The organism is Diaphorobacter sp. B2A2W2, assembly GCF_056730635.1.
In genome coordinates this window covers 52,641-97,558 of sequence record NZ_JBWZOR010000013.1, presented here as the reverse complement: position 1 = coordinate 97,558, position 44,918 = coordinate 52,641, and the positions used below count along the sequence as shown (strand labels likewise).

The 44,918-nt window shown below is 67.3% G+C and carries 50 protein-coding genes (1 of these 50 only partly in view); 32 read left to right on the top strand and 18 right to left on the bottom strand.

Annotated features, from left to right (window positions below):
• Positions 1-108: 108 nt before the first annotated feature.
• The 6 genes from AC1PPL_RS17855 to AC1PPL_RS17830 are packed head-to-tail and all read right to left on the bottom strand — an operon-like array spanning position 109 to position 3,824.
• Positions 109-492, bottom strand: coding sequence for a hypothetical protein (locus tag AC1PPL_RS17855; RefSeq protein WP_479973825.1), 384 nt, complete (start codon positions 490-492; stop codon positions 109-111).
• The gene (locus tag AC1PPL_RS17850; protein WP_479973824.1) at positions 489-2,648 is read right to left on the bottom strand and encodes a hypothetical protein; all 2,160 of its coding nucleotides are present in this window, start codon (positions 2,646-2,648) and stop codon (positions 489-491) included. Before AC1PPL_RS17850 ends, AC1PPL_RS17855 begins: the two co-directional genes overlap by 4 nt.
• Before the next feature lie 51 nt (positions 2,649-2,699).
• Positions 2,700-2,867, bottom strand: coding sequence for a hypothetical protein (locus tag AC1PPL_RS17845; RefSeq protein WP_479973823.1), 168 nt, complete (start codon positions 2,865-2,867; stop codon positions 2,700-2,702).
• A 20-nt stretch (positions 2,868-2,887) separates the two neighbouring features.
• On the bottom strand, positions 2,888-3,088 hold the full coding sequence (locus AC1PPL_RS17840; protein WP_479973822.1) for a hypothetical protein: 201 nt from the start codon (positions 3,086-3,088) through the stop codon (positions 2,888-2,890).
• Positions 3,085-3,696, bottom strand: coding sequence for a hypothetical protein (locus AC1PPL_RS17835; protein WP_479973821.1), 612 nt, complete (start codon positions 3,694-3,696; stop codon positions 3,085-3,087). The genes AC1PPL_RS17840 and AC1PPL_RS17835 overlap by 4 nt, the downstream gene beginning before the upstream one ends.
• Complete coding sequence (locus AC1PPL_RS17830) at positions 3,693-3,824, bottom strand: hypothetical protein (RefSeq protein WP_479973820.1); 132 nt, start codon at positions 3,822-3,824, stop codon at positions 3,693-3,695. Before AC1PPL_RS17830 ends, AC1PPL_RS17835 begins: the two co-directional genes overlap by 4 nt.
• Positions 3,825-4,104: 280 nt before the next feature.
• On the opposite strand from AC1PPL_RS17830, the gene AC1PPL_RS17825 reads away from it, so the two are divergent.
• From AC1PPL_RS17825 to AC1PPL_RS17770, 12 genes are all read left to right on the top strand, one after another.
• Positions 4,105-5,034, top strand: a complete 930-nt coding sequence (locus AC1PPL_RS17825; RefSeq protein ID WP_479973819.1) for a hypothetical protein — start codon at positions 4,105-4,107, stop codon at positions 5,032-5,034.
• A gap of 112 nt (positions 5,035-5,146) precedes the next feature.
• Positions 5,147-5,689: a lysozyme gene (locus tag AC1PPL_RS17820; RefSeq protein ID WP_479973818.1), complete on the top strand. Its 543-nt coding sequence runs from the start codon at positions 5,147-5,149 to the stop codon at positions 5,687-5,689.
• Positions 5,686-6,270, top strand: a complete 585-nt coding sequence (locus tag AC1PPL_RS17815) for a DUF2514 domain-containing protein (protein WP_479973817.1) — start codon at positions 5,686-5,688, stop codon at positions 6,268-6,270. Before AC1PPL_RS17820 ends, AC1PPL_RS17815 begins: the two co-directional genes overlap by 4 nt.
• 75 nt (positions 6,271-6,345) lie before the next feature.
• Positions 6,346-7,659, top strand: a complete 1,314-nt coding sequence (locus AC1PPL_RS17810) for a DUF935 domain-containing protein (RefSeq protein WP_479973816.1) — start codon at positions 6,346-6,348, stop codon at positions 7,657-7,659.
• The gene (locus tag AC1PPL_RS17805; RefSeq protein WP_479973815.1) at positions 7,652-8,845 is read left to right on the top strand and encodes a phage minor head protein; all 1,194 of its coding nucleotides are present in this window, start codon (positions 7,652-7,654) and stop codon (positions 8,843-8,845) included. Before AC1PPL_RS17810 ends, AC1PPL_RS17805 begins: the two co-directional genes overlap by 8 nt.
• A 103-nt stretch (positions 8,846-8,948) precedes the next feature.
• Complete coding sequence (locus AC1PPL_RS17800) at positions 8,949-9,494, top strand: phage virion morphogenesis protein (RefSeq protein WP_479973814.1); 546 nt, start codon at positions 8,949-8,951, stop codon at positions 9,492-9,494.
• A gap of 47 nt (positions 9,495-9,541) precedes the next feature.
• Positions 9,542-10,402: a Gp49 family protein gene (locus AC1PPL_RS17795; RefSeq protein ID WP_479973813.1), complete on the top strand. Its 861-nt coding sequence runs from the start codon at positions 9,542-9,544 to the stop codon at positions 10,400-10,402.
• A gap of 308 nt (positions 10,403-10,710) precedes the next feature.
• The gene (gene mnmH, locus AC1PPL_RS17790; protein WP_015914119.1) at positions 10,711-11,760 is read left to right on the top strand and encodes a tRNA 2-selenouridine(34) synthase MnmH; all 1,050 of its coding nucleotides are present in this window, start codon (positions 10,711-10,713) and stop codon (positions 11,758-11,760) included.
• Between the two features lie 166 nt (positions 11,761-11,926).
• Positions 11,927-12,496 carry a restriction endonuclease gene (locus AC1PPL_RS17785; protein WP_479973826.1) on the top strand — a complete coding sequence of 190 codons (570 nt, stop codon included), beginning with the start codon at positions 11,927-11,929 and terminating at the stop codon, positions 12,494-12,496.
• Between the two features lie 28 nt (positions 12,497-12,524).
• Complete coding sequence (locus tag AC1PPL_RS17780; RefSeq protein ID WP_287806000.1) at positions 12,525-13,757, top strand: patatin-like phospholipase family protein; 1,233 nt, start codon at positions 12,525-12,527, stop codon at positions 13,755-13,757.
• Between the two features lie 59 nt (positions 13,758-13,816).
• Complete coding sequence (metG, locus tag AC1PPL_RS17775; protein WP_172208278.1) at positions 13,817-15,883, top strand: methionine--tRNA ligase; 2,067 nt, start codon at positions 13,817-13,819, stop codon at positions 15,881-15,883.
• A gap of 86 nt (positions 15,884-15,969) precedes the next feature.
• Positions 15,970-16,212: a hypothetical protein gene (locus tag AC1PPL_RS17770; RefSeq protein WP_479973812.1), complete on the top strand. Its 243-nt coding sequence runs from the start codon at positions 15,970-15,972 to the stop codon at positions 16,210-16,212.
• Between the two features lie 48 nt (positions 16,213-16,260).
• On the opposite strand, the gene AC1PPL_RS17765 is transcribed toward AC1PPL_RS17770, so the two are convergent.
• Positions 16,261-17,274, bottom strand: a complete 1,014-nt coding sequence (locus AC1PPL_RS17765) for an AraC family transcriptional regulator (protein WP_479973811.1) — start codon at positions 17,272-17,274, stop codon at positions 16,261-16,263.
• A gap of 115 nt (positions 17,275-17,389) precedes the next feature.
• On the opposite strand from AC1PPL_RS17765, the gene AC1PPL_RS17760 reads away from it, so the two are divergent.
• The 3 genes from AC1PPL_RS17760 to AC1PPL_RS17750 all read left to right on the top strand — a co-directional run bounded on the left by AC1PPL_RS17760 (position 17,390) and on the right by AC1PPL_RS17750 (position 21,888).
• A complete protein-coding gene (locus tag AC1PPL_RS17760; protein WP_479973810.1) occupies positions 17,390-19,003 on the top strand; it encodes an FAD-dependent oxidoreductase in 1,614 nt (537 codons plus the stop codon).
• Complete coding sequence (locus AC1PPL_RS17755; RefSeq protein ID WP_479973809.1) at positions 19,000-20,148, top strand: L-lactate dehydrogenase; 1,149 nt, start codon at positions 19,000-19,002, stop codon at positions 20,146-20,148. Before AC1PPL_RS17760 ends, AC1PPL_RS17755 begins: the two co-directional genes overlap by 4 nt.
• A 72-nt stretch (positions 20,149-20,220) precedes the next feature.
• Positions 20,221-21,888, top strand: coding sequence for an acetolactate synthase large subunit (locus tag AC1PPL_RS17750; RefSeq protein WP_479973808.1), 1,668 nt, complete (start codon positions 20,221-20,223; stop codon positions 21,886-21,888).
• 120 nt (positions 21,889-22,008) lie between these two features.
• Here AC1PPL_RS17750 and AC1PPL_RS17745 read toward each other — a convergent pair whose 3' ends face one another.
• Together AC1PPL_RS17745 and bamE are read right to left on the bottom strand one after the other, a co-directional pair.
• Positions 22,009-22,695: a YitT family protein gene (locus AC1PPL_RS17745; protein WP_123676274.1), complete on the bottom strand. Its 687-nt coding sequence runs from the start codon at positions 22,693-22,695 to the stop codon at positions 22,009-22,011.
• 149 nt (positions 22,696-22,844) lie between these two features.
• Positions 22,845-23,345: an outer membrane protein assembly factor BamE domain-containing protein gene (gene bamE / locus AC1PPL_RS17740; protein WP_088888432.1), complete on the bottom strand. Its 501-nt coding sequence runs from the start codon at positions 23,343-23,345 to the stop codon at positions 22,845-22,847.
• Positions 23,346-23,489: 144 nt separating this feature from the next.
• Here bamE and AC1PPL_RS17735 point away from each other — a divergent pair, with 144 nt between their 5' ends.
• From AC1PPL_RS17735 to AC1PPL_RS17715, 5 genes are all read left to right on the top strand, one after another.
• Positions 23,490-23,693, top strand: coding sequence for a DUF3460 family protein (locus AC1PPL_RS17735; protein WP_015914130.1), 204 nt, complete (start codon positions 23,490-23,492; stop codon positions 23,691-23,693).
• Positions 23,694-23,768: 75 nt separating this feature from the next.
• A complete protein-coding gene (locus AC1PPL_RS17730; RefSeq protein ID WP_011806590.1) occupies positions 23,769-24,629 on the top strand; it encodes a segregation and condensation protein A in 861 nt (286 codons plus the stop codon).
• A gap of 49 nt (positions 24,630-24,678) precedes the next feature.
• Entirely contained in the window at positions 24,679-26,268 is a 1,590-nt protein-coding gene (nadB, locus tag AC1PPL_RS17725) for an L-aspartate oxidase (RefSeq protein ID WP_015914132.1), read from the top strand.
• Positions 26,269-26,295: 27 nt separating this feature from the next.
• The gene (panD, locus tag AC1PPL_RS17720) at positions 26,296-26,676 is read left to right on the top strand and encodes an aspartate 1-decarboxylase (protein ID WP_011806592.1); all 381 of its coding nucleotides are present in this window, start codon (positions 26,296-26,298) and stop codon (positions 26,674-26,676) included.
• A 31-nt stretch (positions 26,677-26,707) separates the two neighbouring features.
• Positions 26,708-27,070 (top strand): 5-carboxymethyl-2-hydroxymuconate Delta-isomerase, encoded by a 363-nt coding sequence (locus AC1PPL_RS17715; RefSeq protein WP_011806593.1) that lies wholly within the window; start codon positions 26,708-26,710, stop codon positions 27,068-27,070.
• A gap of 348 nt (positions 27,071-27,418) precedes the next feature.
• Here AC1PPL_RS17715 and AC1PPL_RS17710 read toward each other — a convergent pair whose 3' ends face one another.
• From AC1PPL_RS17710 to nadC, 3 genes are all read right to left on the bottom strand, one after another.
• Entirely contained in the window at positions 27,419-29,218 is a 1,800-nt protein-coding gene (locus AC1PPL_RS17710) for a chorismate-binding protein (protein ID WP_479973807.1), read from the bottom strand.
• Between the two features lie 69 nt (positions 29,219-29,287).
• The gene (gene nadA / locus AC1PPL_RS17705; RefSeq protein WP_479973806.1) at positions 29,288-30,412 is read right to left on the bottom strand and encodes a quinolinate synthase NadA; all 1,125 of its coding nucleotides are present in this window, start codon (positions 30,410-30,412) and stop codon (positions 29,288-29,290) included.
• Positions 30,413-30,491: 79 nt separating this feature from the next.
• A complete protein-coding gene (nadC, locus tag AC1PPL_RS17700; protein ID WP_479973805.1) occupies positions 30,492-31,370 on the bottom strand; it encodes a carboxylating nicotinate-nucleotide diphosphorylase in 879 nt (292 codons plus the stop codon).
• A gap of 65 nt (positions 31,371-31,435) precedes the next feature.
• Between nadC and panB the strand changes: the two genes are divergently transcribed.
• Together panB and panC are read left to right on the top strand one after the other, a co-directional pair.
• Positions 31,436-32,317, top strand: a complete 882-nt coding sequence (panB, locus tag AC1PPL_RS17695; protein ID WP_011806597.1) for a 3-methyl-2-oxobutanoate hydroxymethyltransferase — start codon at positions 31,436-31,438, stop codon at positions 32,315-32,317.
• 16 nt (positions 32,318-32,333) lie between these two features.
• Positions 32,334-33,206 carry a pantoate--beta-alanine ligase gene (gene panC, locus AC1PPL_RS17690; RefSeq protein ID WP_479973804.1) on the top strand — a complete coding sequence of 291 codons (873 nt, stop codon included), beginning with the start codon at positions 32,334-32,336 and terminating at the stop codon, positions 33,204-33,206.
• Between the two features lie 304 nt (positions 33,207-33,510).
• Here the strand turns inward: panC and AC1PPL_RS17685 are convergent, their stop codons facing one another.
• The 4 genes from AC1PPL_RS17685 to AC1PPL_RS17670 form a co-directional block, all read right to left on the bottom strand.
• Complete coding sequence (locus tag AC1PPL_RS17685; RefSeq protein ID WP_479973803.1) at positions 33,511-34,503, bottom strand: NAD(P)H-dependent glycerol-3-phosphate dehydrogenase; 993 nt, start codon at positions 34,501-34,503, stop codon at positions 33,511-33,513.
• Between the two features lie 72 nt (positions 34,504-34,575).
• Complete coding sequence (secB, locus tag AC1PPL_RS17680) at positions 34,576-35,028, bottom strand: protein-export chaperone SecB (RefSeq protein WP_011806600.1); 453 nt, start codon at positions 35,026-35,028, stop codon at positions 34,576-34,578.
• A gap of 101 nt (positions 35,029-35,129) precedes the next feature.
• Positions 35,130-35,387 carry a glutaredoxin 3 gene (grxC, locus tag AC1PPL_RS17675; protein ID WP_011806601.1) on the bottom strand — a complete coding sequence of 86 codons (258 nt, stop codon included), beginning with the start codon at positions 35,385-35,387 and terminating at the stop codon, positions 35,130-35,132.
• Positions 35,388-35,437: 50 nt separating this feature from the next.
• Positions 35,438-35,845, bottom strand: coding sequence for a rhodanese-like domain-containing protein (locus tag AC1PPL_RS17670; protein WP_047349768.1), 408 nt, complete (start codon positions 35,843-35,845; stop codon positions 35,438-35,440).
• Positions 35,846-35,918: 73 nt separating this feature from the next.
• On the opposite strand from AC1PPL_RS17670, the gene gpmA reads away from it, so the two are divergent.
• From gpmA to AC1PPL_RS17650, 4 genes are all read left to right on the top strand, one after another.
• On the top strand, positions 35,919-36,662 hold the full coding sequence (gene gpmA, locus AC1PPL_RS17665; protein ID WP_479973802.1) for a 2,3-diphosphoglycerate-dependent phosphoglycerate mutase: 744 nt from the start codon (positions 35,919-35,921) through the stop codon (positions 36,660-36,662).
• Positions 36,663-36,777: 115 nt separating this feature from the next.
• Entirely contained in the window at positions 36,778-38,214 is a 1,437-nt protein-coding gene (locus tag AC1PPL_RS17660) for a S41 family peptidase (RefSeq protein ID WP_015914140.1), read from the top strand.
• Between the two features lie 67 nt (positions 38,215-38,281).
• Positions 38,282-39,046 carry a HesA/MoeB/ThiF family protein gene (locus AC1PPL_RS17655; RefSeq protein ID WP_088888425.1) on the top strand — a complete coding sequence of 255 codons (765 nt, stop codon included), beginning with the start codon at positions 38,282-38,284 and terminating at the stop codon, positions 39,044-39,046.
• 108 nt (positions 39,047-39,154) lie between these two features.
• Positions 39,155-39,565: a response regulator gene (locus AC1PPL_RS17650; RefSeq protein WP_015914142.1), complete on the top strand. Its 411-nt coding sequence runs from the start codon at positions 39,155-39,157 to the stop codon at positions 39,563-39,565.
• 115 nt (positions 39,566-39,680) lie between these two features.
• Here the strand turns inward: AC1PPL_RS17650 and AC1PPL_RS17645 are convergent, their stop codons facing one another.
• Entirely contained in the window at positions 39,681-40,313 is a 633-nt protein-coding gene (locus AC1PPL_RS17645; protein WP_015914143.1) for a response regulator, read from the bottom strand.
• Between the two features lie 153 nt (positions 40,314-40,466).
• Here AC1PPL_RS17645 and AC1PPL_RS17640 point away from each other — a divergent pair, with 153 nt between their 5' ends.
• The 6 genes from AC1PPL_RS17640 (at position 40,467) to AC1PPL_RS17615 (ending at position 44,764) form a co-directional block, all read left to right on the top strand.
• Positions 40,467-41,810 (top strand): sensor histidine kinase, encoded by a 1,344-nt coding sequence (locus AC1PPL_RS17640; protein WP_015914144.1) that lies wholly within the window; start codon positions 40,467-40,469, stop codon positions 41,808-41,810.
• A gap of 167 nt (positions 41,811-41,977) precedes the next feature.
• Positions 41,978-42,142: a DUF1328 domain-containing protein gene (locus AC1PPL_RS17635; protein ID WP_011806609.1), complete on the top strand. Its 165-nt coding sequence runs from the start codon at positions 41,978-41,980 to the stop codon at positions 42,140-42,142.
• A 55-nt stretch (positions 42,143-42,197) separates the two neighbouring features.
• Positions 42,198-42,590, top strand: coding sequence for a CAP domain-containing protein (locus AC1PPL_RS17630; RefSeq protein WP_288012197.1), 393 nt, complete (start codon positions 42,198-42,200; stop codon positions 42,588-42,590).
• Between the two features lie 22 nt (positions 42,591-42,612).
• Positions 42,613-43,158, top strand: coding sequence for a ferritin-like domain-containing protein (locus AC1PPL_RS17625; protein ID WP_011806611.1), 546 nt, complete (start codon positions 42,613-42,615; stop codon positions 43,156-43,158).
• Between the two features lie 99 nt (positions 43,159-43,257).
• Positions 43,258-43,572 carry a BON domain-containing protein gene (locus tag AC1PPL_RS17620; RefSeq protein WP_015914146.1) on the top strand — a complete coding sequence of 105 codons (315 nt, stop codon included), beginning with the start codon at positions 43,258-43,260 and terminating at the stop codon, positions 43,570-43,572.
• A 91-nt stretch (positions 43,573-43,663) separates the two neighbouring features.
• Positions 43,664-44,764: a zinc-binding metallopeptidase family protein gene (locus tag AC1PPL_RS17615; RefSeq protein ID WP_287744375.1), complete on the top strand. Its 1,101-nt coding sequence runs from the start codon at positions 43,664-43,666 to the stop codon at positions 44,762-44,764.
• On the opposite strand, the gene coaD is transcribed toward AC1PPL_RS17615, so the two are convergent.
• Positions 44,765-44,918, bottom strand: partial view of a pantetheine-phosphate adenylyltransferase gene (coaD, locus tag AC1PPL_RS17610; protein ID WP_479973801.1) — the 3' portion only. It continues 344 nt past the right edge of the window; only the last 154 of its 498 coding nucleotides appear in the window; its start codon lies beyond the right edge, outside the window; its stop codon occupies positions 44,765-44,767. It abuts the gene before it with no gap.

Genomic DNA, 44,918 nt, shown 5'->3' with positions numbered 1-44,918 from the left:
GCTGCGGCCGCTGGTCAGCAGCTGGGCGGACGGCGGGCCGCCGCCCTCGGGCACGTCGGCCATGTTGGCCGATCGGGCAAAGCGGATATCACCGGCGAGCAGGGGCATTCAAACCTCCATGAACCTGAAAAATGGGACGTACTTCGTGTCGGCCGTGTGCTCACCGTCTTCCAGCCGCCAGATGGGGGCGGCTTGGAATTCGGTGAGCATCACGGTGCGGGCAGTGCCGCGCAGCACGAGCTCAAACGTGGCGCCGGGGATGGCGGCCCAGGCCTGGAGCTGGTCGCACTGCGCTCGCGTGATCCAGGCGGCGGTGTCGCGGCCGTCCAGGGTGATCTGGCGGCCAGCCAAGCGCTTGCCGACGTGCACGTGCAGTGCGCCATTGGTGCCGGTGCGGGTCTCTGTGACCACGGGCGACCAGGCGTACTCATCGGTCCAGATGAGGCGCTCCGAAAGCGTGACCAACACGCCCGCGCGGGTGAGCGTGATCATTGAGCGACCCCCTTGCCTTCCGCGAGCTCGCGGATAATGGCGTCGCCGTCGAGTTGGCTCTGGCGATCGGCGTATTTCAGAGTACGCCGTTCACCCCGGATCGTTATGTTGGAGACATAGCTGGCGCCACTGCCGGACGCGCCGGACCCGCCACGTGATGCCGATGGCTGCGCGGGCACTGGGTTGGTTGAATTTGCGGGTGCCTGCTTTTTGGTGCGCTCGTAGTCCAGCATCTGCGCGGCTTCATGCTGTCCCGAGCTGTCGAACTTGTAGTACTCCGCCATTTTGCCGAGCGCACCCGCGAGCGTGGAGTACTTGCCGCCCCAGCGCTTCTGTGCCTCGGATGCGATATAGGGTACGGTTCCATCAGGCTGCACGAACTGCTCAGACAAGCGGGCTGCGAGCATCTCGTCGAGCCCCGCCTGCTTGAGGTAGTCAACGATAGTGGAACGTGTCCACATGAACTGCTGCTGCATGTTCCCCTGCTTATCCGATGTGAAGCCATCCTTGTTGCGAAAGCCCTCTCCCACGCGCTCGACACCCTCTGCCAGGCGCTCCAGAGTGCCCGCCTGTTTCACCAGCGAACCCGTCGCATCCTCTGTTTTGCGCTTCAACTCTCCTTGCGCATCGCCAAGCTGGCGCAGCCGACTAGCCGTTTCCTGGGCTATCTGGCCCTCCAGACGCTTGACTTCAGCAGCTTTGATGGCGGCGTCGATCTCCAGCTTCTTCACGCCGTTGTATTCGCCGCTGGCGATCAGCTCGGCCTTCTTGGCCTGGGCGGTCGCAATGGCGGCGTCGGCCTCAGCGCGCTTGGCCTGGGCTGACAGCTCAAGAAGCTGGATCTCCAGGCGGCGAATGTTCTCTTGTGCGCGCATCGCGCCGGTCTCATCGCCACGGGCGCGCGCCACTTCAAGGATCGTGCGTTGCTGCTCTATCGCCAACTGCACGCCTGCTGCCTGCACGTCCAGATCGGCGCGCTGGGCTCGCGCACGCGCGTCGATAGCCTTGAGTTGGTCTTGCACTGCGTCGCGGTACAGCAGCGCGGCCTTGCCGGCCTCGAGCTCGGCCTTGGTGACATCTTCAGTGGTGGCTTTGCCTGCAGCTTTGGCAGCTCGTACCTCTTCCATCTTTGCCTTGGCCTGCTCATAGGCGGCACGCAGTTCGTGCACGCGAGCGCTGTTGTCGCGCTGCGCCTCGGCTTCGGCCTGCGCCGCCACGGCCGACGCTTGTGCGGCACGCGCCTGGGCCATGGCTGCGCCAGCGTCGGCCTCCCGTAGGGCGATCTGCTGGTTCAGATCGTCCAGTTGCTTTTTCTTCTCGGGATTGCTGCGCAGCAGTTCCTCCCCGACCGCCATCAGTGCATCGCGCTCCGCCTTGAGTACGTTCACTTCTGTCTGGCGCTGCAGGGCGACGTTGGCCAGTTGCTGTGCCTGGGTGGCTGCAGCAGCCGCCTGGGCGGCACGCTGCTCGGTCTCGGTGCCCAGTGCCTGGGCCATCGTGACAGCCGCGGCACTTTCTGCGTTCTTCAGCGTGGCGACCTTATCGACCAGGGCTGCTTGGGACTCCAGCTCTTTGTGAACCAAAGCGTAGCTGGTGCGCAAGCCCTCCCACTGCACACTCGCGTTCTGCGCGGCCGCACCCGCTGATGCGGTTTTCTGGCCAACCTCCTGTTGCTTGTCGCCAGCGCGGCCTGCCGATGCAAAAAGGTCTGCATAGCTGTCGTCGATTTCCTGGAGCTTCTTGCTCAGGCGCTCCTGCGCAGCTTCGATGGTGTCATCGGTGAACGCCGCCTTGGTCATCTCCCAACCGGATTGCGCGATCGCCGCAGCCTTGGTGAGACCGGCAGCCAGCGCAATGCCGGCTTGCTCGACCACCTCGAACTCGGAGCGTAGGAACGTGCCGATCTCCCATCCCACCCACGCCGCACCAGCCAGCTTGCCAGCCGTCGCGAGGCCGGCGGCCATCTTTGCGCCAGCGGCCGTAGTCGAGGCCATCAGGGCAGTGGTCTCGGCCGCCGCGATCGAAAGCTGCGCCGTGTAGGCCTTGAGCGCACCGAGCGCTCGCACACCCCAAACGGCCACCATCACATCGCCCGCCACTATCGCCGCAGACACTACGGTGTCCAGGTTGTTGGACAGCTTGTCAATCAACGCCACGATCTTCTGGGTGCTCTGCGTGGCGCGGTTCTGCCAGCTTCATGGTCACCTTCACCTCGGTGACGCGGCGCACCTCACTGCGCGGCGGATGTCGGCCAGGTGGTCGCGGCGCAGCGCGGCGATGCCGTCATTGAGTGCGGTGACCTTTTCGGCCAGCAGCGCACGGGCCTTGGCATACACCTCGGCGTGCTTGTTGATGGATTCGATGGCGGTGGGCATAGGGGCTCCTTCTCGTGTGATCAGCACCGAAAGCCGCGGCTTTGGATGCGCTTGTGGTCATCGGCACCCGCACGGGCCGCAGGCGCCGGGCTGGTGGTCCAGGTGGGCGCGCGCATCACGTCGTACTGCGCGGGTGGCACGGCGCCTGCAAGACGCGGCGTCGGCTGTACCTTGCCGCGAGGGCGGCCGCGGCCAGGGAGTTGCTGGGTGTTCGGGTTCACGGCTGCTCGCCTTTCTTCGCTTGGATGGCTGCGCGCATGGCGCGTACGGTGGGGGACATGCCGGCGGGTGCCGGTGCGGTGGCGGGCCGCGGCGCGGCCGTGGTGCTGGCGGGAGACGTAGCGCCGGTCTGCAGCAACTGGCCCACCTGTGTGGGCGCATCGCTGGAGTGCGCGCGGCCTGCTTGGCGCAAGTCGGCTTCGCGCTGGTGTTCGGCCGCGGCCTCGTGCTTGTCGGCCATGCCGCTCAAGATGGCGTAGAGATAGCCGTGGCCCTTCATGGGCAGCTCCAGACGCCCTGTGGTGCGCGCGTCCAGCATCTGGTCTATCGCCTGAGCCCAGGCCGCGAGCGGCGCCGCCCAGTCCCGGCCTTTCCAGGTGATGGCCTGGCGCTCCAGGTCGGGTAGCAGCTGCAGGATCAGCTTGATCTTCTTGGCGGAGGTGAGGCGCTGCTTCGGAGGAGTGAACAGCCCCACGTATTGCAGGACTCGGGCGCCAAGGGGGATGCTGACGCTGGCCAGGCGGGCCAGGGCGCGCTGGTCCACCTCGTGGGAGAAGGCCACTGCCAGGTCGAACTCCGCGCCGCAGCTGGGGCAGGACAGGTCGCTCACATCAGGCCTTTCGCATGGAGCCAGCCGCTGGCCACAGCCAGAGAGGTGGCAATGGCGAGCAGCAGGGCCACCTCCACCAGCAGCACCAGCCAGCGGGGAATGCGGCCAGCGCGCGGCTGCTGCTCCACTGCGCCTGGCGCGAAGTAAAAGCCACCAGGTGGCAGCTGGTGGCCGCCTCTACGAAGGCAGCCGCCTCATGGGCCTCCACCACCAAGTCGCCATAGCTGGTGCTGATGGTGAAGCCGCGCTCCATGTCCGGGATCTGTTTGGACAGGGCACGAGAGCTGAATGCAGAGCTGGATTCGATGAAGAAAGAACTGCGCGAGCTGCAGGCAAAGCAGTAGCCCCCGCCACTGCGCAAGGAAGCCGTGTGGTGGCCGATAACGATTGTGGAAACAGGAGGAGACTTTGATCAACACGCTGTCCAAGGATGAGCCCCAGCAGTACGTTTGGGAAGCAACCCACCGCATTTACTACAACACAGAGCAGCCTGTCCCAATCAAAGAGGTGATCATTGCGCTGCAGGGACTGGAAGGGATTCTCCGGGTCCTGCCCAAGGCCGTGACGGCGCTTACTGGGATCGATGTTGCCGAAACGCAGTTTCTCGTTCAGAGTATCGAATCGGGTAGCCTACAAGAAGACTTCATCGTGAAGTTCTTTTTTGGTGACAAGGAGAAGTTCGATGAGTTCGCCGAGAAAATGGGAAAGAGCAAAGTGGTGAAAACTGCTGTCATCTCGGCCATCATTGCGGGCATCGTTGCCTATGGCGTTATTAAGGCCACTTCTCCTGGTACGGCTCCAAATATCACAGCAACAAACAGCGTCATCATTCAGGGTGGCGCAGGTTCTTTAAACATTACTCCTGAAGCCTTTGAGGCAGCCATGCGAGGCGCAGTTGGCGACAAAAAGGCAGTGGCCGAAAGCGCGCTGAAACTTATGGCCCCTGCTCGCTCGCAACCTGGTTCTTCGGTGTCTATCAGCCCGGTTGATGCTCCCAGCCTGGGGTTTGAGTTTCCCGCTAAGGCTGTGGCAGAAGTGCCAGCACGCATAGAGTTGGAATCCAACGAGCGCATTGAGGAGTACCAGAACACGCGACTCGCCATCAGGGCTACAAACCTCGACAGCAAGAAGAATGGCTGGGCAGGAAAGCTCGCGTTGCGTGAGGAGCGATTACCTATAGAACTGGATCCGTCGGTTTCAGAAGCGGATATTTTTGGACGGCAAGAGATCATGGTCGATGCGGCATTGGTGTACAAGGAGAAAGGCCGCTCACGTGAACTCAAGCCCGCACGCATCTATGTGAGACGCGTGATCGGGCCGGTAATTTCAAAGAACTAGCTCGCACAAACAATGGCGCGCAGCATTTACTGCTGATCGCGCGCGCACGGCATCCTGCCGTGCATGACTTCCCCTCACGTCCGCACAGGGCACCCCAGCGCAGGGGTGCCCCATGGATAACCGCATCGCCATAGCGGCTCTGGCGCTATCCGCCACCGGGCTGGTCTATATCGCCCAGCGCGAGGGCTACAGCGATCGCGCATACCCCGACCCCGTGCATGGCGCCACGGTGCCCACGGTGGGCTTCGGCTCCACGGCCGGCGTGAAGATGGGCGACAGCACCACGCCCGTGCGCGCGCTGGTGCGGTTGCGCGCCGACGCGAACGAATACGAGGTGGCCTTGAAGCGCTGCCTGGCTGTCCCGCTGCACCAGCGCGAATGGGACGCCTATGTAGGCCTGGCCTACAACGTAGGCGCACCCACGGTGTGCAAGAACAACGACCGCACCGGCCCCAGCACGCTGGTGCAACGCCTGCAGGCCGGTGACTACCCCGGCGCCTGTGACGCAATCTTGCTCTATGACCGCGCCGGGCCGGTGCGCCAGCCGCGGGACCGCTGCAGCCACCCTGACAACCGCACCTGCAGGGGCGTGTGGACCGATCGCAAACACCTGCGTGCCATGTGTCTGGGTGAACCCCTGGAGGCCACGCCATGAGCCTGCGCGTCATAGCTGCCGCGGTACTGACCCTGGCCGTAGTGCTGGGCGTGCGCGCTTGGAACGCGCACCTGATAGCCCTCGGCGACACCCAGGGTGCTGAGCGCGTGCGCGGGGAGTGGCACCTGGCTGAGACCAAGCGACGCGCCGAACAGATGGAAGCTGAGGCCGAAGCCGGGCGGCGCCGCACTCTGGCCGAGACCCTTGCTCGCGAGGATGAGCAGGCCAAGCAGATTCAAGCCGAAAGGATCGCCCGTGAACAAGCACAACGTGAGGGCGCTCTGCGCGCTGCTCTTGGCCGCGCTGACGCTCGCAACCGCAGCCTGCTCGACACCATCGCCGAGCTCAACGCGCAACTCGCCCCTGGTGGCAATGACATGCCCGGCGCCAGTCAGAGTGCCGACACCGCCGCCCTCGTTGATGCAGCCCGCACCGCCCGCGAGCTTCTTGGAAGCTGCAGCCGCCGATATGCAGCAGTGGCAGCAGAGGCTGACCGGCTCGGCACCCAAGTGAGCGGGTTGCAGGACTTTGTGCGCACCGTTGTTCCCAACGCCCAGGAGCCCTTTCCCCATGATCTTTGAGCTGACGATGACCAACGTCATCACGGTAGCCGCCTTGTTCATCGCGGCGCTGTGGGCACTGCTAAGGACATTCGCGTGTACCGCGATCTGCGCAGCGATGCGCACGTGGGCGGCTGCATCCGTCGGCGCAAGGCGGCGGTGAAGTCACTGGAGCGGCGCGTGCTGCGCGACAAGGCCAGCGCGCGCGCCACGCGCCTGGCCAACGACATTTTCAGCGGCCTGGACATGGACCGCCTGTGCAATGAGATTCTGGATGCCGTGCTGTTCGGCTGGCAACCGCTGGAGCTGGAGTGGGGCTGGACGGGCGGTGCGCTGGCGCCGCTGCAGGTGGTGGGCAAACCGGGCGAGTGGTTCATGTTCGACCAGGAGGCGCAGTTGCGCTTCAAGAGCCGTGCGCAACCGTTGACCGGGGAGGCGCTGCCGATCCGCAAATTTCTGCTGGCCAGGCAGGAGCCGAGCTATGCCAACCCCTACGGGTTCGCAGATCTGTCCATGTGCTTCTGGCCCACGGTGTTCAAGCGTGGCGGGCTGAAGTTCTGGGTGACCTTCACCGAGAAGTACGGCACGCCCTGGCTGGTGGCCAAAACGCCGCGTGGCACGCCGCAGCACCAGAACGATGAGCTACTGGACAAGCTGGAGTCGATGATCCAGGACGCGGTGGCGGTGATTCCAGACGATGCCAGCGTGGACACGCTGGAGGCCAGCGACCGCAGTGCGAGCGCGGAGATGTACAAGGAGCTGCTGATGTTCTGCCGCTCGGAGGTAGCGATCGCGCTGCTGGGGCAGAACCAGAGCACCGAGGCCAGCAGCACCCATGCCAGCGCTACGGCCGGTTTGGAAGTGGCCAGGGAGATCCGCGACGGCGACGCGCGCATGGTGGAGGCTACGCTGAACCAACTGCTGCGCTGGGTGGTGGATGTGAACGAAGGCACGGACGCCCCCGCGCCCAAGGTGGAGTTGTACGAGGAGGAGCAGGTCAACAAGGACCAGGCCGACCGGGACGAATCGCTCACGCGCTCGGGCGTCAGGCTCACGCGGCGCTACTGGATGCGCGCCTACAAGCTGGAGGAAGGCGACATCGAGGAGGCGCAGCAGCCCCCTGACGGTGCCATGGTTGCGTTTGCCGAGGCACCGCAGGCCGCCGAGGCAGCCCAGTCGGCGGGCGTGCAGTTGCTGGGCAAAGGCGCCGCGCCCGTGGTGACAGGATGGCTGGCGCAGGTGCGCGACCTGGTGCAGACGCATAGCGATCCGCAGGCTCTGCAGGATGCACTGCTGGATGCTTACAGCGATCTGCCCACCGCTGAGCTGACAGAGCTGATGTCCCTGGCCTTTGAGTTGGCCCACCTGCAGGGGCGCGACCAGGCCGAGCAGGAGGGCGGCCGTGCCTGATGCCAGCACCATAGACGGCGCGCGTCAGCAGTTTGCCGAGCAGATCGATTTCTTCCGACGCAAGCTGAATCTGCCCAGCGAGACCTGGCGCGATATTCAGCGTGCGGCACACGATCGCGCCTTCATGGTGGCGGGTGCCATGAAGGCCGATCTGCTGGCTGACCTGCGCCGCGCCGTTGACCAGGTCGTGCAGGGTGGCTCCCTCGGCGAGTTTCGCAAGCAGTTTGCGGATATCGTGGCCAAGCACGGCTGGACCGGCTGGACTGGCGAGGGCAGCGCGGCCGGCGAGGCGTGGCGCACGCGGGTGATTTACCAGACCAACATGGCCACGGCCTACGCGGCCGGGCGCCGCGCTCAGCTGTTGGACCCGGACTTGCTGCAGCGGCGCCCGTACTGGCGCTATGTGCACAACGACAGCGTCACCCACCCGCGACCGCACCACAAGCAGTGGGGCGACATGCGGCTGACGCTGCGCCACGATCATCCCTTCTGGGAGACCCACTTTCCGCCGAATGGCTGGGGGTGCAAGTGCCGCGTAGTGGCGGTGGCTAAGCCCGGTGAGGGCGATGCCAGCGCGCCGCCGGACGGCTGGGATGCCACCGACCCGCGCACCGGCACTGCGGTGGGCCTGGATGCAGGCTGGGACTATGCGCCTGGCGCGCGGGCCGATGACGAGCTGCGCAGCTTTGTTCAGGACAAGCTGGTCGACTATCCGCCGGCGATCAGCAAGGCGCTTTCCGCCGACGTGAACCGCACCATCGACACCGAGACGCTGGTGCCGGACTTCGTGCGTGAAGTACTCGCCAATCGCCAAAAGCGGGAGCCGCTGTGGCTGGGGTTCGCCGAACGTCCCGACTGGATTCAGGAGGCCACCGGCGTCAACGCGCAGGGATACACGGTGCTTCTGCCGGCTGATGCGCCACGGCATGTGCTGAGTTCTCACGGTTTTGACGGCTCGGGGCAGCGGCCGGCAGTACCGCAGGACTATGCGGTGCTGGAGGAGGTGCTGAACGACCCTGACGCATTGCGGGCCGGCGATCGCTCCAAGAAAGGCAACCCCACGTTGGTCGCCACCAAGGCGATTGACGGCGAGACGTTCAGGACGGTGTGGGAGGTGTTATCGGGCAAGCGCAACCGCTCGCTGCAGCTGCTGAGCCTGGTGATCAAGACACGGGCCCGCCAATGAAAAAGCCTTGTACCCCCGACCATTACGTCCAAGACGAGTCCGGCGTTAACTACCGGGGGCCGATGCTGCACAAGGCTGGACTGATTTTACGCAGGGAGGCACCATGCCGCAAATCATCGAACTGACCAACCGCAGCGGCCTGGACTACCTGCACGGCTTGGTTAAGCGCGGTCAGAACCTGCAGCCGCTGCTGAGGGAAATCGGTGAGGACCAGGCTGAGGTGACAAAGCAGCGGTTTTCTACCGCCACCGGGCCAGACGGCGAGGCCTGGGCACCCAACAGCGCGGTCACGCTGGCGAACTACGGTGCGCTGTTCGCCCGCAAGAAGGACGGATCGCTCACCAAGCGCAGCGAGCAGAAGCTAGCGAGCAAGAAGCCCGGCACCGGCGAGACCCGCATGCTGGCCACCACGATCAACTACCAGCCGCAGGGCGACGACGCGGTGAGCATCGGCAGTCCCATGGTCTATGCCAGCACCTTCCACTACGGCGCCAAGTCGGGGGAATTCGGCTTTGGCATGTACGCCACCCGCAATGGCAGCTTCCCGATCCCTTGGGGTGACATCCCCGCGCGGCCGTTTCTCGGGCTGTCGGCGGATGACCAGACCAACATCGCCCAGTTGGTCCGGGCGTACTTTCTGCAGGAATAGCGCCGATGGCGGGCGGCCTTGTGCCCCGCTGATCTTTCTACACCACCATGCAAAAAGCTACCGTCGGCCGCGTCGTTCATTTCTTTCCGGCCACAACCGATGCCCTGTACCGCAATGGCGAGCCGCTCGCAGCCACCATCGTGCGCGTCTGGTCCAATGACTGTGTCAACCTCGCGCTGTTCGATGGCGAAGCGAATCTGCACAAACGCACCTCGGTGCTGCTCTACCGGGAGGACTATGTACGCCCCGAAGGCGGATACGCTTCTTGGCCTGTCAGAGAAAGCGTGACGCCTGAGACTAAGCTGGATTCGTCCACTGGGGAGCTCCCGCTACCGCTATTCAAAACTGCAACGTTGGCGATCAGCGATGAGATGGTCGGCCGTTTCCTCTCTTGGCCACTGCCGGATGACTTTTCTCCGGACTGCGGCATCACTTTCACCCGCTCGCCCCATGCAGGCATGTCCCCAACGGGCACCAACCTGCTGCACTTCGGTCAGGCCAAGGCGATGCTGGAACACTGCATCAACGGGCCCTCGGCATCGCCTGAACAACCAGCTGCCAGCATGGATCAGGCGACCGAGCAGCGCATCCGAGAGGCCGGCGCTGATGTTGCACCTCGCGTTTCCGCGCAAGAGATCGACGCTCTGTGTGACGACCTGGTGATCCACACGCACCACTTTCCTGGGACCACCACCACGGTCGCAGTGGCCATGCTCCCCGACGGTTTCGTGGTGGCCACCGGCCACTCAGCCTGCATCAGCCCCACGAACTTCAAGCGCCACATCGGTGAGCAGATTGCTTCGGACAACGCACGGGCAGCCGCTCGCGCCAAGCTGTGGGAGTTGGAAGGCTACGTTCTGCGGTCCTCGCTGGTGAGCGCCTTTGCGAGCGCGGCGGCGGTATCATGAACACGGCGGATTGATCCACGCATGCAAAAGCAAAAGGGCGCCAAAACGGCGCCCTTTTTCATCCCTGCCCATAGTTTCGCGTTAGGAAAGAGATTTTCATTAGGCCATCCCGTTTCTTCCCTAGTCCGCCCCGATCTTCCCGATTTATCGCGCCTCCCACTCTTCCTTTATCTCACTCCCGTTCAACAGGGAAAAAGCGCGGTGACGGACAATGGCGCCTGCCCCGACGCACAAAAGTGTGCCGCGGGCGCGCCGCGCGCATCATCCCAGATTCGCACCTGCCCGGCTTTGTTCAGCACCGCATTCCCGTGTCCCACCACCGCCCCATCCGTCCCGAAGACCGCCACCAGTTCGACGCCCTCATCGACGCGCGCTCGCCCGCCGAATACGCCGAGGACCACATCCCCGGCGCGATCAACTGCCCGGTGCTGAACGACGAGGAGCGCGCCATCGTCGGCACCATCTACGTGCAGCAAAGCGCCTTCGAGGCGCGCCGCGTGGGCGGGGCCATGGTGGCGGCCAACCTGGCGCACCACCTGCGCACGCATTTCGCCGACAAGCCTGCGCACTGGCGCCCGCTGGTCTACTGCTGGCGCGGCGGCATGCGCAGCGGCTCCATGGTGCAGTGGATGCGCCTGGTGGGCTGGGACGCGCAGCAGCTCGCCGGCGGCTACAAGTCCTTTCGCCGCCATGTGATGACGCAGATCGAGACCCTGGTGCCGCAGCTGGAGCTGCGCGTGCTGGTGGGCGCCACCGGCAGTGCCAAGACGCGCGTGCTGCAGCAGCTGGCCGGCATGGGCGCGCAGGTGCTGGACCTGGAGCACTACGCCCGCCACAAGGGCTCACTGCTCGGCGCGCTGCCGGGCGTGCCCCAGCCATCGCAGAAAAATTTCGAGACACAGATCGCCACCGCACTGGAGGCGCTGGACCTGTCCCGCCCCGTGTATGTGGAGGGTGAGAGCGCGCGCATCGGCCGCCTCACGGTGCCGGTGCCGCTGGTGCAACGCCTGCGCGCCGCCGCGTGCATCGAGATCGAAGCCACGCCCGAAGAGCGCCTGGCCTACCTGCTGCGCGACTACGCTTACCTGGGCGACGACCCCGATGCACTGGCCAAGCGCCTGGGCACGCTCACCGAGCTGCAGGGCAAGGAAGTCGTGCAGCGCTGGCAAGCCTGGGCCCGGGCGGGGGAGCTGTCCGCGCTGTTCGCCGAGCTGATGCTGCTGCACTACGACCCGCATTACGGACGCTCGCAGGCGCGCAACTTCACGCACTGGGAGACACGCCAGCGCGTGGGCGCGCCGGACCTGTCGCCCGAGGGCATCGCCGGTGTGGCGCAGGCCGTGCTGGCGCTGGAATAGTTCGGCGTCAAATCAGGCTGTAGCGCTTTATGGATAAGCGCAAATAGCTATCATTTTTGAAACCCTCTCGCGCAGATGAAATCCCGGCGATTCGTGCGGGAACACGCCGCCTTCGGCTAGGCTCAAACCCACCTCATTCCTCAAGGACTCCTTTGTGAAACTGAAGATGGCCCCGAACTCGGGCTTCGCAATCCTGCTGCGCTCGCCCTGGTGGGTGAGCTTTGCCATCGCCGCCGCCATCGTGCTCGTCTGCGGCGCGCTGCTGCCGAGGGACATCGCCCCGTTCGCCGCCATGGGCGCGCTGCCGATCGGCGTGATCGGCTGCATCGCCGCGTGGCGCCAGTGGCGCGCCCCCAGCGCCGCGCGCGTTCAGGGTGCCCTGCAGGCCGCTGCCGCCATGCCGTGGAAGGATTTCGCCAACACGCTGGAGCGCGCATGGCGCACCGAGGGGCACGAGGTGCAACGCCTGACCGGCCTGCACGCGGACTTGCGCATCACGCGGGGCGACCGCGCGGTGCTGGTGGCCGCACGCCGCTGGAAGGCCGCCACCCATGGTGTGGAACCCCTGCGTGAACTGCACGCCCAAGCGCAGCAGCAAGGCGCGCAGGCCGTGTACGTGGCGCTGACCGGCACCGTGAGCGAGACCGCACGCAGCTTTGCGCGCGAACATGGCGTGGTGCTGCTGGAGGGCGATGCCCTGGCTGCCCTGCTGCTCAAGGCCACGCCCGCAGGTTAAAAAAACGCAACCCAAGCCGCGTGGCTCCATGACCCACTCCCCTGCCCCTGCGCACACCGGCCTGGTGCTGATGGGCGGCGGTGCGCGCGCCGCCTACCAGGTGGGCGTGCTGCAGGCGATTGCCGACCTGCGGCTGGCTTGCGGCGAGCGGCGCGGGCCGGGGCCATTCGGCATCCTCACCGGCACCTCGGCCGGCGCCATCAACGCGGCGGCCCTGGCCTGTGGCGCGGACCAGTTCGACCGCACGGTGCGGCGCCTGGCGCGCGTGTGGACCCAGTTCCATGCCCGACAGGTGTACCGCGCCGACTCCCTGAGCGTGATGCGCAGCGGCGCGCGCTGGCTCACGCTGCTGTCGCTGGGCTGGGCTCTCACCCGCTGGAGCCGCATGCGCCCGCACTCGCTGCTGGACAACGCGCCGCTCGCGCAGCTGCTGGACCAGTTGGTGCCGCTGGCGCGCGTGCCGCGGCTGATCCGCGCGGGCCATCTGCGCGCCCTGGCGGTGACCGCGTCCAGCTACAGCTCGGGCCAGCACGTGGCGTTCTTTGACGCCGGAGACGCCCAGGAGCCCTGGGTACGCTCATTGCGCAAATCCGCGCGCGGCCCCATCACGCGCAATCACCTGCTGGCCTCGTCGGCCATTCCGTTCATGTTCCCGGCAGCGCCACTGGCCATCGACGGGCACACCGAATACTTCGGCGACGGCTCCATGCGCCAGACCGCGCCGCTGGCGCCCGCCATCCACCTGGGTGCGCAGCGCCTGCTGGTGGTGGGCACCAGCCGCACCTATGAGCCGCCGCGCCCCTGCATGGCTGGCACGCAGCAGCCCTACCCGGCGCTGGCCCAGGTGGCGGGCCACACGCTGTCCAACATCTTTCTGGATGCGCTGTCGGTGGATATCGAGCGCGCTCAGCGCATCAACCAGACGCTGGCGCTGATTCCGCCCGAGGCCCGCAGCCACAGCCCGCTGCGGCCGCTGGAGCTGCTGGTGTTCGCCCCCTCGCGCAACCTGGACGAGATGGCGGCGCGGCATGTGTGCGATCTGCCGGGGACCATTCGCACCCTGCTCAGCGCGCTGGGCGTGCGCGCCGACCGGCCTGACGCGGGCACCGGCGCGCTGGCCAGCTACTTGCTGTTCGAACGCGGCTACACGCGCGAGCTCATGGCGCTGGGCCACGGGGACGCACTGGCGCGGCGCAGCGAGATCTGCGCCTTCTTCGGCTGGCAGGACCACGGCAATCCCGTGCGGGCGCCGCGGAACTGACACGCCCTAAAATCGAGGGTTGCGCCTCGAAACCCGAGGCGACTGGAGAGCCGCCCCCGATGACCGCACGCAAGATCTTCGTCACCACCGCCCTGCCGTATGCCAACGGCAATTTCCACATCGGCCACATCATGGAGTACATCCAGGCCGACACCTGGGTGCGCGCGCAGCGCATGCAGGGCAACGCGGTCAATTTCGTCGGCGCGGACGACGCCCATGGCGCGCCCATCATGATTGCCGCCGAGAAGGCGGGTAAGACGCCCCAGCAGTTCGTGGCCGACATCGCCGCCGGACGCAAGCAATACCTGGATGGCTTTCACATCGCCTTCGACAACTGGAGCAACACCGACAGCCCGGAGAACCACGAGCTGTCCCAGCAGATCTACCTGGACCTGAAGGCCGCCGGCTTCATTGAGACGCGCACCATCGAGCAGTTCTTCGACCCGGAGAAGAACATGTTCCTGCCCGACCGCTTCATCAAGGGCGAGTGCCCGCGCTGCCATGCCAAGGACCAGTACGGCGACAACTGCGAGGTCTGCAGCTCGGTCTACGCGCCCACCGACCTGATCAACCCCTACTCGGCGCTGTCGGGCGCCAAGCCGGTGCTCAAGACCTCCGAGCACTTCTTCTTCAAGCTCTCCGACCCACGCGCGGTGGAGTTCCTGACCGAGTGGACGCAGAACGGCCAGCATGTGCAGCCCGAGGTGGCCGCCAAGATCAAGGAATGGTTCGGCACGCGCACTAATCCCGACGGCACGACCAGCGAAGGTCTGGACGACTGGGACATCTCCCGCGACGCCCCCTATTTCGGCATCGAGATCCCCGATGCGCCGGGCAAGTACTTCTACGTGTGGCTGGACGCCCCCGTGGGCTACCTGGCCTCGCTCAAGAACCTCTTGAACAAGCGCGGCGAGGACTACGACGCCTACATGGCCGACCCGCAGCTGGAGCAGTACCACTTCATCGGCAAGGACATCATCACCTTCCACACGCTGTTCTGGCCCGCCATGCTGAAGTTCAGCGGCCGCAAGACGCCCACGAAGATCTGCGTGCACGGCTTCATGACCGTGAACAACGGCGAGAAGATGAGCAAAAGCCGCGGCACGGGGTTGGACCCGCTCAAGTACCTGGCCCTGGGCATGAACCCCGAGTGGCTGCGCTACTACCTGGGCGCCAAGCTCAACGGCAAGAACGAAGACATCGACTTCAATCCCGAAGACTTCATGGCCCGCGTGAATTCCGACCTGATCGGCAAGTACGTGAACATCGCCAGCCGTGCCGCGGGCTTCATCTTCAAGCGCTTCGGCGGCAAGCTGGGCGAAGTCAGCGCCGATGGCCAGGCGCTGCTGGCGCAGCTGCGCGAGCAGGCCGGTCCCATCGTTGCGGCCTACGAGGCGCGCGACACGGCCCGCGCCGTGCGCGAGACCATGCTGCTGTGCGACCGCGTGAACAGCTACGTGGACGCCAACAAGCCCTGGGAGCTGGCCAAGCAGGAGGGCATGGAGGCGCGCCTGCAGGACGTCTGCACCACCTGCATCGAGGCCTTCCGCATCCTGACGATCTACCTCAAGCCCATCCTGCCGCAGGTGGCGGCCGAGGTGGCGCGCTTTCTCATCGTGCCGCCCGAGCAGTTTGCCGAAGTGGCCCAGCCCCTGGGCGCCGGCCACCAGATCGGCCAGTACCAGCACCTGATGCAGCGCGTGACGCAGGAGCAACTGGACGCGCTGTTCGAGCCGCCGGCTCCCGCAGTCGAAAAGGTCATCCCTGGCGGAGAGGAAATCGCCCCGACGATCACCATCGACGACTTCGCCAAGGTGGACCTGCGCATCGCGAAGATCGTGAAATGCGAGGCCGTGGAAGGCTCCACCAAGCTGCTGCGCCTGACACTGGATGTGGGCGAAGGGCAGACACGCAACGTCTTCAGCGGCATCGCCAGCATGTACAAGCCCGAGGACCTGCAGGGCAAGCTCACGGTGATGGTGGCCAATCTGGCGCCGCGCAAGATGAAGTTCGGCCTGAGCGAGGGCATGGTGCTGGCCGCCAGCCACGCCGACGAGAAGGCGCACCCCGGCATCTTCGTACTGGAGCCCTTCCCCGGCGCGCAGCCGGGCATGCGCATCCACTGATGGCCCGCCCCGGGCGATCACGCCAGCCCCTGCGCCTTGCGGCTGCAGGGGTTTTTTTGTGCGCCTTGCTTTCGGGGTGCACGGTGGTGGCGGTGGGTGCAGCCGCCGTCAGTGTCACGGCGACCGCCGTGGGGCTGGCGGCCGACGCCGCCGTGGGCACGGCCAAGGTTGTCGGTAAAGGCGTGGGCAAGGCCTATGACGCGATGACCGAAGACGAAGAAGACCACAGCGGCATCACCATCCGCTACCGCGAAGGCGGCGCACCGCAGCCGCTGCCGGATGCCCCGCCGCAGGAGCAGGCGGCACCCACGCCTGAGGCGCTGCCGTAGCCGCTGCGCGCGTTGCCTGGCGGCACCCGCCACAGGACGTACGCATGGTCACGCCGAGGGTTCGCCCGGTGGCCGCGCGGCCTGCCGCCACTGCCCCGGTGTGCAGCCTGTCCAGCGGCGAAAGGCCCGGTTGAACACGCTGGGCTCCGCGAACCCCAGCGACTGGCTGATCTCGCCCAGCGGGCGGTCCGCCTGCGCCAGCGCGTGCAGTGCGGCCTGGTGCCGCGCCGCGTCCAGTACGGCGGTGTAGCTCAAGCCCAGCGCCTGCATGCGTCGCGCCAGGGTGCGCTCGCTCAGTCCCAGCGCTGCCGCGGCCTGGGCGCGCTCGGGGGCCTTGCCTTGCAGCGGCGCTTGCAATTGATCGGCCATCCATGCGTGCAGCGCCTGTGCAAGGTCGGCCGGCGCTGACAGTGCCGCCAGCCGTGTCGTCGCATGTTCGCGGTGCAGGCGCGCGAGCTGCTCGTCGGCCTGGGGCAGCGGCGCGTCCAGCAGCGCGTTGTCCAGCAGCACGCCGCTGAAGGCCTGCTCGAATTCCACGGCGCAGCCGAAGGCCTCGCGGTAGCCCGCCAGCGGCCCGATGCGTGCCTGGCTGAACTGCACCTGCCGCGGACGCACCACCTGTCCCGTGACCCAGCGCGCAAACGCCACGACCGCGGCCAGCACCGCCTCGATCTGGTGCGGGCTGAATGCCAGCGCGCCCTGGCGCGGGTGGTACACCACCCAGCTGGCGGTTTCGCCCGCAATCATCTGGAAACGCCCGCCGTCGCTGATGAGGCGCTGGTACTGCTGGACCGCGGCAATGGCCGCGCGCAGGCTGGGCGCGGACTGCAGCAGGTAGCTCACCACATTGAAACTGCCCGGCCCCACCTGTGCCCCCACCTTGAGGCCAAAACCCGAATCCTGCGTGCAGTGCACGGCCGCGCGCCACAGCCGCGTGATGTGGTCAATGGGCCAGCGCTCGTGCGCCAGCTCGGCCGGTGCGATGCCCGCCCGCGCCAGCAGGCGCTCGCGCGCCACGCCCGCGCGCTCGGCGGCGGCCAGCACGGTGTTCACCCAACTCATCGAAACGCTGGCCTGCAAGGTCAATTTCTATGGCCTCCAAAGTCTATGCCGCGCCATGATATGCCGCTATCTTGGCCGGCAGTGCGCCACACAGAGCGCGCAAGGAGACAGCCGCATGGCAACCCAACATTCCGACACCGTCGTCATTGGTGGCGGTCTGGCCGGCATAGTGGCCGCGCTGGAGCTGCTGCGCGCGGGCCAGCGCGTCACGCTGGTGGACCGCGACACGCCCGAACGCTTCGGCGGCCTGGCGCTGTGGGCCTTCGGCGGCATGGCCCTGGTGGGCACGCCGCTGCAGGCAAAGATGAAGATCCCCGACACGCCCGAGCGTGCGCTGGCCGACTGGCTGCGCTTTGGCGAGCTGGACGCTGACGACCACTGGCCCCACGCCTGGGCGCGCTACTACGTGGAGCATTCGCGCGCGCAGGTGCACGACTGGCTGCTGCAGGAGGGCGTGAAGTTCATGCCCGCGGTGAACTGGGTGGAACGCGGCCTGCAGGGCGAGGGCAACAGCCTGCCGCGTTACCACATCGTCTGGGGCACCTCACGCGAACTCACGCGGTGCCTGATCGCGGCGCTGCGCCGCGCGGGCGAAGGCGGCAGGCTCACGCTGCTGCACGGCCACCGCGTCACGGCACTGGACCACCAGGGTGGACGGATCTCCGGCGCCGTGGCGGTGAACGAAGCCACGGGCGAGGAAGTACGCCTGCACGCCCCCGTGGTGGTGCTGGCCGTGGGCGGCATCAACGGCGGGCACGAGGAGACCCGCGCCAACTGGCCCCAGGGCCGGCCGCGCCCCGCCACCATGCTCAACGGCGCGCACCCGTTCGCAGATGGCAAATTGCACCGCCACGCCGCCCGCCTGGGCGCGCAGATCACGCACGCGGGCGAGATGTGGAACTACGCCGCCGGCTTTCCGCACCCGTTTCCGCATTTCGACGGGCATGGCCTGTCGGCCATTCCCTGCAAGTCGGCGCTGTGGCTGAACCACCGGGGCGAGCGCATCGGCCCCGCGCCGCTGGTCACCGGCTTCGACACGCACTGGCTGTGCCAGCGTGTGGCCGCGCAGGAAAAGCCCTGGACCTGGCACCTGCTCAACTGGCGCATCGCGGCCAAGGAGTTCGCCATCTCCGGCGCCGAGCACAACCAGCGCATCCGCGACAGGCAATTCCCGCAGTTCCTCAAGGAAACGCTGCTGGGCAACCACCGCCTGGTGCGCCAGATGCAGCGGCAAAGCCCGCAATTCCTGGTGGACGACACCCTGGCCGGGCTGGCCGCGAAGATGAACGCACTCACCGCCTCGCTCGATGTGGCGCCTGAGGTACTGCAGGCCACGGCCGACGCCTTCGACGCCAACTTTGCCCACGGCGCCAAGCTGCACAACGACGACCAGATCCGCCGCATCCTGCACGCGCGCCAGTGGGGCCCCGACCGGCTGCGCACCTGCGCGCCCGCACCGCTGCAAAAGCCCGGCGCGGGGCCGTTCATCGCCATCCAGATGCAGCTCATCACGCGCAAGAGCCTGGGCGGGCTGCAAACGGACCTGCACAGCCGCGCGCTCGACGGCGCAGGCCAGCCCATCGACGGGCTGTACTGCGTGGGCGAGGCGGCAGGTTTTGGCGGCGGCGGTGCGAACGGCAAGCGCTCGCTGGAAGGCACCTTTTTGCCCGGCTGCATCCTCACCGCACGCGCAGCGGCGCGCGCCATCACCGGGAGGGCCGGCGCATGAGGGGCTACCCCGCATCGGTCGCCGACTGGCGCCACCGGGCCGCGCAGCGCCTGCCGCGCTTCCTGTTCGACTACATCGACGGCGGCGCCAGCGACGAGCGCACGCTGGCGGCCAATGTGGACGACTTCGCCGCCCTGCGCCTGCGCCAGCGCGTGCTGGTGGACGTGGCGCAGGTGGACACGCGCGCCACCCTGGCCGGCCAGCCCTGCGCGCTGCCGCTGGCGCTGGCACCCATCGGCCTGGCGGGCATGGCCGCGCGCCGGGGCGAGGCGCAGGCCGCGCGCGCGGCGCACGCCGCGGGCGTGCCGTTCACGCTCTCCACCGTGGGCATCTGCCCCATCTCCGAGGTGGCGGCCGCCGCCGGTACGCCGCCCTGGTTCCAGCTCTACATGCTGCGCGACCGCGGCGCCGTGCGCGCGCTGCTGGACGGTGCCTGGGCCGCCGGCTGTCGCACGCTGGTCTTCACGGTCGATCTGCCACTGCCCGGCATGCGCCTGCGCGACATCCGCCACGGCATGGCCGCGAGTGGCGCGCGCCCGGCGCTCATCCGCGCCGCACAGGTGCTGGCGCGCCCCGGCTGGGTGCGGGACGTGGCGCTGCGCGGCAAGCCGCTGCGCTTTGGCAACCTGACCGCGCAGGTGCCCGGCGCGCGCGACCTGAACGCCTTCAAGGCCTGGGTGGACGCGCAGTTCGACCCGGGAGTGACGTGGAAGGACATCGAATGGCTGCGCAGCCAGTGGAAGGGCCGCCTGCTGCTCAAGGGCATTCTGGACGTGCAGGACGCCCAGGCCGCCGTGCAGGTGGGCGCGGACGGCATCGTCGTCTCCAACCACGGCGGGCGCCAGCTCGACAGCGTGGCCTCCACCGCCGCCAAGCTGCCCGCCATCGCCCAGGCCGTGGGCGCGCAGACCGAGGTGCTGGTGGACGGCGGCGTGCGCAGCGGCGTGGATGTGTTCAAGGCCCTGGCGCTGGGCGCGCGCGGCGTGCTCATCGGCCGCCCCTGGGTGTGGGCGCTGGCGGCGCAGGGCGAGGCGGGCGTGCGCACCCTGCTGGCCCAGTGGCAGCGCGAGCTGCTGCTGGCAATGACGCTGGCGGGCGTGACGCGCGTGGCCGACATCGGCCCCCAGCACCTCGACACGGATTGATAACAAAAAAACGGCTCCAGCGCTTACCCATCAAGCGCTAGCAGCTATGAATAAAGAAGCAAGGAGATTCCCATGAACGGCGCACAAGCCCTGCTCAAGACCCTGGCCGATGCCGGCATCGAGGTCTGCTTCACCAACCCCGGCACGAGCGAGATGCACTTCGTCGCCGCGCTGGACAGCGAGCCGCGCATGCGCGCCGTGCTGGCGCTGTTCGAGGGCGTGGCCACCGGCGCGGCCGACGGCTACGCACGCATGGCGGACAAGCCCGCCGCCACGCTGCTGCACCTGGGCTGCGGCCTGGGCAACGGCCTGGCCAACCTGCACAACGCACGCAAGGGCAAGGTGCCGGTGGTCAACATCGTGGGCGACCACGCCACGTACCACACGCAGTACGACGCGCAGCTGCAGTCCGACATCGAGACCGTGGCGCGCAACGTCTCGCCCGGCTTCGTGCGCACCGCGCAAAGCACTGCGGACCTGTGCCAGGACGCGGCAGATGCCATTGCTGCCGCGCGCGGCCTGCCGGGCCAGGTGGCCACGCTGGTCCTGCCGGCCGACGTGTCGTGGGGCGAGGGCGGCCAGCCCTGCCCGCCCCCGGCGTTGCCCGCACCCGCCGCCGCCAGCGACGAAGCCGTGCAGGCCCTCGCTCAGACCCTCATGCAGGCCATCCGCTCGGGCGAAAAGACCATCGTGCTGCTGGGCGGCCACGCGCTGCGCGAGGGTGCGCTGCGCAGCGCCGCGCGCATTGCGGCCCACAGCGGCGTGCAGTTGCTCGCCGAGGTGTTTCCCACCCGCATGGAGCGCGGCGTGGGCCTGCCCGCCGTGGAGCGCGTGGCCTACCTGGCCGAGCTGGCAGGCGTGCAACTGGCGGGCGCGCGGCACCTGGTGCTGGTCGATGCGAAGTCGCCCGTCTCGTTCTTCGCCTACCCCGGCAAGGCCAGCGACCTGGTGCCGGCGGGCTGCACGGTGCACACCCTGTGCAGCCCGGCGCAGGACGCGGCAGCGAGCCTGGACAAGCTGGCCGCCGCGCTGGGCGCCAGCGCCACGCAACCGCCCCTGGCCCCGGCGCAGCGCCCCGGCCGCCCGCGCGGGCCGCTCACCGCGCCCAAAGTGTGCAAGGCCGTGGGCCACCTGCTGCCCGAGAACGCCATCCTCATCGACGAGGCCATCACCTCCGGCCTGATGCTGGGCGTGATGACCGCAGGCTGCCCGCGCCACGACCTGATCACGCTGACCGGCGGGGCCATCGGCCAGGGCCTGCCCAATGCCGTGGGCGCGGCCATCGCCTGCCCCGAGCGCCCGGTGATCGCACTGATCGGCGACGGCACGGCGATGTACACCCTCCAGGCGCTGTGGAGCATGGCGCGTGAGAACCTGCATGCGGTGTCCGTGATCTTCAACAACGCCAGCTACTCGGTGCTGAACGTGGAGCTGGAGCGCGTGGGCGCTGAGCAAGCGGGCCCCAAGGCCAAGTCGCAGCTCGACCTGAAGGGCCCGGTACTTAACTTCGCCCAGCTCGCGCAGGGCATGGGCGTGCATGCGGTGCGCGCCAGCACGGCCGAGGACTTCTGCCAGGCGCTGGAATACGCGCTGGCGCACCCCGGGCCGCACCTGATCGAGGCGCTGGTGCCCGAGTCGCTCGCCGGCCCGAAGCGCAAGGTGCTGCCCTGGCTGCTGCGCGCCCTGCCCAGCCTGCCGCCGCAGGTGGCGCGCGCGCTCAAGCGCAAGATCGCGCCGTGAGGCGGCCGAGAGCCCCACGCAAGAAAGCCCCGCACCGCGGGGCTTTCTTTATATGAATGATTTTGGCCTCTAGCGCTTTCCAGACAAGCGCGAGCAGCTCACTTTTTCATATCAACGGCATCAACCGCCCTGGTAGCGTCCCGGCCGGTGGCTGACCCACAGGAACACGCACATCACCACCGTGGCGAGCACCGACCAGGCCACGCGCTGCCATGGCACCACGCACAGCGCCAGCAGCACCACGCAGCAGTCGATGGCCAACTGCACCTTGCCAGCCCGGATGCCGTGGCGCTGCTGCGCGTAGAGCGACACGATGGTCGCGCCGCCCAGGCTGGACTGGTGGCGCGCCAGGAACAGCACGCCCGTGCCCATCAGCAACCCTCCGGCCACCGCAGCGAACGCCGGGTGCAGGTAGTCGATGTGGAACACGTTCGGCGCCAGCACCATCACCAGCGACAGCATGGCCACGCAGACGAAGGTCTTGAGCGTGAAGGCGCGCCCCAGGTGGCGCCAGGCAAACCAGTAGAACGGCAGGTTGATGAGGAAGTACACCGCACCGAACGACCAGCCCGTGGCGTAGTGCAGCACGAACGCCAGCCCCGCCGTGCTGCCCGTGAGCAGCCCGGCCTGGGCGTACATGAGCATGGCCAGCCCGACGAACAGCGAGCCGGCGAACAGCGCCTGGGCGTCCTCGAACGGGCCGTGGCGCAGGGTGGCGTTGGAAGAGGGAACGTGCGCCGCGCCAGCGGGCGCGAGTGCGGAAAGAGACGATTGGGCGTGCAAAGTGTGTGCGGTGCGGCTGGCCATGGTGTGGTTCCTGAGCATCCTGCGGGTCGGCGCTGGTGGCGCCGGGGCGCAATCATCTCATGGAAAACCCTAGGTCTGCTGGACGCCAGCGCGCCGCCCCTCGCCGCCCGCGCATTCAGGGCGGCTTCAGGAGGCGGCTCAGGATCGGCTCAAGGGCCGTCGTGCAGCTTCTCGGTGCTGGCCGCACGCAGCACGCGCCCGTCGGCGCCGAACACCACGGTGAACAGCTTCTCCTGCGCGGGAGCGTCGGTCCAGTGCCAGTCCCACTCGGTCTCCTGCTTGAGCTCGTAGGTCACCTGCTTGCCGGGCTTGCCCAGCAGGCGGCGCACCTGCTCCTGCGTCATGCCGGGCTGCACCTTGGCGAAGTGGTGCGGCGCCAGCACCTGGCGCAGCGCGCTCATCTTGCCGTCGGTGCCGATGGTGATCATGTAGTTGCGCCGCCCGGCCGGCTGGCGGTTGTACTCCAGGGTGCGCGAGCCGTCGGCCTCCTGCCAGACCTGCTCGGGCTCGCCAAAGCGCGCGCGTACGTCCTGCTCGGTGGAGACGCCCTCTTCCAGCTCGCGGATGCGCTGCTCGTCGCAGCCCGCCAGCAGGGTGAGCACGGCCAGCAGGGAGGCGCCCGCGCCCTTGAGCCAGTGGTGAAAAGCCATCGGTAGGTCCATCCTCATGGTGATCGGCCGCCCGGTCGCGGCGCACAGGCTGCACTGTAGAGCGTCCACGGGCCTGCCGCACGGGCCGTCACCCAGGGGCCGGGGCTAAAATGCGCGGTTACCAAGAGGCTCACGCACCGCACCATGTCCTTCTTTCGCCGCCCCGACTACGAATCCGACACCACCCAGTTCATCAAGCAGCTCAAGGCCCAGAAGCCCGAGCTGGATGCCCAGCAGCAGGCCGGCCGCGCCCTGCTGTGGGACAAGCAGGTGGACCACGATGCCTGGCAGGACTACAACGCCGGGCGCATCCCCCAGCAGCCCTACGTGTACCAGTCGCGCTCCTGAGCGCGCCACACATCAAATCAGGCTCCAGCGCCCATGCAGCAAGCGCTGGCAGCTATTGAATAAATAGTAAGCTCCATGGCCGCCCCGCGTCTCGCCGCGACTGCCGACGACGGTGCGCCGCCGGCCTCTGGCGACGGCCTGCCGCAGGTGGTGGACCAGGTGGCGCTGGCGCGCCTGTATGGCGAGCCCCTGTTCGCGCTGCCGCAGGACCTGTACATCCCGCCCGACGCGCTGGAGGTGTTCCTGGAGGCCTTCGAAGGCCCGCTGGATCTGCTGCTGTACCTGATCCGCAAGCAGAACTTCAACATCCTGGACATCCCCATGCTGGATGTCACGCGCCAGTACCTGGGCTACGTGGAGGAGATCCGCAGCCGCAACCTGGAGCTGGCGGCCGAGTACCTGCTGATGGCGGCGATGCTCATCGAGATCAAGTCGCGCATGCTGCTGCCGCCCAAGAAGCAGGAAGGCAGCGCCGAGCCCGAGGACCCGCGCGCCGAACTGGTACGCCGCCTGCTGGAGTACGAGCAGATCAAGCTGGCCGCCATGCGCCTGAACCAGGTGCCGCAGTACGGCCGCGACTTCCTCCGCGCGCAGGTCACCATCGAGCAGAGCCTGCAGCCGCGCTTTCCGGACGTGAGCCTGACCGACCTGCAGGAAGCCTGGCGCGACATCTTGAAGCGCGCCAAGCTGGTGCAGCACCACAAGATCACGCGCGAGGAACTCTCGGTGCGCGAATACATGAGCCATGTGCTCAAGGCGCTGCAGGGCCGGCGCTTCGTGGAATTCGAGGAACTGTTCCAGCCCGAGAAGGGCGGCACCGTGCTCGTGGTGACCTTCATCGCCCTGCTGGAGCTGGCCAAGGAAACCCTCATCGAGATCACCCAGGCCGAGGCGTTCGCACCCATCTACGTGCGCCTGGCCTATACGCCTGTCTGATCGCCCCCATCCCCCTCGCCACGGCCGGGTGGCTGCGGCGCACATTGCCATGACCTCACACGACTTCGACGTACTCATCGTAGGCAGCGGCCTCGCGGGGCTGACCGCCGCGCTGCAGCTGGCGCCCACCCACCGCGTGGCCGTCCTCACCAAGCGCCAACTGGCCGACGGCGCCAGCGGCTGGGCCCAAGGCGGCATCGCCGCGGTGCTGGCGGAGGGCGACAGCTTCGAGTCGCACGTGCAGGACACGCTGGTGGCCGGCGCCGGCCTGTGCGACCTGGCGGCCACACGCTTCGTGGTGGAGAACGCGCCACAGGCCATCCGCTGGCTGCAGGGCCTGGGCGTGCCGTTCTCGCAGGAAGAGGGCGCCCTGCACCTCACGCGCGAAGGCGGCCACAGCGCGCGGCGCATCGTGCACGCCACCGACGCCACGGGCGCGGCCGTGCAGCGCACGCTGATCGACGTGGTGCGCGCCACGCCCGGCATCACGCTGTTCGAACACCACACCCTGGTGGACCTGATCACCAGCGCCAAGCTGGGACTGGCTGGCGCGCAGCGCTGCCTGGGCCTGTACGCGCTGGACGAGGCCACCGACGAGGTGCTCACCTTTCGCGCGCCGCACACCATCCTGGCCACGGGCGGCGCGGGCAAGGTGTACCTGTACACCACCAACCCCGACACGGCCACGGGCGACGGCATTGCCGCGGCCTGGCGCGCGGGCTGCCGCGTGTCCAACCTGGAGTTCATCCAGTTCCACCCCACGTGCCTGTACCACCCGCATGTCAAAAGCTTCCTCATCACCGAGGCCGTGCGTGGCGAGGGCGGGCAACTCAAGCTGCCGCCGCAGGCCGGCGGCACGCGCTTCATGCCCCAGCACGACGCGCGCGCCGAGCTGGCGCCGCGCGACATCGTGGCGCGCGCCATCGACTTCGAGATGAAAAAGCACGGCCTGGACTGCGTGCATCTGGACATCTCGCATCAAAGCCCCGCGTTCCTGCAGGAGCACTTTCCCACCATCCTCGCGCGCTGCGCAGAGCTGGGCATCGACATCACGCGCGAGCCCATCCCCGTGGTGCCCGCCGCGCACTACACCTGCGGCGGCGTGCTGACCGACCTGGCGGGCCGCACCGACCTGCACGGCCTCTTCGCCATTGGCGAGACCGCCTGCACCGGCCTGCACGGCGCCAACCGCCTGGCCAGCAACTCGCTGCTGGAATGCATGGTGTTCGCGCGCGCCGCGGCCGCGCACATCCAGCAGGCGCAGCGCGCGGACCTGCCCGCGCTGCCCGCGTGGGACGACAGCCGCGTGACCGACGCCGACGAGTGCGTGGTCATCTCCCACAACTGGGACGAGCTGCGCCGCTTCATGTGGGATTACGTGGGCATCGTGCGAACCACCAAGCGGCTGGAGCGCGCGGCGCACCGCATCGCGCTGCTGCAGGGCGAGATCCAGGAGTTCTATGCCAACTTCCACGTCACGCGCGACCTGCTGGAACTGCGCAACCTGGTGCAGGTGGCCGACCTGATCGTGAAAAGCGCGCAGATGCGCCATGAAAGCCGCGGCCTGCACTTCAGCCGCGACTGGCCCGACGTGGCCGCCCCCGCCGCGCCCACCATCCTGGTGCCGCCCGCACGCTGACCCCTTTTCACAATCCAAGGAGATTCCATGTACCGCACCCTGCTCAAGTCCAAGATCCACCGCGTGAAGACCACGCACTGCGAGTTGCACTACGAAGGCTCGTGCGCCATCGACGAAGACCTGCTGGAGGCCGCCAACATCTGCGAGAACGAACAGGTGCACATCTGGAACGTGGACAACGGCGAACGCTTCGTCACCTACGCCATCAAGGGCCAGCGCGGCAGCGGCATGATCTCGGTGAACGGATCGGCCGCGCGCCGCGCCTGCGTGGGCGACCTGCTCATCATCGCGGCCTTCGCCCAAGTGGCAGAAGCCGACGTGGCCGCACACCAGCCGCAACTGGTGTTCGTGAACGACCAGAACCGCCAAGTGGAATTGCGCCACCACGTACCCACGCAGGCACTTTGATCCATCACCCCTCCACTCCCAGGAACACACCATGCCCCATCTGACCATCGAATACTCCAGCAACCTGCCCGGCTATCCCGAGGCCCAGGCACTGGCCGATCTCAACGCGTCCCTGTGCGCCAGCCCCGAGATCCTGGACGAAGCCGACCTCAAGTCGCGCTTCGTGCGCACCAGCGGCAGCTTCCAGATCGGCACGCAGCCCGCCAACCGCGCGTTCGTGCATGCGCAGCTGCGCCTGCTGTCCGGCCGCAGCCCCGAAGCCAAGAAAGACCTGGCGGGTCGCATCGCCGAGGTGTTGCGCCGCCACACCCCGCACCCTGCGGGCGTGCTGGTACAGCTCAGCGTGGAGATCGTGGACATGGACCGGCCGAGCTACGTGAAGGAACGCCTGTAAGCACCTGGGAATCCGGAATGTAAAAAAGAAACCGCTGTGCTCTGAGAGTCACAGCGGTTGGGGTGCCTGCCCGGCCCGGCCGTTCCTCACCGGGAGAACGCCGCCGAGGCACGGCGCACGGCATGTGCAGGCTGCTTACGCACGCACCCGCGCTGCCTCCGTGCGCACGTCCCCACTACCCGGCCAGTCCCTGCGGTGGGGCCGAGCCTATGGAACAAACAACTTCGCGCAATCCTGCACCAAGTGGGAAATCCGGCGGGTTCAGCAGGTTCAGCGGGTTCAGCGGGTTTTGCCGTAAACGCCGATATGCGCGGGTGCGGAACCACCGCCTTAGCAGGGGGGCCCCGCTTAAGGCGCCCCGTCCAACGTCGCGTCCAGCCACCCGCGCAGGCTGTTGATGAAGGCCCAGCCCTGCACGCGCGGCAGATCCTGCAAGCGCACCACGGCTTCCACCATGCGTCCCTCACGCAGGGCGACGGCGCGGCCCACGCCGGGCAGCAGGCCGCAGGCCAGCGGCGGCGTGACCCAGCGACTGTCCAGCAGCAACGCCAGGTTGCCGAAGGTGCCCTCGGTGATCTCACCCGCCGCGTTGTAGAGCACGGTGTCGAACACACCGCCGCCCGCCGCGGGTGCGAAATCGGCGTAGTGCGCGCGACGCGTGGTCTTGTGCCGCGTGAATTCGCTGTGCGCCTCGGTGAAGGGGCGATCGGCCAGTGCCAGCCGCACGGGCATGGGCGTCGCGGCCAACGCGAAGGCTTCGGCGCGCGGCACGCCGTGTGCGTTCAGCAGCAGGCGCACACGCCAGTCGCCCTGCGCATGGGAAGCGGCCAGTGCATCCAGGCAGGCCTGCACGCGCGCGGCATTCCAGGGATAGCCAAAGTGCACGGCGGCGGCCTGCATGCGCGCCAGGTGCTCCGCGCGGTGGCGCAGCACGCCGGCACGCAGCCCCAGCGTTTCCAACAGGTCGAACGGCGCGCTGGCGCGATCCACAAAGGCGCGCTTGGCCGCCCACTCGCCCCACTCGGCCGCCGGGTCGGCGCCCCAGACGATGCCGCTGCCGATGCCGCAGCGCGCGTGGCCGCCCCGCAGCTCCACGGTACGGATAGGGACGTTGAAGGTGGCGGCGATGGCGCCCGCGCCCGCCGCCGGATCGGGCCGCACCACGCCCACCGCGCCGCAGTACACGCCGCGCGGGCCGGTCTCCAGCGCGGCAATCGCGCGCATGGCCTCCACCTTGGGCGCACCCGTGACCGAACCGCAGGGAAACAGCGCGCCGAACACGTCGGCCAGCCGCGTGCCGGTGCGCGTGCGCGCCACCACGTCGGAGGTCATCTGCCAGACGGTGGGCAACTGCTCGGTGTGGAACAGCGCCGGCACGCGCACGCTGTGCGGCGCGGCGATGCGCGAGAGGTCGTTGCGCAGCAGATCCACGATCATCACGTTCTCGGCGCGTTCCTTGGGGCTGCTGCGCAGCGCCGCGGCCTGCGCCGCATCGGCCTCGGGCGTGGCGCCGCGCGCGGCCGTGCCCTTCATGGGACGGGTGAGGATGCCGCCCGCGCCCGTGGGCCCGGAGCGCCAATCGAAGAACAGCTCGGGCGACACCGACAGCACCTGCGTGCCTACGCCGTCGTCAAGGTGCGCCGCGTAACCGCCGGGCTGCGCGCGGCGCAAAGCCGCGAACAGTGCCTGCGCGTCGCCTTGCCACGTGCCCATGAGCGGTGCGGTGTAGTTGACCTGGTAGTAGCGCCCCGCTGCGATGCCCTGCTGGATCTGCGTCAGCGCTGCATCGAATGCGGCGCGTGGCAGCGCCTGCGTCCAGTCGATGGTCGCCGTTCCCGCGGCCTCGTGCGCGGGCCAGGGCGCGGGGGCGTCGTACACCGCGAACCAGGCGAGCGCGGGCGCGCCCTCCCCTTGCGCCTCGGCATGCACCGCCAATGCCGGGTCGAACGCGGGCGCGGCCTCGTAGCGCACCCAGCCCACGCACCAGCGGCCGGCGCGGGCCGCAGCTTCCACCGCATGCAACACACCCATCACTTCTTGCAGACGTGCAGCCACCAGCACCTGGCACGGCGACGCGAAGGCGTGGCGCAGGCGCGGCGCGGCGGCGTCGCGCGGATCGGCAAAATCGATCAGCGATGTGGTGGGCATCAAAACAGGCCGTAGCGCTTATCCATCAAGCGCAAACAGCTACTCAATTTATAGCAACCAAACACCCCGTCAGGCCGCCCCGAAATGCGGCACCAGCGCACCCGCGGGCTGCCCGCTCTTGAGCGCCGCGGTGAAGGCCAGCATGCGGTCGATAGGTTGGCGCGCGCGCGGGATCAGCGCGGGATCCACATGGATGGCGTTGGCGCCGGTCTCCAGCACGCGCGCCACGTCAGCCAGCCCGTTCATGGCCATCCAGGGGCAATGCGCGCAGCTCTTACAGGTGGCGCTGTTGCCGGCAGTGGGGGCCTCGTGGAAGGTCTTGCCGGGGTTGAGCCTGCGCAGCTTGTGCATCATGCCGTTGTCGGTGGCGACGATGAACTCGCGCGCGTCCATTTCACGCGCAGCCTGGAGGATGGCGGACGTCGAACCCACGGCGTCGGCCAGGGCCACGACCTCGGGCGGGCTCTCGGGGTGCACGAGCACCTTGGCTTGCGGGTGTTCCTTCTTGAGCAAATCCAGCTCCAGCGCCTTGAACTCGTCGTGCACGATGCATGCACCGTTCCAGAACACCATGTCGGCGCCCGTTTCGCGCTCGATGTAGGCGCCCAGGTGGCGGTCGGGGGCCCACAGGATCTTGTGGCCCGCATCCTTGAGCGCACGCACGATGTCCAGCGCGCAGCTGGACGTGACCAGCCAGTCGGCACGCGCCTTCACGGCGGCGCTGGTGTTGGCGTAGACCACCACCGTGCGGTCGGGGTGCTGGTCGCAGAAAGCACTGAACTCGTCGATGGGGCAGCCCAGGTCCAGCGAGCAGGTCGCGTCCAGGTCGGGCATGAGCACGGTCTTCTCGGGACTGAGGATCTTGGCCGTCTCGCCCATGAAGCGCACGCCGCTCACCACCAGTGTCTGCGCCGCGTGGTCGCGGCCGAAGCGCGCCATCTCCAGCGAATCGCTGACGATGCCGCCGGTTTCCTCGGCCAGGTCCTGCAGGTCCGGGTGCACGTAGTAGTGCGACACCATCACCGCGTTCTTCTCTTTCAGCAGGCGGCGGATCCTGTCCTTGAGCGCGGCACGCTCGGCGGGCGATAACTCGGGCGGCACACGCGCCCAGGCGTGCTTGGTGGAGCAGGTGGCGCCGTCCGCGCCCGCGAGGGGCTGTTCGTACTCGACGTCCTTGATGGCGGTCGTATTCATGGCAATGCTCTCGCCGCCGGGGCGCGACGGCTTCACGAGGGGGAAACGATTGTCGCGCCTTGGAAGACGCTACGCCGCGTCAGGCCAATTCCTGCAGGCGCATGGAGAAATCCGTGGCCTTCACATCCTTGGTCAGCGTGCCGATGGAGATGCGGTCCACGCCCGTCTCGGCCAGCGCACGCAGGCCTTCCAGCGTGACGCCGCCCGAGATCTCCAGGATGGCGCCCCCGCCCGCATGCGCCGCGTTGATGCGCACGGCCTCGCGCAACTGTGCCAGCGGCATGTTGTCCAGCAGCACCATCGTCGCGCCCGCATCGAGCGCCTCCTGCAGCTGCGCCAGCGTTTCCACCTCGATCTCGATGAATGCAGCCTGCGCAGCCACCGCCTGGGCGGCCCGCAGCACCGCCGTCACGCCGCCCGCGGCAGCGATGTGGTTTTCCTTGATGAGCACGGCATCGTGCAGGCCGATGCGATGGTTGGTGCCACCGCCCGTGCGCACGGCGTACTTCTGCGCCAGGCGCAGGCCCGGCAGTGTCTTGCGCGTGTCCACGATGTGGGCGCGGGTGCCGGCCACGGCATCCACATAGGTGCGCGTCTTGGTGGCCACGGCCGACAGCAGCTGCAGGAAGTTGAGCGCCGTGCGCTCGGCGCTCAGCAGCGCGCGCGCCTGGCCTTCGATCTCCAATACCACCTGGTCGGTGGCGCAGCGCGCGCCCTCGGCCACATGCCAGGTCAGCTTCACACCGGGGTCCAGCGCACGCAGCGCGGCCTCGACCCAAGGAGCGCCGCAGATCACGGCGGCTTCACGCGCCAGGATGCGCGCACGCACGCGGCGCGCGGGGTCGATCAGGCCGGCCGTCAGGTCGCCGCTGCCCACGTCTTCCAGCAGGGCGCGGTCCACATCGGCACGGGCCAGCGCCGCGAGTGCGTCGGCGCCAAACAAGTCTCTCGTCGTCATGGGGCGAGCATAGCCGCATCGCATAGACTCGCCGCACTTTTGCAACCCGACGGATCCCAAGCGCCATGACCGACTCCCCCACCGCCGGCACGCCCTATGGCACGCTGCCGCCCGCGTCGCCGCTGCCCCAGAGGCGCCCCGTGAGCCTGCCCCGCCTGGCGCAGATGCGCGAGGCGGGCGAGAAGATCACCATGCTCACCGCTTACGACGCCACCTTCGCAGCCGTGGCCGACGCCGCGGGCGTGGAGTGCATCCTGGTGGGCGATTCGCTGGGCATGGTCTGCCAGGGCCTGCCCAGCACCGTGGGCGTGACGCTGGAGCACATGGCCTACCACACGGCCAGCGTGGCACGCGGCCTGCACCGCGTACAGGGCACGGCCTGGCTGATCGCCGACCTGCCCTACGGCAGCTATGCCGAGAGCCGCGAGCAAGCGCTGCGCAGTGCCTGCCAGCTCATGCAGGCGGGCGCCCACATGGTCAAGCTCGAAGGCGGCGGCTGGACCGCGCCCACGGTGCAGTTCCTTGTGGAGCGCGGCGTGCCAGTGTGCGCCCACCTGGGCCTCACCCCTCAGACGGTGCACGCCCTGGGCGGCTACCGTGTGCAGGGCAAGGGCGACCAGGCCGCCCAGCAGCTGCGCCGCCAGGCACTGGAGCTGCAGGACGCCGGCGCCGCCATGCTGGTGCTGGAGATGGTGCCGACTCCCCTGGCACGCGACCTCACGCAGGCCCTGCCACGCTGCCACACCATCGGCATCGGCGCGGGCAGCGGCACGGCCGGCCAGGTGCTGGTGATGCACGACATGCTGGGCATCAACCTGGGCAAGAACCCGAAGTTCGTGCACGACTTCATGCGGGACGCGGGCAGCGTGCGCGGCGCCATCGAGGCCTATGTGCAGGCCGTCAAGCAAGGGCGCTTTCCCGACGACGCACTGCACGCCTGGAACTGACCAAACACCTTCACCCATGATCACCGTCCGCACCATTCCCGAACTGCGCGCCGCCATCGCCGCGCATCCCGGCACAGGCCGCCCCGGCAAGGGCCGCCCCGCCTTCGTGCCCACCATGGGCAATCTGCACGACGGCCACATCGCCCTGGTGCGCCAGGCCCGGCCGCTGGGCGACGTGCTGGTCGCCAGCATTTTTGTGAACCGCCTGCAATTCCTCCCGCACGAGGACTTCGACAGCTACCCCCGCACCTGGGAGGCCGATTGCGCCAAGCTGGAGGCCGCGGGCTGCGACATCGTCTTCGCGCCGCGCGAGAGCGATCTCTACCCCGAGCCCCAGACCTTCAAGCTGCAGCCCGACCCGCAACTGGCCGACATCCTGGAAGGGCATTTCCGCCCAGGCTTCTTCACGGGCGTGTGCACCGTGGTCATGAAGCTGTTTTCCGCAGTGTTCTTCGCCAGCGGCGGCGGCACGGCCGTGTTCGGCAAGAAGGACTACCAGCAGCTCATGGTGATCCGCCGCATGGTGCAGCAGTTCGCGCTGCCCGTAGAGGTGGTGGCAGGCGAGACGGCCCGCGCCGACGATGGGTTGGCCCTGAGCTCACGCAACGGCTACCTGAGCACCGCCGAGCGCGTCCAGGCCGTGCAACTGTCCGCGGCGCTGCGCGCGCTGGCCCAGGCGGCGCAGGCACCCGGCGCCCCCCCGCTGGCCGCCCTGGAACAACAGGCCCTGCAGACCCTGGCGCAGCAAGGTTGGGCGCCCGACTACCTCACTGTGCGCCAGCGCCACAATCTTCAGCCCCCCGCTGCAGGCGCAGCCGCCGGTACGCTGGTGGCGCTGGGCGCGGCACGCTTGGGCAGCACGCGGCTGATCGACAACCTGGAGTTCTGAGACCGCGCGCGGCGGCAGTCCGTGCGTAGGCGCACTCGCACAAGCACAGGACCGCGATGACCTACGCGGCGTGGCAGCCTGGACGGACATCGGGGCGTCTGGCCCATCGCTAAGGTGAAGGCATGTTTCAACCATCCCTATAGGAGGCGTACATGCCGATCATTCTTTGGCTTCTGGGTGTCCCGCTGAGTATCGTTTTGCTGCTGATGCTGTTCGGTGTCGTGTGACCCAAGCACCCTGAACCGCGCACGACAAAAAGCGGCCTGCGGGCCGCTTTTTGCTGTTCACGGGAGATGTGTGCGCATCAATGGCGCTCGACGGTAGGCTCGCGCTCCATGAGCCGGGCCACCGCCTCGGCAGCGCGCAATTCACCGTCGAGCAGCGCCACGACGCACTCCGCAATGGGCATCTCAACGCCCAGCGCACGCGCGCGCTGCACCACGGTGCGGGCGCTGTACACCCCCTCAGCCACATGGCCCAGCGACTCCACCGCCTGTGCCAAGGTCCGCCCCTCGGCCAGCAACAACCCCACGCGGCGGTTGCGCGACAGGTCGCCCGTAGCGGTCAACACCAGATCCCCCAGGCCCGACAGGCCCATGAAGGTCTCGGGCCGCGCACCCAGAGCAAGGCCTAAGCGGGTCATTTCCGCCAGGCCGCGGGTAATCAATGCCGCACGCGAATTCAGCCCCAGTTGCAGCCCGTCGCACAGTCCGGTGGCAATCGCTAATACGTTCTTGACCGCACCGCCGACTTCCACGCCTACGATGTCCTCGCTGGCGTATACGCGCAATGCGGGCCCGTGGAAGGCTTGCACCAGCGCATCGCGCACCGTGGCACGGGGGCTGGCGGCCACCATGGCCGTGGGTTGGGCGGTGGCGACCTCCTGGGCGAAGCTGGGGCCGCTGAACACACCACTGTGCAGCCGCGGTGCGACCTGCGCGCACACTTCATGCGCCATCAGCCCCGTGCCGGCCTCGAAGCCCTTGCACAGCCACGCGATGGGCGCCGCACAGCCGTCCAGCCGTTCCAGCATGCCGCGCAGCGCCGCCATGGGCGTGCCGACGACGACGAGGTCGGCGTCCGCGGCCAGCGCAGCCATGTCACCCGATGCCACGTGCAGGCCGGGCGGGAACGCAAGGCCGGGCAGGTAGCGCTGGTTCTGCCGCTTCGCCTGCATGGCCTGCGCCTGCTGTGCGTCACGGGCCCACAGCTGCACCTCATGGCAGGCTGCGTGCGCAGCCGCGCTTATGGCCAGGGCAGTGCCCCAGGCGCCTGCGCCAAGGACTACTATTTTCATAGCTACTCGCGCTTATCAGGCGGGCGCTAGAGCCTTAAATGGCTCTAACACCCGTTACGACCAAGAAGCCGTTTACTGGGCTGTGCTGGTGGCAGCCTCGGCGGCTGCGGCCTGTTGCTGCTCGTACATGGCCTGGAAGTTGATCTCGGCCAGGTGCACGGGCGGAAAGCCCGCACGCGTCACGGTGTCGGCCACGTTGCCGCGCAAGTAGGGGTAGATGATCTGGGGGCAGGCAATGCCGATGATGGCGCCCATCTGGTCCTCGGGCACGTTGCGGATCTCGAAGATGCCGGCCTGCTTGGCCTCCACCAGGAACACGGTCTTGTCCTTGATCTTGGTCTGCACGGTGGCGGTCACGGCCACCTCGAAGATGCCTTCGACCACGGGTGTGGCCTCGACCCCCAGCTGGATGTCCACGCTGGGCTGCTCCTGCTCCAGCAGGATCGCGGGCGAATTGGGCTGCTCCAGCGACAGGTCCTTCAGGTACACGCGCTGAATCTGGAACACGGGGGTTTCTTCGGCCATGGTGGTCTCGGTCTTTCGGTCAAAACAAAGCCCGCCCGGGAGAGGCTCCCGCAGCGGGCAACATGGGGCGCATTATGCAACGCGCCAATGGCGGCAAAGGCTCAGGCGCCCAGCAGCGGCACCAGGCCGCCACGGCTGTCCAAGGCCACGAGGTCGTCATGTCCGCCGACGTGGGTGTCACCAATGAAGATCTGCGGGACGGTGCGCCGGCCGGTGATCTCCATCATGTGCTGGCGCGCGGCGGGGTCGGTGTCCACGCGGATTTCCTCGATCTGCTCCACACCCTTCAGCTTCAGCAACTGCTTGGCGCGGATGCAGTAGGGGCACACGGCGGTGGTGTACATCTTCACGGCTTGCATGGGACGGCGACCTTTCTGCGTAACGAACAATGCTGGTAGATGCGGGCGCCTCAGGCCTTTTCAACCGGCAGGTTGGCCTCGCGCCAAGCGGCCAGGCCGCCGGCCAGCGCCTGCGCCTTCTCGTAGCCCAGGCCCTTGGCGATGCCTGCAGCCCGCGAGGCGCGGGCGCCCTTGGCACAGACGAGGATGATGGGCACGGCCTTGTTCTTGGCCACCTGCGGCAGGCGCTCCTGCAACTGCCCCAGCGGGATGTTCTTGGCGCCACCCACATGGCCCGCGGCGAACTCCTCAGGCTCGCACACGTCGATCACCACCGCCTTCTCACGGTTGATGAGCTGTACGGCCTGCGCCGTGCCCAGGGTACCGGCCCCGGCCCCCTTGAGGGCAGGCAGCAACAGCATGACGCCCGAGGCCAGCGCGAGGAAGATCAAATACCAATTGTCGAGAACGAAATTCACGGGGTTCCTTGGGGTATGCAAACCGCGCAATTCTAGAATGTCGGGTTTTTGACCTGAAGCCCCAAGGGACACCATGCACAAACTCGTTCTGATCCGCCACGGCGAATCCACGTGGAATCTGGAAAACCGCTTCACCGGCTGGACCGATGTGGATCTGACCCCCACGGGCATCGAGCAGGCCAAGAATGCCGGCCGCCTGCTCAAGGCCGAGGGCTACGAGTTTGACCTGGCCTACACCAGTGTGCTCAAGCGCGCCACGCGCACGCTGTGGCACTGCCTGGACGAGATGGACCGCACCTGGCTGCCCGTGGAGCACAGTTGGCGCCTGAACGAGCGCCACTACGGCGCTCTGCAGGGCCTGAACAAGGCCGACATGGCCAAGCAGTATGGCGACGCGCAAGTGCTGGTCTGGCGCCGCAGCTACGACACCCCCCCGCCAGCCCTGGAAACGACCGACCCGCGCAGCGAACGCGGCGATCTGCGTTATGCCGGACTGCAGGCCGGAGAAGTGCCCCTGACCGAATGCCTGAAGGACACGGTGGCGCGCGTGCTGCCCTATTGGAACGGATCCATCGCGCCGGCCATCCGCTCGGGCAAGCGTGTGCTGATCGCCGCGCACGGCAACTCCATCCGTGCGTTGGTCAAATACCTGGACAACATTTCCGACCAGGACATCGTTGGCCTGAACATTCCCAACGGCATTCCGCTGGTGTACGAGCTGGACGCGGACCTCAAGCCGCTGCGCCACTACTACCTGGGCGACGCCGAGGCCGCCGCCAAGGCCGCAGCCGCGGTGGCATCGCAAGGCAAGGCCTGAGCCGCCGCCTTCTGGAAAGCGTAGCGCGGTCTTGCTTGAAAAATAGGCAGATCCTGAAGGAACTGCCCAGGCCGCAGCCCTTCCAAGGTGTATATTGAATCGGTAGAGGTGTTCTATGGGCCACAAACTCAAAATTGCTGGATGGATATCGGTGGGCGTGGTGGCCGGAGCGCTCACGACCGTCTCGCTGCAGACCGTGGCACGCGGCGCCATGACCCCGCTGCCGCTGGAGGAAATCCAGCAGCTCTCGGCCGTGTTCGGCCTGATCAAGACCGACTATGTAGAGCCGGTCGATGACCGCAAGCTCATCACCGATGCCATCGGTGGCATGGTCGCCAGCCTCGACCCGCATTCGCAGTACTTCGACAAGAAGTCGTTCAAGGAATTCCGCGAAGGCACCACCGGCCGGTTTGTGGGCGTGGGCATCGAAATCACCCAGGAAGACGGCCTGATCAAGATCGTCTCGCCCATCGAGGGCTCCCCCGCCGACCGCGCGGGGCTCAAGACCAACGACCTCATCACGAAAATCGACGATACGGCCGTGAAGGGCCTGTCCCTCAACGACGCGGTCAAGCGCATGCGCGGCGAGCCGAACACGCAGGTGACGCTGACCATCCTGCGCCGCGACGAGAGCCGCAGCTTTCCCGTCACGATCACGCGCGAGGAGATCAAGACCCAATCGGTCAAGGGCAAGATCATCGAGCCGGGCTACGCCTGGATCCGCCTGTCGCAGTTCCAGGAGCGCACGGTGGACGACTTCGTGCGCAAGGTCGAAGAGGTCTACAAGCAGGATCCCCGCCTCAAGGGGCTGGTGCTGGATCTGCGCAACGACCCCGGCGGCCTGCTGGATGCAGCCGTGGCCGTGTCGGCTGCCTTCCTGCCGGAGAACGTGACGGTGGTCTCCACCAACGGCCAGCTGGCCGAGAGCAAGGCCACCTTCAAGGCCTCGCCCGAGTTCTATCTGCGCCGCGGCAGCGGCGACCCGCTCAAACGCCTGCCCGCCGCCATCAAGACCGTGCCCCTGGTGGTGCTGGTCAACGAAGGCTCGGCTTCGGCCAGCGAGATCGTCGCGGGGGCGCTGCAAGACCATAAGCGCGCCACCATCATGGGCAGCCAGACCTTCGGCAAGGGCTCGGTGCAAACCGTGCGGCCGCTGGGCCCCGACACGGGCATCAAGCTCACGACGGCGCGCTACTACACGCCGTCGGGCAAATCGATCCAGGCCAAGGGGATCGTGCCAGACGTCATGCTCGACGAGACCGCCGAGGGCGACATCTACGCATCGCTGCGCATGCGCGAAGCCGACCTGGAAAAACACCTGACCAGCGGCCAGGGCGAGGAAGCGAAGGACGCCGGCCGCGAGAAGGCGCGCGAGGAGGCCCGCAAGCGCCTCGAGGAAGAGGCCAAGAAGCCCGTGTCCGAGCGCAAGCTGCCCGAGTACGGTTCGGACAAGGACTTCCAGCTCAGCCAGGCACTCAACCAGCTCAAGGGCCGCACCGTGCTGGCCAGCAAGACCCTCACGGAACGCAAGGAAGAGAAGAAGGACAACTGACGCTGTCTTTCTTGGCAACCAGGCCGGGACTCCCGCGGAGCCCGGCCTTTTTCACGCCCACCACCCCATGAACGACGATCAACTGCTGCGCTATTCCCGCCACATCCTGCTCGACGAGATCGGTATCGAGGGGCAGGAACGCATCCTGGCAGCCCACGTACTGGTCATCGGTGCCGGCGGTCTGGGCTCGCCGGCCGCGCTGTTTCTCGGCTCCGCAGGCGTGGGGACCCTGACGCTGGTGGACGACGACGTGGTGGACCTCACGAACCTGCAGCGCCAGATCGCCCATACCACGGCGCGCGTCGGCACGCCCAAGGTCGACTCCGCGGCCCAGGCCGTGCAGGCCATCAACCCCCTGGTTTCAGTGCGCACCGTGCGCCAGCGTGTGGACGCCGCCGCGCTGGATGGGCTGGTCAACGCCGCAGACGTGGTGCTCGACTGCACGGACAACTACCAGACGCGCCAGGCCATCAACGCCGCGTGCGTACGCCAACGCAAGCCCCTGGTGGCAGGCGCGGCCATCCGCTTCGACGGGCAGATTTCCGTGTACGACCCCCGCCGGGATGACACGCCCTGCTATGCCTGCCTGTTCTCTCCCACCGCCCGTTTTGAGGAGGTGCAATGCGCCACCATGGGCGTGTTCGCGCCCATGGTCGGCATCATCGGCACCATGCAGGCGGCCGAGGCGCTCAAGCTGCTCGTGGGGGTCGGAAGCTCGCTCGCTGGCCGGCTGCTGATGCTGGACGGGCGCGACATGCAGTGGACCGAAGTGCGCACCCAGCGCGACCCGGATTGCCCCGTGTGCGGATCCCTGCACGCGCCGGCCGGGTAGGCATGCACCTACGGGCACTGCACCCGGCTGCTGGCAGAATCCGCCAGCCTGTTTTCATACAGTAGCGCCGATGCCCTATTTTTCGTTCCCGGCCGAACAGGAAGCACCGTGAAACTGCGCACGTACATCGTCGAAGACAACGCCACCATCCGCGAAAACCTGATCGGAACGCTCGAAGAACTGGCGGAGGTGGAAGCCGTCGGCATCGCCGAGACGGAGGACGAGGGCAAGGAGTGGCTTACCTCGCACACCTCCCAGTGGGACCTGGCCATCGTGGACCTGTTCCTGCGCCAAGGCAGCGGGCTGGGCGTGCTGGCCGCCTGCCGCAACCGCCTTTCAGCGCAGAAGATGGTGGTGCTGAGCAACTATGCGACACCCGACGTGCGCATGCGCTGTGCGCAGTTGGGGGTGGACGCCGTGTTTGACAAATCCAACGAGATCGAGGCGCTGGTGGACTATTGCATCGAACACAGCAACAGCACGCAGCGGGCAGCCGCCAGTTCAGCGGCCACCAATTGAACGCGCTGCGCGAGCCCATCTGCACTTTGACACGCGCCCATCCTTACTCTCAAACCTCTGCACAAAGCACAAGGGCCAGTCAGTGACTGGCCCTTGTGCTTCGTGCGCTTTGCGTTCAATCGATGAGCTTGTTCTTGAGCGCGTAGTACGTCAGATCGCTGTTGGAGGACAGCCCCATCTTTTCCATGAGCCGCGTGCGGTAGGTGCTCACGGTCTTCACGCTCAGCGACAGCGACTTGGCGATGTCACCCGCCGTCTCGCCCTTGGCCAGCTTGAGGAACACCTGGAACTCGCGCTCCGACAGCTGCTCGTGGGGCGGCGCATCGTCCTTGCGGTTGAGCTGCTGGGCCAGCAGGTCGGCCACGGACGGGGTCAGGTAGCGGCGCCCCAGGGCGATGGTGCGGATGGCCTCCACGATCTCCTTGGGTTCGCATTCCTTGTTCAGATAGCCGCTCGCACCCTGGCGGATCAGATTGATCGCATAGTGCTCCTCGGGGTAGCCGCTGAGGATCAGGATGCCCATATCGGGTGCCTTGGCGCGCAGCATGGCCAACGCATCCAAGCCGCTCTGGCCGGGCATGGACAGGTCCATCACCAGCACGTCGATCTCGTGAACGCGCACCAGATCAATGGCTTCCCTGCCGTTGCTTGCCTCGCCAACGACCCGCAGGTCCACATGTTCCGAGAGAAATTGGCGCAGCCCGGCACGGACTATCGCATGGTCATCCACAATGCCAATCTTGATCATTGAGCCTTCTTTCAAGAGGAGAGCGCCTTGCTCCCCGGTAAGGTATGGTCTGAAGATCTGCCCATCTGCTCTGCATTGCACTAGCATGGCAGCGCAGGCCAATGATATGCATTTTCAACCGTGCCCTGCCAGTCCCCTTGGAGAAGCCCAAGCATGAGTTGGTCCCGTTTGCGCAAGATCGCCGTCAGTCTGCCGCTGGCATTGCTGGCTGTGGCCCTGCTGGTCGGCATCAACGAAACCGGGTACATGCGCTCGCACGCGGCCGTGGGCGACCTGGCCCGCTCGCACGCCACGCGCGCTGCGCTCGACCGGCTTCTGCAGAACATGCTCAACGCCGAGACGGGGCTGCGCGGCTACCTGCTCACCGGCGACGAGCGCTATCTGCAGCCCTACGAGCAGGCGGTCGCCACCATCAATACCAACCTTGATGAGCTGCGCCAGACCTACCGGCACGCACCGCAGGACCTGGACGACTTTTCCCAGCTGTCGCAGCAGATCACGCGCAAGCTTTCCGAACTCGACCTCAGCCTCAAGCTGCGCCGCCAGGACAACGACGACGCCTGGAAGTTCGTGCTCTCCACCGACGTGGGCAAGGAGAACATGGATGCCATCCGGGCGATCGCAGCGCGACTGGTGGCGCGCAGCGCCCAGCAAACGGAACACAGCACGCAGGAGATCCTGCATTCGCTGATGCTCTCGCGCATCGGCATCGCCGCCGTGGCGGTGGTGGGGCTGCTGGCGTTCTACCTGTACCTGCGCCAGACCAGCGCCTTGCAGGCTGCGCATGCGCGCGAGCAGGAGGTGTTGGCGCGCGAACGCGACCGACTGGAGCAGTTGGTACGTGAACGCACTGCCGCGCTCTCCGAGTTGGCCAGCCATCTGCAGCAAGTACGCGAGGAAGAGCGCGCACACCTGGCGCGCGAGCTGCACGACGAGCTGGGTGCTTTGCTCACGGCCGCCAAGCTGGACGTGGCACGCCTGAAGTCGCGCATCGATTTGCACACCCCCGAGAACGCCGAGCGCGTGCAGCACCTCACCGAGACGCTCAACAGCGGCATCGCGCTCAAGCGGCGCATCATCGAGGACCTGCGCCCTTCGTCGCTCTCCAATCTCGGGCTCACCACGTCGCTGGAAATCCTCACGCGCGACTTCGCGCAGCGCAGCAACCTGCAGATAGACACCAGCCTGGAGTCTGCCAAGCTGTCCGACGCAGCGCAGCTCACCGTCTACCGGCTGGTGCAGGAGTCCCTGACCAACATCAGCAAGTACGCCAACGCGCGCAAGGTGCTGGTGTCGGTCCACAGCTATCCCAACCATGTATCGGTACAGGTGCGGGATGACGGCGACGGGTTCGACATCTCAAGCATCGCCCCCGACGCGCATGGTCTGTTCGGCATGCGCCACCGTGTCGAGGCTGCGGGCGGCAAGCTCACGGTCACGTCCACGCCCGGCGAGGGCACCCTGGTCAGCGCCGTGCTGCCGCACACGCTCACCTGACGCGTTCGCAGCCCTGCGTCCGGGCTGCGCATCTGATCGGTGGCGTCCTACAGCGGGGTGCGCCAGCCACCGGCACTCATGCAACGCCAGCCTCCCTACAGTCAAGCCATGTGCTCAGGCGCATTCGCAACCACCCGGCGCACCGCGCCGAAAACAAGGAGCTGGTTATGTTGCATTACGCAGTGGTATTCCTGGTCATCGCCTTGGTGGCCGCCCTGTTCGGATTTGGCGGCATCGCCGCCGGCGCCGTGGGCATCGCGAAGATCCTGTTCTTCGTGTTCGTGATCATGGCTGTTGTGACCTTCGTGCTCAGCTTGTTGAAGAGGGGCTGACGCCCCAGCAACCTGGCCCGCCAGGCAGATGCCACCACAGAAAGGAACTCCCCCAATGACGATCCAAACCACCACCCAGAAGGCGGCAGAGACGGCGCACAACGTGGCCGAAGGCGTGTTCGACAAGGCGTCCGAAACACTGCAGTCCACCCGCCGGATGACCAATGAGTCCATCGACAAGGCCGAGACCCGCATGCAGCGCATGCAAGAGGGCGTGGACCCGATGATCGACGACCTGGCCGCCAAGGCGCAGGACCTGGCCACGCGCGGCATTTCGTACTGCGCGCACACCGGCGAACGCGCGCGGCGCCAGTTTCACCAGGCTGCGGACGCCACGAACCGCTACGTCACGGAACAACCTGGCAAGTCCCTGCTGATCGCCGCAGCCGCGGGCGCCGCCTTTGCCACTGCGCTGATGTGGACACGCCACCGCGGCGAGCGCTATTGAGACCACCGCAGGAACCGACCCGATGATGCACAGCGATACCCACGCCAGCGCGCTTCAGCTTGACGAAGCCGCGCTGCGCCAGGCAGCCACCGCGGATCTGGACGAAGGCGCCGTGACGCCTGCGTACGGCCCACACCGCGATGCCATCATTGCCCTGCTCAACGACGCTCTGGCGACCGAGTTGGTCTGCGTGCTGCGCTACAAGCGGCACTATTTCACGGCGGACGGCCGCGAGTCGCCGGCGATCGCCGCAGAGTTCCTGGTGCACGCCAACGAGGAGGCAGCCCATGCCGATCTGCTCGCCCAACGCATCGTGCAGTTGGGCGGATCGCCGGACTTCTCCCCTTCTACGCTGCTGTCGCGCAGCCATGCGCAATACGATGAGTCGTCCGATTTGCAAGACATGGTGCGCGCCAACCTCGTGGCGGAGCGCATCGCGGTGGAGGCCTATCGCCAGATGATCCAGTTGATCGGCGACAAGGATCCCACCACGCGGCGCATGCTCGAAGGCATCCTGGCCGACGAGGAGGAGCATGCGGATGAACTGAAGGACTGGCTGCACCGCTAGCCTCCCTTTCCCAACCGTTGAGGCCACCGGAGGGTGCAACAGGCCGCAGCGGGGTTATCCCAGCACCCGTGTTTTCAACCATAACCCAAGGACACAACCATGAAATACGCACGTGCCATCGCCTTTTCCCTGCTTGCAGGCGCCACCATCGTTTCCACCGGCTGCTCGGTAGCACGCAACCAGCAAACCGTGGGCTCCTACATGGACGACGCGGGTATCACCACCGCCGTGAAGGCCAAGATGGCAGAGGATAAGAGCGTCTCTGCCACCGCCATCAGCGTGGAGACGCTGAACGGCACCGTCCAGCTCTCGGGCTTTGCCAAGACGCAGGCCGAGAAGGACCGCGCCGAAGCCATCGCGCGCAACACCAAGCATGTGCGCGAGGTGCGCAACAGCATCGTCGTGCGCCCGTGACGCACACGATTGCGCAGGAACGCCGCCCTCTGGGCGGCGTTTTTTTTCGGCTGGTAGGTGAGGCGCACTACCTGCGTCAGAATCCCTACGCATGCGACTGTTCCACTGCGGCCAATGCGGCTCCCTCGTGTTCTTCGAGAGCGTGCAATGCGTGCACTGCGGCTGCACGCTGGCGTTCTCTCCCGAAGACATGGCCATGTTGGCGCTCGCGCCTGCGGACGACGGCGACCACGCCCTGTCGCGCACCTGGCAGCGTGTTCCTACACGCGGCAGCGACGGCACTGCGCCACCGGCCCACTACCAGCTATGCACCAACCGCACCACCTACGGCGCCTGCACCTTTGCGCTACCGGCCGCAGATGCCCAGGCGCACGGCGGGCTGTGCGCCGCCTGCCGCCGGACGCGCGTGCTACCGGACCTGTCCCTGCCCGACAACCTGCGCCGCTGGTCGCAGATAGAGAGCGCCAAGCGGCACCTGTTCTACACGCTGGCGCGCCTGGGACTGTTGAGCACGCAGCAGCCCGGGCCAGTGTATGAATTCCTGGCGGACGTGGCGGGCGCGCCGCCCGTCATGACGGGGCATGCCCAGGGTGTCGTGACCCTCAACGTGGCCGAGGCCGATGACGACGAGCGCGCGCGCCGGCGCCAGGCCATGCATGAGCCCTACCGCACGCTGCTGGGTCACCTGCGGCATGAATCCGGCCACTACTACTGGGAAGAACTGGTGCTGCGCGCCGGGCATGTGGAGGCCTTCCGCGCACTCTTCGGCGACGAGCGGCGCGACTACGCCCAGGCGCTGCAGGCGCACTACCAGCGTGCCCCCCTACCCGCTGCGCAATGGCAGCCGCAGCACGTCAGCGCCTATGCCGCCGCGCACCCCTGGGAGGACTGGGCCGAGACGTGGGCGCATTACCTGCACCTGGTCGATCTGCTGGAGACGGCCGCCAGCTTTCAGACCCGCATGGCCATTCCCGGCACGACACCCGACCACGCGCAGCACTACGCCATGCCCGACCCGTTTGCACAGCCGGCGCCCGGTTTTGATGCCATGGTCTCGGCGTGGATGCCGCTGACGCTGCTACTCAACAGCCTGAACCGCAGCATGGGCCAGCGCGATGCCTATCCGTTTGCCCTGTCCACGGGCGCGCTGCGCAAGCTGCGCTTCGTGCACGACACCGTGGCGCGGCGCTGATCACGCCGCGGCGGTGCGGCCCAGCTTGTACAAGAGGCGCTCGTGCACGCCGGGCGAGACAAACTGCGCCACGTCGCCGCCCAGCGTGCCGATCTCGCGCACCAGCGTGCTGCTGATGAACTGGTACTGGCTCGCGGGTGTGAGAAACACCGTC

Coding starts and splice junctions, on each gene's coding strand:
- AC1PPL_RS17855 (WP_479973825.1), bottom strand. CDS start 492: ATGATCACGCTCACCCGCGCGGGCGTGTTGGTCACGCTTTCGGAGCGC.
- AC1PPL_RS17845 (WP_479973823.1), bottom strand. CDS start 2,867: ATGCCCACCGCCATCGAATCCATCAACAAGCACGCCGAGGTGTATGCC.
- AC1PPL_RS17820 (WP_479973818.1), top strand. CDS start 5,147: ATGGATAACCGCATCGCCATAGCGGCTCTGGCGCTATCCGCCACCGGG.
- AC1PPL_RS17815 (WP_479973817.1), top strand. CDS start 5,686: ATGAGCCTGCGCGTCATAGCTGCCGCGGTACTGACCCTGGCCGTAGTG.
- AC1PPL_RS17800 (WP_479973814.1), top strand. CDS start 8,949: ATGCCGCAAATCATCGAACTGACCAACCGCAGCGGCCTGGACTACCTG.
- AC1PPL_RS17795 (WP_479973813.1), top strand. CDS start 9,542: ATGCAAAAAGCTACCGTCGGCCGCGTCGTTCATTTCTTTCCGGCCACA.
- AC1PPL_RS17785 (WP_479973826.1), top strand. CDS start 11,927: ATGGCCCCGAACTCGGGCTTCGCAATCCTGCTGCGCTCGCCCTGGTGG.
- AC1PPL_RS17780 (WP_287806000.1), top strand. CDS start 12,525: ATGACCCACTCCCCTGCCCCTGCGCACACCGGCCTGGTGCTGATGGGC.
- metG (WP_172208278.1), top strand. CDS start 13,817: ATGACCGCACGCAAGATCTTCGTCACCACCGCCCTGCCGTATGCCAAC.
- AC1PPL_RS17765 (WP_479973811.1), bottom strand. CDS start 17,274: ATGAGTTGGGTGAACACCGTGCTGGCCGCCGCCGAGCGCGCGGGCGTG.
- AC1PPL_RS17760 (WP_479973810.1), top strand. CDS start 17,390: ATGGCAACCCAACATTCCGACACCGTCGTCATTGGTGGCGGTCTGGCC.
- AC1PPL_RS17755 (WP_479973809.1), top strand. CDS start 19,000: ATGAGGGGCTACCCCGCATCGGTCGCCGACTGGCGCCACCGGGCCGCG.
- AC1PPL_RS17750 (WP_479973808.1), top strand. CDS start 20,221: ATGAACGGCGCACAAGCCCTGCTCAAGACCCTGGCCGATGCCGGCATC.
- AC1PPL_RS17745 (WP_123676274.1), bottom strand. CDS start 22,695: ATGGCCAGCCGCACCGCACACACTTTGCACGCCCAATCGTCTCTTTCC.
- bamE (WP_088888432.1), bottom strand. CDS start 23,345: ATGGCTTTTCACCACTGGCTCAAGGGCGCGGGCGCCTCCCTGCTGGCC.
- AC1PPL_RS17735 (WP_015914130.1), top strand. CDS start 23,490: ATGTCCTTCTTTCGCCGCCCCGACTACGAATCCGACACCACCCAGTTC.
- AC1PPL_RS17730 (WP_011806590.1), top strand. CDS start 23,769: ATGGCCGCCCCGCGTCTCGCCGCGACTGCCGACGACGGTGCGCCGCCG.
- nadB (WP_015914132.1), top strand. CDS start 24,679: ATGACCTCACACGACTTCGACGTACTCATCGTAGGCAGCGGCCTCGCG.
- panD (WP_011806592.1), top strand. CDS start 26,296: ATGTACCGCACCCTGCTCAAGTCCAAGATCCACCGCGTGAAGACCACG.
- AC1PPL_RS17715 (WP_011806593.1), top strand. CDS start 26,708: ATGCCCCATCTGACCATCGAATACTCCAGCAACCTGCCCGGCTATCCC.
- AC1PPL_RS17710 (WP_479973807.1), bottom strand. CDS start 29,218: ATGCCCACCACATCGCTGATCGATTTTGCCGATCCGCGCGACGCCGCC.
- nadA (WP_479973806.1), bottom strand. CDS start 30,412: ATGAATACGACCGCCATCAAGGACGTCGAGTACGAACAGCCCCTCGCG.
- nadC (WP_479973805.1), bottom strand. CDS start 31,370: ATGACGACGAGAGACTTGTTTGGCGCCGACGCACTCGCGGCGCTGGCC.
- panB (WP_011806597.1), top strand. CDS start 31,436: ATGACCGACTCCCCCACCGCCGGCACGCCCTATGGCACGCTGCCGCCC.
- panC (WP_479973804.1), top strand. CDS start 32,334: ATGATCACCGTCCGCACCATTCCCGAACTGCGCGCCGCCATCGCCGCG.
- AC1PPL_RS17685 (WP_479973803.1), bottom strand. CDS start 34,503: ATGAAAATAGTAGTCCTTGGCGCAGGCGCCTGGGGCACTGCCCTGGCC.
- secB (WP_011806600.1), bottom strand. CDS start 35,028: ATGGCCGAAGAAACCCCCGTGTTCCAGATTCAGCGCGTGTACCTGAAG.
- grxC (WP_011806601.1), bottom strand. CDS start 35,387: ATGCAAGCCGTGAAGATGTACACCACCGCCGTGTGCCCCTACTGCATC.
- gpmA (WP_479973802.1), top strand. CDS start 35,919: ATGCACAAACTCGTTCTGATCCGCCACGGCGAATCCACGTGGAATCTG.
- AC1PPL_RS17660 (WP_015914140.1), top strand. CDS start 36,778: ATGGGCCACAAACTCAAAATTGCTGGATGGATATCGGTGGGCGTGGTG.
- AC1PPL_RS17655 (WP_088888425.1), top strand. CDS start 38,282: ATGAACGACGATCAACTGCTGCGCTATTCCCGCCACATCCTGCTCGAC.
- AC1PPL_RS17645 (WP_015914143.1), bottom strand. CDS start 40,313: ATGATCAAGATTGGCATTGTGGATGACCATGCGATAGTCCGTGCCGGG.
- AC1PPL_RS17640 (WP_015914144.1), top strand. CDS start 40,467: ATGAGTTGGTCCCGTTTGCGCAAGATCGCCGTCAGTCTGCCGCTGGCA.
- AC1PPL_RS17635 (WP_011806609.1), top strand. CDS start 41,978: ATGTTGCATTACGCAGTGGTATTCCTGGTCATCGCCTTGGTGGCCGCC.
- AC1PPL_RS17630 (WP_288012197.1), top strand. CDS start 42,198: ATGACGATCCAAACCACCACCCAGAAGGCGGCAGAGACGGCGCACAAC.
- AC1PPL_RS17625 (WP_011806611.1), top strand. CDS start 42,613: ATGATGCACAGCGATACCCACGCCAGCGCGCTTCAGCTTGACGAAGCC.
- AC1PPL_RS17620 (WP_015914146.1), top strand. CDS start 43,258: ATGAAATACGCACGTGCCATCGCCTTTTCCCTGCTTGCAGGCGCCACC.
- AC1PPL_RS17615 (WP_287744375.1), top strand. CDS start 43,664: ATGCGACTGTTCCACTGCGGCCAATGCGGCTCCCTCGTGTTCTTCGAG.